Source organism: Lysinibacillus sp. (assembly GCF_032093475.1).
Taxonomy (GTDB): Bacteria; Bacillota; Bacilli; order Bacillales_A; family Planococcaceae; genus Lysinibacillus; species Lysinibacillus irui.
The window spans coordinates 1-43,451 of sequence record NZ_DAMDAY010000004.1 but is presented as its reverse complement, the minus strand read 5'-3'; the positions used below and the strand labels follow the sequence as shown (position 1 = coordinate 43,451).

The 43,451-nt window shown below is 36.8% G+C and carries 46 protein-coding genes, 1 riboswitch and 1 other annotated feature; of the genes, 13 read left to right on the top strand and 33 right to left on the bottom strand.

What is annotated here, in order from left to right:
* Positions 1–1,547, bottom strand: a 1,547-nt coding sequence (gene mbcS / locus RT445_RS01925) for an acyl-CoA synthetase MbcS (protein WP_313469525.1), incomplete at its 3' end; no start/stop codon positions are given.
* A gap of 190 nt (positions 1,548–1,737) precedes the next feature.
* Positions 1,738–1,836, top strand: a riboswitch (TPP riboswitch).
* 81 nt (positions 1,837–1,917) lie between these two features.
* Between mbcS and thiM the strand changes: the two genes are divergently transcribed.
* From thiM to thiE, 3 genes are read left to right on the top strand one after another with little or no spacing between them, the layout of a single operon-like run.
* Positions 1,918–2,685: a hydroxyethylthiazole kinase gene (gene thiM / locus RT445_RS01920; RefSeq protein ID WP_312506607.1), complete on the top strand. Its 768-nt coding sequence runs from the start codon at positions 1,918–1,920 to the stop codon at positions 2,683–2,685.
* Complete coding sequence (gene thiD, locus RT445_RS01915; protein WP_313469522.1) at positions 2,673–3,497, top strand: bifunctional hydroxymethylpyrimidine kinase/phosphomethylpyrimidine kinase; 825 nt, start codon at positions 2,673–2,675, stop codon at positions 3,495–3,497. The genes thiM and thiD overlap by 13 nt, the downstream gene beginning before the upstream one ends.
* The gene (gene thiE / locus RT445_RS01910) at positions 3,487–4,128 is read left to right on the top strand and encodes a thiamine phosphate synthase (RefSeq protein ID WP_274794088.1); all 642 of its coding nucleotides are present in this window, start codon (positions 3,487–3,489) and stop codon (positions 4,126–4,128) included. The genes thiD and thiE overlap by 11 nt, the downstream gene beginning before the upstream one ends.
* Before the next feature lie 71 nt (positions 4,129–4,199).
* Here thiE and RT445_RS01905 read toward each other — a convergent pair whose 3' ends face one another.
* The 5 genes from RT445_RS01905 to ezrA all read right to left on the bottom strand — a co-directional run bounded on the left by RT445_RS01905 (position 4,200) and on the right by ezrA (position 9,287).
* A complete protein-coding gene (locus tag RT445_RS01905; protein WP_274794089.1) occupies positions 4,200–4,418 on the bottom strand; it encodes an alpha/beta-type small acid-soluble spore protein in 219 nt (72 codons plus the stop codon).
* 145 nt (positions 4,419–4,563) lie between these two features.
* Complete coding sequence (gene thiI, locus RT445_RS01900) at positions 4,564–5,775, bottom strand: tRNA uracil 4-sulfurtransferase ThiI (RefSeq protein WP_274794090.1); 1,212 nt, start codon at positions 5,773–5,775, stop codon at positions 4,564–4,566.
* Positions 5,775–6,929 (bottom strand): cysteine desulfurase family protein, encoded by a 1,155-nt coding sequence (locus tag RT445_RS01895; RefSeq protein ID WP_274794091.1) that lies wholly within the window; start codon positions 6,927–6,929, stop codon positions 5,775–5,777. Before RT445_RS01895 ends, thiI begins: the two co-directional genes overlap by 1 nt.
* A 106-nt stretch (positions 6,930–7,035) precedes the next feature.
* On the bottom strand, positions 7,036–7,497 hold the full coding sequence (locus RT445_RS01890) for a GNAT family N-acetyltransferase (protein WP_312506649.1): 462 nt from the start codon (positions 7,495–7,497) through the stop codon (positions 7,036–7,038).
* A gap of 89 nt (positions 7,498–7,586) precedes the next feature.
* Positions 7,587–9,287, bottom strand: coding sequence for a septation ring formation regulator EzrA (gene ezrA / locus RT445_RS01885; protein ID WP_274794093.1), 1,701 nt, complete (start codon positions 9,285–9,287; stop codon positions 7,587–7,589).
* A gap of 163 nt (positions 9,288–9,450) precedes the next feature.
* Between ezrA and hisJ the strand changes: the two genes are divergently transcribed.
* Both hisJ and RT445_RS01875 read left to right on the top strand, forming a co-directional pair.
* Positions 9,451–10,245, top strand: coding sequence for a histidinol-phosphatase HisJ (gene hisJ / locus RT445_RS01880; RefSeq protein WP_274794094.1), 795 nt, complete (start codon positions 9,451–9,453; stop codon positions 10,243–10,245).
* 24 nt (positions 10,246–10,269) lie between these two features.
* The gene (locus tag RT445_RS01875; protein WP_274794095.1) at positions 10,270–10,749 is read left to right on the top strand and encodes a GAF domain-containing protein; all 480 of its coding nucleotides are present in this window, start codon (positions 10,270–10,272) and stop codon (positions 10,747–10,749) included.
* Positions 10,750–10,833: 84 nt separating this feature from the next.
* On the opposite strand, the gene RT445_RS01870 is transcribed toward RT445_RS01875, so the two are convergent.
* A complete protein-coding gene (locus tag RT445_RS01870; protein ID WP_274794096.1) occupies positions 10,834–12,717 on the bottom strand; it encodes a sensor domain-containing diguanylate cyclase in 1,884 nt (627 codons plus the stop codon).
* Between the two features lie 473 nt (positions 12,718–13,190).
* On the opposite strand from RT445_RS01870, the gene rpsD reads away from it, so the two are divergent.
* Positions 13,191–13,793 (top strand): 30S ribosomal protein S4, encoded by a 603-nt coding sequence (gene rpsD, locus RT445_RS01865; protein ID WP_274794097.1) that lies wholly within the window; start codon positions 13,191–13,193, stop codon positions 13,791–13,793.
* A 301-nt stretch (positions 13,794–14,094) separates the two neighbouring features.
* On the opposite strand, the gene RT445_RS01860 is transcribed toward rpsD, so the two are convergent.
* From RT445_RS01860 to RT445_RS01845, 4 genes are all read right to left on the bottom strand, one after another.
* Positions 14,095–14,448 (bottom strand): hypothetical protein, encoded by a 354-nt coding sequence (locus tag RT445_RS01860; protein ID WP_313469517.1) that lies wholly within the window; start codon positions 14,446–14,448, stop codon positions 14,095–14,097.
* A 164-nt stretch (positions 14,449–14,612) separates the two neighbouring features.
* Positions 14,613–14,774 (bottom strand): hypothetical protein, encoded by a 162-nt coding sequence (locus RT445_RS01855; RefSeq protein ID WP_313469515.1) that lies wholly within the window; start codon positions 14,772–14,774, stop codon positions 14,613–14,615.
* The gene (locus tag RT445_RS01850) at positions 14,771–14,959 is read right to left on the bottom strand and encodes a hypothetical protein (RefSeq protein WP_313469513.1); all 189 of its coding nucleotides are present in this window, start codon (positions 14,957–14,959) and stop codon (positions 14,771–14,773) included. Before RT445_RS01850 ends, RT445_RS01855 begins: the two co-directional genes overlap by 4 nt.
* 39 nt (positions 14,960–14,998) lie before the next feature.
* Complete coding sequence (locus tag RT445_RS01845; RefSeq protein WP_313469511.1) at positions 14,999–15,271, bottom strand: hypothetical protein; 273 nt, start codon at positions 15,269–15,271, stop codon at positions 14,999–15,001.
* Positions 15,272–15,488: 217 nt separating this feature from the next.
* On the opposite strand from RT445_RS01845, the gene RT445_RS01840 reads away from it, so the two are divergent.
* Complete coding sequence (locus tag RT445_RS01840) at positions 15,489–15,704, top strand: helix-turn-helix domain-containing protein (RefSeq protein WP_313469509.1); 216 nt, start codon at positions 15,489–15,491, stop codon at positions 15,702–15,704.
* Between the two features lie 103 nt (positions 15,705–15,807).
* Here the strand turns inward: RT445_RS01840 and RT445_RS01835 are convergent, their stop codons facing one another.
* The 15 genes from RT445_RS01835 to RT445_RS01765 all read right to left on the bottom strand — a co-directional run bounded on the left by RT445_RS01835 (position 15,808) and on the right by RT445_RS01765 (position 26,237).
* A complete protein-coding gene (locus tag RT445_RS01835; RefSeq protein ID WP_313469507.1) occupies positions 15,808–16,125 on the bottom strand; it encodes a hypothetical protein in 318 nt (105 codons plus the stop codon).
* Positions 16,126–16,185: 60 nt separating this feature from the next.
* The gene (locus RT445_RS01830; protein WP_313469505.1) at positions 16,186–16,509 is read right to left on the bottom strand and encodes a phage head closure protein; all 324 of its coding nucleotides are present in this window, start codon (positions 16,507–16,509) and stop codon (positions 16,186–16,188) included.
* Complete coding sequence (locus tag RT445_RS01825; RefSeq protein ID WP_313469503.1) at positions 16,496–16,792, bottom strand: head-tail connector protein; 297 nt, start codon at positions 16,790–16,792, stop codon at positions 16,496–16,498. Before RT445_RS01825 ends, RT445_RS01830 begins: the two co-directional genes overlap by 14 nt.
* Before the next feature lie 62 nt (positions 16,793–16,854).
* Positions 16,855–18,357 carry a phage major capsid protein gene (locus tag RT445_RS01820; protein WP_313469501.1) on the bottom strand — a complete coding sequence of 501 codons (1,503 nt, stop codon included), beginning with the start codon at positions 18,355–18,357 and terminating at the stop codon, positions 16,855–16,857.
* Positions 18,354–19,466 (bottom strand): phage portal protein, encoded by a 1,113-nt coding sequence (locus RT445_RS01815; protein ID WP_313469499.1) that lies wholly within the window; start codon positions 19,464–19,466, stop codon positions 18,354–18,356. Before RT445_RS01815 ends, RT445_RS01820 begins: the two co-directional genes overlap by 4 nt.
* Complete coding sequence (locus tag RT445_RS01810; RefSeq protein ID WP_313469497.1) at positions 19,467–19,649, bottom strand: hypothetical protein; 183 nt, start codon at positions 19,647–19,649, stop codon at positions 19,467–19,469.
* On the bottom strand, positions 19,615–21,327 hold the full coding sequence (locus RT445_RS01805; protein ID WP_313469495.1) for a terminase large subunit: 1,713 nt from the start codon (positions 21,325–21,327) through the stop codon (positions 19,615–19,617). The genes RT445_RS01810 and RT445_RS01805 overlap by 35 nt, the downstream gene beginning before the upstream one ends.
* A complete protein-coding gene (locus RT445_RS01800) occupies positions 21,320–21,781 on the bottom strand; it encodes a phage terminase small subunit P27 family (RefSeq protein ID WP_313469493.1) in 462 nt (153 codons plus the stop codon). Before RT445_RS01800 ends, RT445_RS01805 begins: the two co-directional genes overlap by 8 nt.
* A 150-nt stretch (positions 21,782–21,931) precedes the next feature.
* The gene (locus tag RT445_RS01795) at positions 21,932–22,312 is read right to left on the bottom strand and encodes an HNH endonuclease (protein ID WP_313469491.1); all 381 of its coding nucleotides are present in this window, start codon (positions 22,310–22,312) and stop codon (positions 21,932–21,934) included.
* Between the two features lie 10 nt (positions 22,313–22,322).
* Positions 22,323–22,511 (bottom strand): hypothetical protein, encoded by a 189-nt coding sequence (locus RT445_RS01790; RefSeq protein WP_313469489.1) that lies wholly within the window; start codon positions 22,509–22,511, stop codon positions 22,323–22,325.
* Entirely contained in the window at positions 22,508–22,726 is a 219-nt protein-coding gene (locus tag RT445_RS01785) for a YozE family protein (protein WP_313469487.1), read from the bottom strand. The genes RT445_RS01790 and RT445_RS01785 overlap by 4 nt, the downstream gene beginning before the upstream one ends.
* Positions 22,723–22,929: a YozE family protein gene (locus RT445_RS01780; protein ID WP_313469485.1), complete on the bottom strand. Its 207-nt coding sequence runs from the start codon at positions 22,927–22,929 to the stop codon at positions 22,723–22,725. The genes RT445_RS01785 and RT445_RS01780 overlap by 4 nt, the downstream gene beginning before the upstream one ends.
* 343 nt (positions 22,930–23,272) lie before the next feature.
* Positions 23,273–25,651 carry a phage/plasmid primase, P4 family gene (locus RT445_RS01775; protein WP_313469483.1) on the bottom strand — a complete coding sequence of 793 codons (2,379 nt, stop codon included), beginning with the start codon at positions 25,649–25,651 and terminating at the stop codon, positions 23,273–23,275.
* 71 nt (positions 25,652–25,722) lie between these two features.
* Positions 25,723–25,992 (bottom strand): hypothetical protein, encoded by a 270-nt coding sequence (locus RT445_RS01770; RefSeq protein WP_313469481.1) that lies wholly within the window; start codon positions 25,990–25,992, stop codon positions 25,723–25,725.
* Positions 25,968–26,237, bottom strand: a complete 270-nt coding sequence (locus tag RT445_RS01765; RefSeq protein ID WP_313469479.1) for a helix-turn-helix domain-containing protein — start codon at positions 26,235–26,237, stop codon at positions 25,968–25,970. Before RT445_RS01765 ends, RT445_RS01770 begins: the two co-directional genes overlap by 25 nt.
* 131 nt (positions 26,238–26,368) lie before the next feature.
* On the opposite strand from RT445_RS01765, the gene RT445_RS01760 reads away from it, so the two are divergent.
* Together RT445_RS01760 and RT445_RS01755 are read left to right on the top strand one after the other, a co-directional pair.
* Positions 26,369–27,055, top strand: coding sequence for a helix-turn-helix domain-containing protein (locus RT445_RS01760; protein ID WP_313469477.1), 687 nt, complete (start codon positions 26,369–26,371; stop codon positions 27,053–27,055).
* 57 nt (positions 27,056–27,112) lie between these two features.
* Positions 27,113–28,291: a site-specific integrase gene (locus tag RT445_RS01755; protein WP_313469475.1), complete on the top strand. Its 1,179-nt coding sequence runs from the start codon at positions 27,113–27,115 to the stop codon at positions 28,289–28,291.
* A 245-nt stretch (positions 28,292–28,536) separates the two neighbouring features.
* Here the strand turns inward: RT445_RS01755 and RT445_RS01750 are convergent, their stop codons facing one another.
* On the bottom strand, positions 28,537–28,818 hold the full coding sequence (locus tag RT445_RS01750; protein WP_312506609.1) for a hypothetical protein: 282 nt from the start codon (positions 28,816–28,818) through the stop codon (positions 28,537–28,539).
* A gap of 827 nt (positions 28,819–29,645) precedes the next feature.
* Here RT445_RS01750 and RT445_RS01745 point away from each other — a divergent pair.
* Positions 29,646–30,851 carry an iron-containing alcohol dehydrogenase gene (locus RT445_RS01745; protein WP_274794099.1) on the top strand — a complete coding sequence of 402 codons (1,206 nt, stop codon included), beginning with the start codon at positions 29,646–29,648 and terminating at the stop codon, positions 30,849–30,851.
* 122 nt (positions 30,852–30,973) lie between these two features.
* Positions 30,974–31,777, top strand: a complete 804-nt coding sequence (locus tag RT445_RS01740; RefSeq protein ID WP_312506610.1) for a cobalamin-binding protein — start codon at positions 30,974–30,976, stop codon at positions 31,775–31,777.
* Between the two features lie 54 nt (positions 31,778–31,831).
* Here the strand turns inward: RT445_RS01740 and tyrS are convergent, their stop codons facing one another.
* Positions 31,832–33,100: a tyrosine--tRNA ligase gene (tyrS, locus tag RT445_RS01735; protein ID WP_274794101.1), complete on the bottom strand. Its 1,269-nt coding sequence runs from the start codon at positions 33,098–33,100 to the stop codon at positions 31,832–31,834.
* A gap of 84 nt (positions 33,101–33,184) precedes the next feature.
* Positions 33,185–33,393, bottom strand: a binding site (T-box leader).
* A 102-nt stretch (positions 33,394–33,495) separates the two neighbouring features.
* Here tyrS and RT445_RS01730 point away from each other — a divergent pair.
* Both RT445_RS01730 and RT445_RS01725 read left to right on the top strand, forming a co-directional pair.
* Positions 33,496–36,537 carry a transglycosylase domain-containing protein gene (locus RT445_RS01730; protein ID WP_312506611.1) on the top strand — a complete coding sequence of 1,014 codons (3,042 nt, stop codon included), beginning with the start codon at positions 33,496–33,498 and terminating at the stop codon, positions 36,535–36,537.
* 153 nt (positions 36,538–36,690) lie between these two features.
* Positions 36,691–37,572, top strand: coding sequence for an NAD-dependent epimerase/dehydratase family protein (locus RT445_RS01725; RefSeq protein WP_274794103.1), 882 nt, complete (start codon positions 36,691–36,693; stop codon positions 37,570–37,572).
* A gap of 47 nt (positions 37,573–37,619) precedes the next feature.
* On the opposite strand, the gene RT445_RS01720 is transcribed toward RT445_RS01725, so the two are convergent.
* The 5 genes from RT445_RS01720 to acsA all read right to left on the bottom strand — a co-directional run.
* Positions 37,620–38,750 carry an acetylornithine transaminase gene (locus RT445_RS01720; protein WP_312506612.1) on the bottom strand — a complete coding sequence of 377 codons (1,131 nt, stop codon included), beginning with the start codon at positions 38,748–38,750 and terminating at the stop codon, positions 37,620–37,622.
* Positions 38,751–38,823: 73 nt separating this feature from the next.
* Positions 38,824–39,609, bottom strand: coding sequence for an acetylglutamate kinase (gene argB / locus RT445_RS01715; RefSeq protein ID WP_312506613.1), 786 nt, complete (start codon positions 39,607–39,609; stop codon positions 38,824–38,826).
* Positions 39,572–40,804 carry a bifunctional glutamate N-acetyltransferase/amino-acid acetyltransferase ArgJ gene (gene argJ / locus RT445_RS01710; RefSeq protein WP_312506614.1) on the bottom strand — a complete coding sequence of 411 codons (1,233 nt, stop codon included), beginning with the start codon at positions 40,802–40,804 and terminating at the stop codon, positions 39,572–39,574. The genes argB and argJ overlap by 38 nt, the downstream gene beginning before the upstream one ends.
* A gap of 39 nt (positions 40,805–40,843) precedes the next feature.
* A complete protein-coding gene (gene argC, locus RT445_RS01705; RefSeq protein ID WP_312506615.1) occupies positions 40,844–41,878 on the bottom strand; it encodes an N-acetyl-gamma-glutamyl-phosphate reductase in 1,035 nt (344 codons plus the stop codon).
* 238 nt (positions 41,879–42,116) lie between these two features.
* A partial coding sequence (gene acsA, locus RT445_RS01700) for an acetate--CoA ligase (protein WP_313469471.1) occupies positions 42,117–43,451 on the bottom strand: 1,335 nt, incomplete at its 5' end.

Below are 43,451 nucleotides of genomic sequence, written 5' to 3'. Positions count from 1 at the left end.
TCAACACGTCGAATTTTCCCCGAGGATGTTTTCGGTAGCTCTTCCACAAATTCAATAGCACGCGGATATTTATAAGGTGCTGTCAATAGTTTCACATGATCTTGAAGAGTTCGAATAAGTGCTTCATCACCATTTTCAGCATTTCGAAGTACAACAAAAGCTTTAACAATATTTCCCCGAACTTTATCTGGGCTCGCAATAACAGCCGCTTCTTTTACAGCTGGGTGCTTCATCAAAGCATCTTCTACCTCAAATGGCCCAATTGTGTAGCCAGAGGATATAATGACATCATCTCCACGACCCTCAAACCAAAAGTAACCATCTTGATCTTTATAAGCACGATCACCTGTAATATACCACTCTCCACGGAATTGTAAATTTGTTCGTTCCGGGTCATTTAAATATTTTTTAAACAGTGCGGGAGTGGTGCGATGAACAGCAATATCGCCAACTTCTCCAACAGTAACAGGGTTACCGAAATCGTCTATAATTTCAACCTTATTGCCAGGAGTTGGTTTTCCCATAGAACCAATTCTAGCTTCCATTCCAACCATTGTGCCAACAAGTAATGTGTTTTCCGTCTGACCGTAGCCATCTCGGACTTGCAAATCGAAAGTCTTCGAAAATACGTTAATGACCTCGCTATTCAAAGGCTCTCCTGCTGATACAGCTTGACGAAGTGCCGTTAAATCGAATTCATGTAAATGTTCTAGTGCTGCCATAAAACGATATTCTGTAGGTGTGCAACATAAAACATTTATTTTAAATTTTTCGAGTAACCTTAGATAGGTAGATGCATCAAATTTCCCCTTATATACAAATGCAGTAGCACCACTCCCTAATGTTGCTAGAAACGGACTCCAAATCCATTTTTGCCAACCTGGTGCTGCTGTCGCCCAAACAATATCATCTTCTTGCACACCTAACCAGTGTGGTGCTGTTGTTCGTAAATGTGCATAGCCCCAGCTATGAGTATGTACAGCTGCTTTTGGGTTTCCTGTTGTACCACTTGTATAAGCTAAGAATGCAGTATCTGTACTTTTTGTTGGAGAAGAACTTATGTAAGTTGTAGGTTGAATGCGCATTTTTTCTAAAAGTGGTTGCCAAGGTTCATGGGCCTTCCCTATAACAAATTGTTGCATTCCTTGTAAATTGTTCACCTGATCAAATTGATCAATATAAGGCTCGTAAGCAACAATTCCTTTAGCATTCGCATGCTTGATGCGATATTCAATGTCTTTAGTTCTTAGCATTTCTGAGCTCGGAATAATGGTTAATCCAGCTTTCAATGCTGCAATATATACAATATATGCTTCCACTGAACGAGGTACCATCACTAAAATCACATCACCTTTTGATAAACCTTGCATCGTGAATACGTGTGCAGCTTGATTTGCCCTTTCAAGTAAATATGCATATGTAATAAATTGTACATCCTTATTTTCCTCGTAAATAATTAATGCATTTTTTGTTGTATCTTGAGCATATTTTTCAATTTCATCTGTTATGTTATACCATTCTGGTGCAACTAAATCTTGTCTCTTCATGGCAAATGCCCCCTTTTGCTATGACACATTATAAAACTCTTTTTTCAGCATTTTCAATGGTTTGCGCTTAATTTTGGAAAAGTCATGACAACTATCATACTCTGCTATATGGCATCGGTCACATTTTGTCGATAGGTAAACTTGCTATTGAATACAATTGAAAAGTATGGTACATTTTGGTCAACTAAAAGCAAGATTGCAGGGGGACTCGTCAAGAGTTGAGAAGGTAAAACCTGACCCTTTGAACCTGTTAGTTAATACTGACGTAGGGAGCAATAAACATCTATTGATGAAAGGCTCTTTTTCGTGCATTTTTACACAAAAAGAGCCTTTTTTGCATGCTTACGTCCATCCATAAAGGAGGACTACGATGATATTTCAAACAATCCGTCAACAGCAACCACTGATTCATTGTATTACAAATTATGTGGTAGCAAATTTCCAAGCAAATGGTTTATTAGCAATAGGCGCTTCCCCGGTTATGGCCGATGATAGCCGTGAGGTAGAGGAAATGGTAGCACTCGCTCAAGCCTTGTTAATTAACATCGGTACACTCAATGATCGAACTAAAGAATCAATGTTGTTAGCAGGCAAAATGGCCAATAAACTTGGAATTCCAGTCATTTTAGATCCTGTCGGTGCTGGTGCCACTACTTATCGAAAAGAAACGGTACGATACTTGCTTGAGGAAGTACATTTTTCGGTCATTCGTTGTAATGTTGGGGAACTAGCAGCAATAGCCAATGTTGACTGGCAACAAAAAGGTGTCGATAGTGGGAATGGCTCCATTGCTTTAGAAGAAGAGGCGATTTTATTAGCCCAACATTATCAATGCATTGTTATCATAACAGGAGAACGAGATTTTATAACAGATGGTGTGGATAGCCAATGGATAAATGGCGGGAATATGCAAATGACCGAGGTAACAGGGACAGGCTGTTTACTTAGTGCTATTTGCGGTGCCGCCTATATTGCAGGCCATAATCCATACAGACAATTAGCGGACACATTAACTTACTATAAAAAAGCTGCGGTACTGGCGTCAGCGTTTACATCAGATATTGGTGATTTCCAAATAGCTTTACTAAATGCTCTTTATCGCCTATCGAAGGATGGTGAAGCTTCATGCATATTGTAACGACGATTGCAGGCTCAGATAGTGGTGGCGGTGCAGGCATACAGGCTGATTTAAAAACATTTCAGGAATTAGGGGTGTTTGGTACTTCAGTAATTACAGCTTTGACAGCACAAAATACAATGGGTGTGTCAGGAGTTTTCCCTATTGATCACTCCTTTGTTGAAAAACAATTTCAAGCTTTAATCGAAGATTTTTCAATTGCTGTAATTAAAACAGGGATGCTTTATTCCTCTGATATTATTAAAGCTATCGCACATATGATTCATAATCAAAACATCCCACTAATTGTTGATCCAGTAATGATTGCAAAGGGTGGAGAAAGCTTATTACTGCAAGAAGCTATTGAAGCAATGCGCTCTTCTCTACTACCACTTGCTACGATCGTTACCCCCAATATCCCTGAAGCAGAGGCTCTGACAGGGAGAAAAATACATGATGTTTCAGATATACGTGAAGTAGCTCAAGTTTTTTTTCAATTAGGTGTACATTGCGTCATTCTTAAAGGTGGCCATTTAGCAGATCCAAATTTTGCTATTGATTATGTATTTTTTCAAAACGGTAAATCTTTTTCTATGCAAACTCCACGTATCCAAACGTCCAATACCCATGGCACAGGTTGCACATTTTCAGCAGCAATCACTGCTTTTCTTGGTCAAGGTTTTGCGATGGATAAGGCAATTATCGAAGCTAAAAAATTTATTCAATTAGCAATTTTACATGATTTATCTATTGGTCATGGTTATGGACCAACAAATCATTTTGCTTATCAACTGCATAAGGATTCCTGTGAGGTGTTGATTTATGAAACGTGAGGATTTACAACTTTATTTTATTATGGGCACAAGCAATGTTAGTCATCAGAATCCCCTTCATGTACTAGAGAGAGCGTTGCAAGCTGGAATTACCATGTTTCAATTTCGAGAAAAAGGTTCCCATGCATTAACTGGATTTGCCTATGAACAATTTGCACGTCAATGTCAAAAACTATGTCAACAATATAACGTTCCTTTTATTGTCAATGATGATGTCGAACTTGCATTACGACTTGGTGCGGACGGTGTTCATATCGGACAAGATGATTTACATGTTAGCATAGCACGTAAAAAAATTGGTAATATGATTCTTGGTGTTTCTGTGCATTCCCAGGACGAACTAGAAACAGCCATTATCCATCAAGCAGATTATGTAGGTATTGGTCCGATTTTTGCAACAACTTCAAAACGGGATGCACAATCACCATGTGGTACAAATTTTTTGCAGCAAGCTCACAATTTCTATCCTGAATTACCAATTGTAGCGATTGGTGGAATTAACCCTACCAATGCATACGCCGTATTTCAAGCTGGGGCAGATGGTATTGCTGTTATTTCAGCTATCTGTGAAAGTATAGATATTAAGCATACAGTAAATACGTTAAGGTCTGTGACACGCATAAATGGTTGATTTTTAAACAAACTAAAACCAGTGCCTTTTTACGGTCACTGGTTTTAAGTTTATAAATGCTTAGTCAGCATTTATTGGTTGTTGTTTGGCATACCTTTTAATTGAGATTCTGCCATTTGTACAAGACGTTTAGTGATTTCACCACCAACGGAACCGTTGGCACGAGCTGAAGCTTCAGCTCCTAATTGAACACCAAATTCTTGTGCAATTTCGTATTTCATTTGATCAAGTGCTTGTTGTGCACCAGGCACTGCAAGCTGGTTTGAACTGCGGTTGTTGTTTGAAGCCATGTCTCTCACCTCCTTGTGAATATAGAATGTGCGATATTAGATTTTTAATACAAAAATTTTAGAGGTAAATTGTACCTCTAATGGCATAGATAAAATAACATAAAAAAGCCGTCTCAAAATTGACTTTGAAACGGCTGTAGATACCTTATAATAGATCTGCAAACTTATCTTGTTGCTGTTCTTCTTTTTTAGGGAAAATGTAGACCTCTCGATTTTTTACTGCTCGCTCGATGAGTTCATCAAAATCAGAGAAGCTTTCATAATGCTCTACCTTTTCAAGCTTTGGCTTTGTTTTTGGGCTGGCAGGTGTAAATATTGTACAGCAGTCTTCAAATGGCTGAATAGATGTTTCATATGTGCCAATTTTTTCTGCAATATCGATAATTTCTAATTTATCTGTTGAAATCAATGGTCGTAAAATAGGCGTATTCGTTACAGCATTGATAGCCGTCAAGCTTTCTAGCGTTTGACTTGCTACTTGTCCCAGACTTTCCCCTGTCACAATTGCAAGAGCTCCTATCTCTTCACGTACTTGATCAGCCACCTTTAACATCATACGACGTGTTGTTGTCATCGAAACATTAGAAGGTACTTTTTCTTTAATAAGTACTTGAATTTCAGTAAAAGGAATGACATGTAATCGAATACTAGCACCAAATTTCGTTAGTTCGTTTGCAAGTACCTTTACTTTCTCTAATGAGTTTTGACTTGTATATGGTGGACTAAAGAAGTGAATAGCTTCTAAACGTACGCCACGCTTCATCATTAAATAACCTGCGACAGGACTATCAATTCCACCAGATAGCATTAATAACGATTTTCCATTCGATCCTACAGGCATCCCACCCGCACCTTGAATGACCTGCGCCATCATATACGTTGCATCATGACGTACTTCTACGCGCAGCTCAATATCAGGCTGCTTTACTTTGACAGATAAATTTTGAAATTGTGGTAAAACATAGCCACCAATTTCACGTTGGATAGCATGCGATTCTAAAGGAAATGATTTATCAGTTCGTTTCACTTCTACCTTAAAAGTATGTTGCTCATCTTTAAATGTCTCCATTATTGTAATAGCAAGCTGCTTCATACTTTCCATATCTTTTTCACATGCAGCAACAGGGCTGAATGATTGAATACCAAAAATTTTAGGTAATCCAGTAATTAGCGTCTGCATTTGTTCTTCACTTTCAATAGCAATAAACATACGGTCACGTTCTGTACGAATATGAAGGTGTCCTAAATCCGCGAAAGCATGACGAATGTTCTCACGCAATCTACGGATAAAATCCATTTTATTACGACCTTTTGTTGAAAGCTCGCCATATCTAATTAGTATTTCTTTCCAAATCATTACATTATTTCTCCTTTAAGTTCCATTATTACTTCTGCTAATACTTGTTTCAATTGTTCTATATCTTCAACTGTGTTATGTGCTCCAAAACTAATACGAATGACACCCTTTTTATAATGCTCATCCAGGTGTAGAGCTTCTACCACATGACTTGTTTTCGTTTGCTTAGATGAACAAGCACTTGAGGTTGACACAATGATGCCACGTTTTTGCATGGCATTAATAATGACTTCCCCTTTTAAATCACGAACACTAAAAGATAAAATATGTGCAGCTCCCTGTGGAGTCGATAAAATATGCACCGCTTCGCCGTATCCTTCTAGCTGAGCACGAATTTCATTCTGCCATTGTCGGTATTTAGTAGCTCGATCTTTCATCGTCTCAACAGCTAATCGAGCCGCTTTTGCTAAAGCGACTGCTTGCGGAACAGCTACAGTTCCACTACGCAATCCAAATTCCTGACCTCCGCCAAGGGCATATGGCTGCCATTTTAATTTTTTACGGAACGCTAATACACCTGAGCCTTTAAAGCCGTGAATTTTATGTCCAGAGATGGAAATACAGTCTGGTCCTTCTTCTCCTTTGAAGGAAACCGCTAATTTTCCAAAGCTTTGAACTGCATCCACATGAAGGAATGCCCGACTCATTTCATGAATTATTTTAGCTGCTTCATAAATAGGTTGGACAGCACCCATTTCATTATTTACATGCATGATGCTAACTAGTATAGTATCTTTGCGAATTTTAGTACGTAGATCATCTAATGAAATGACACCATCTTGATTAACGTGAAGGTATTCAACATCATAACCCTCTTTTTCGAGTTGTTTAACTGTTTCCAAGACAGATGGATGTTCGATTTCAGTCGTTAAAATATGCTTTCCTATATGCGTATTACTATGTGCTATTCCAAAAATAGCTGCATTATTTGACTCTGTACCACCTGAAGTAAATAGCACATTTTTTGCCTCTGTTTGCAAAATATCTGCTACTTGCTCCCGCGCACGCATTAATAAATCATTTGATTCAACTCCCATGGCATGGATAGATGCTGGGTTGGCATAATACTGCTCATTCACAGTCATAAATGCCTGCATAACCTCTTTTAAAGGTTTTGTTGTAGCACTATTATCTAAATAAATTGTATTAACCATAATTTTTCACACACTTTCAAAACGTTGATTTAACGGTATTTATCATAACGCAATCTTTGGCGATTGACTACTAACTTTAACGATTCTTCCATTTTTAATTGGTACTTCACTCTTTTTTCAACATCGTGACAAAAGCTATGGGTGTGCAAAATTCCATATCTTTGACAAAACCGAATTTTTCATAAAGATGGATTGCTCGCTTATTAAATTCGGCAACAGTTAAACGAAGTGGGTGATGATGTTCTTGTTGGATGGTACTTAAAATAAACGCAAAAAATGCTGTACCATATCCTTGACCGGTTAGATTAGGATTCAAACCGATCCCTATATCTATACAATCTTCTATATATGCTTTAAACTCATGTCCTTTTGGAACTTGTGCCGCGGTACCAATACAATAGAAACCGATTATCTCCTCTAGCTCATTCACAATAGCATAGTACGGATTTTCAAGCATTTCTTGTAAGGATTCCTCAGTTAAGTCATTATTATAAAAATTGTATGGGGATTCATAATGCCAGTTTAAAATTTCAATTGCATACTTTTCATTCATTTCTTGTATTAACATTTTCAACCGTACCACACCTTTTCTCTATACTAAAAAGAAAGCTGTCTAAAAAGTAATCGCTATACTTTTTAGACAGCTCAAATGTTGAATTATTTTGACATAGTCTCTTCTGCTACCAATTCTTGAATACGTTTTAAAGCTCCTGGCTCCATTTCTTCCACAGCTGTTCCTGCATCTTCTAATGCTTTCGCATAACGGAATTGATGAAACGCCTCTTCCGCTTCTTTTAATCGCATATTTAATTTTGGATTTGTTGCACGATGTCGATTACCGTACTGAATGATGCGCTCAATTAGCATGACATTTTCTATTAATTCATGTGCCTTTACTTTAACTTCCTCTACACAAAGAGTTGCTGCGTTTAAATTATTATGAACTGTACCCATATTCAGTGGTACTTCTTGTAGGCTTTGCATGACAACATAGATGTGCTCTGCTGCCTCATCAAGACGTGCATCCATCTCCTCAGGAATTCCTGGGATATTAGCCTTGTTTAATAAACGATCTGTATCTTGTAAGATTTTCTTTAAGTTCTCAACTTGAGCACGGGCTTTATTTTCATCAATTCGAAGTTTCTTCATTGTATTCGATAGATGTTCTTGTTCCTCGTGAATTCGTTCAAGCTCTTCACTAATTTCGATTAATTCTTCCTGCAAACTTGAATAGGCCGATTTTTCCTCTCTCACACGCATAGCTAATAAATCGTAGCGACGTTGTAGTGCTTCTAATTGCTTTAATGCCGCTTTCGGAATTTCAGCATCTTTTTCGTTTAAATGATAGCTTTGCTGTACATATGTCGCTTCATCACTAACTAACTTTGTTGAAGAGATAACATTGGTGATTGAACTTAATAAACGATCGCAATTTTGATCAACATAATTTTTAGCAATAACCTCTTTTTCAAGTAAATCATAAAAGTGATCGATTTCTTCATTTATTTCTGTCACACGAGGTTTTACCACTGTTAGATTAAGATCCGCTAAATCATTTTTTAATGTATCAAACTCTTTTTCATACTTATTTAATGCATCTGTTAATTCTAGATGTTGTAGATAGTAGGATTGTTCTTCCATTTCACGTTGACCATTACGTAATTCTTGAACCGCTCCTGGAAGCTTAACTTGTAATTCAGTCAAAATGGTTGGAACATCATTAATAAATTCGAATGTTTGCTGTGATTCTTGATTTAAACTAATAACAATTTCTCGCGCTTGCAAGTAATTCCCTTCATTTGTCAGCACATCAAATTCTTCAAACTTTTCAACAAAAGCCTCAAGCTTTTTCTCAAGTGCAGGTAACGCTACACCAAATGAGTGTTGATGAGCAAGCAATGTCTTTCTTGCAGAGCGATAGTATTCCTTTAATTGTTCAATTTCAATTCGATTTTTTTCTTCGCTGCCAATTAATTCATTCAATTCTTCTAAAATATTATTTTTATCTTGGTCGCATTTTTCAATGTAATCCTCAATTTCACGTTCTATTAACGTCGCCTTTTTAAAGCGCAGTCGATTTATTTGATCCTCAGCATCAAATAGAAGTGAATCAATTTTAGTCATATGTACATCGATGACCTCATCCCACGTATTGCGCCATCGTTCAAACATTTCTTCCGTTTCACCGTTCATGTTTAAAGATTTTACTTTTGAAATTTCTTCATTTATAGGATTATGTTGAATTTGTAATTTTTCATTTTCAAGTTTTGCAATAATTGCAACGTGTTTTCTTCGCATCATAAACCCTACTATGGCTAAAATTAATAGTAGGATAATCGGAATGATGATATACTCCATCGTAAGCCTCCTATTCTACAATAAACGAATTGGCTAGTTGTATTTATTATATACTATGTTTTCGCCTTTTGTACTAAAATTTAAGTGTTTTTCAGAAAACTGTATTTTCGCTATTGTGAAATATATAAATAGCGTATCTATAGAGCTAAAGGAGTGGTAAATTATGAAACGTGATGGGCATATACATAGTCCTTTTTGTCCACATGGCAGTTCGGACACTTTCGTGCAATATATTGAAAAAGCAATTTCTCACCGATTCACAGATATAACATTTACAGAACACGCCCCATTACCCAACAATTTTGTCGATCCTACTCCGCAAAAAGATAGTGGGATGAAGCCAAATGATCTCATGCCATACATTGAGGAATTGCAGAGACTACAAAAACAATATGCACAAGATATTCGCATCCGAATTGGGCTAGAAGTTGATTATATCCCTGGCTTTGAACAAGAAACTCGTGAGTTCCTTAATACATATGGACATTTTTTAGATGATGCCATTTTATCAGTCCACTTTTTAAAATGGCAAGATTCCTTTGTATGTATCGACTTTTCTCCGGAATGCTTTATGGATTTTTCAAAAAAAGTTGGCTCTGTTGAACGGGTTTATGATTTATATTATGATACTGTCTTACAATCGATTATGGCTGACCTTGGCCCATTCAAGCCAAAACGGATTGGACATCCATCACTTATTCATAAATTCCAACTGGCACATAACGAAAATATCGATGATGCTCCAAGAATCAAAGAAGTATTAGACAGCATGAAGTGTGAAGGCTATGAACTAGATGTAAATAGTGCAGGTTTAAGTAAACAATATTGTCAGGAACCTTATCCACCATTTGCCTTTATCAACTATAGTCAAGCTATTGGACTACCCTATGTATTTGGTTCGGATGCACATTGCGCCGAAGATTTACATCAACATCATAATGTTATATTACCAATATAAATAAATTTTAAACGAGGTGCTTATATGTTTACACAAATTAATTATGAAGGATCAATTACTGACCAATATCTTACATTATCAAAACAATTGGATGCACTACTAACTGGTGAAACTAATCAGATAGCCAATTTAAGTAATGCCTCTGCACTTTTAAATCAGTTTTTAACAAACATTAACTGGGTTGGCTTTTATGTGTTACAGGAAAATGAGCTTGTGCTTGGGCCATTCCAAGGTCTTCCTGCCTGTGTTAGAATTCCGATTGGTCGTGGGGTTTGTGGAACGGCTGTAGCAACAAGAGAAACAATCGTTGTTAAAGATGTCCATGATTTTCCTGGCCATATTGCCTGTGATGCGGCCTCACAATCAGAAATTGTAATACCACTGATCAAGCAAGGCGAAGTCATTGGTGTTCTTGATATTGATAGTCCTATCGTGAATCGTTTTTCAGCGGAAGACCGCGATGGCTTAGAGCAATTTGTCCAAACCCTACTTCTTCATCTATAAATATCAAAAATTACCCTGAAATGTTTTAAATTGTCATTTCAGGGTAAACTTTATTATAACCATTTACATTTTACTTTATCAACTTTATAGATTTGTTTGATAAGAACCATCATGAATGCAAAAGCGATTTTTTCCACTATTTTTCGCTTCATACAAGGCAGTATCAGCATGTAAGAAAACAGATTGGAATGCTGGTCGGTCTCGTTCATCCCATGTTATGAGACCCGCAGAAATAGTTACTTGAGGATCTGTGGCACTGGGGATGATCTCCACAATAGTTGATGCCAATTCTAAAGCTTCCTTCTCGTTAATATTAGGTACATAAACGGACATTTCTTCTCCGCCCCACCTTGCACAAATACCACGACTACCAATAGTTTCTCTCAATTGGACTGCAATCTGCACAAGAATTTTATCCCCCACCTGGTGACCATACGTATCATTGATGCGCTTGAAATTATCAATATCAATTAACAAAAACATACCTGACTGATCGTATTCAAGCGATTTTTCTACAAATTGATCAAGGTAACTTCTAGCATAAAGTTTCGTGAGGTGATCCAAATCGACCATTTCCTGAAGCTGTGTGCGTAAAATAGAGTTCGCAATGGCTAAAGATGAGTGGTGAATTAACGATTGCATTAATTTAAAACTGTCGAATGAAAAGAAATATGGCTCTTTATGTAAGACAATACTAAAACCATTAATCTTTTCTTCCATTAAAATAGGAATCGCCATAATTGATCGATACTCAATTTGACGAGGAGTTAAACGGCTGAAATCGGCTATAAACAACGGGTCATTCGTTTGAGTAAAATGTTTTTCAACATGTTTGATATACGTTCTACCCTCTTCCGAACTAAACAACGAGGTACTCGCACCTGTTACCTCAAATGTATCATTTTTTTTAAAAGCGAAACAAACTTCCATTGGTTGAAAAGATTTTAGTAATTGCTTTTGTAGGAATAATAACATTTCATGAATGTCAATCCTCATATTTAAACGATGTGAAGTTTCATTGATGAGTTGTAAGTCACTTACGAGGCGATGCGATTGATGATATAATTTTGCATTTTCAAGTGCATTCCCTGACGCCTGCGCGAGCATCCGTACAAAATCCTTTTCAGTCGTTGAAAATAGATACGTAGTGGGGGCACTTACTTGCAAAATACCATAGATGGCTTGCCTGCCTTTTATAGGTGCATTAAGCAATCGACAATTTAAATCACTCGCTAGCTCTGTCGTCAACTCTCCTGATACAAATGCTTCGATTGTAGCAGGCCTTTCTGATAAATAATCAAAAAGCTTAATATCGATAGTCGTGTGTCGGTCTTGATCATTCGATAAAATAAGCTCAACATTAAAATCCGGAAAATTATCCCTTATATTTTTTAAAACGTTTTCTAAAATTAAATCAATATCCATTGTTGAATGAAATAAATCAGTCATGTTATATAGTTTTCTATATTGATCTTCGTTTATTTTTACATCAAAATTATCTCTTATCATTTGAAGAACCTTTGAAAGTATTTCAATACATTCTTCACCGTATTCCGAGGTCATGAAGTCTGTCCAAGTCTCTGTCGCCTCGACAAGTAATACACCAATGGGATGTTTGCCCTCTACTTGAAAAAGCACCATATCTGTCATCTTTGAATAGGCCTGCCGTGCTTTTAATATATAAGGAATTTCCACTACTTTTTGTTGGTAAAAACTAGCTTCGATCATCAGCCATGACACAGCATTTAGCTTTGTTTCAATTGTTAATGAAGCCATCTCCTCAATAGGGATTAAAGAATTACCCTCAAAACTGAGAAAAGCAGCATTATCAATTTTCAAGTGCTTCTTTAGACACTGTTTTAATGAATAAAAATACCCATTATAACTAGTTTGTTCTTCATTCGAACTCACCCAAAAGCTCAAAACATCAGATTTTATATATTTTAGCATTTGTAAATGGTCTGTCATGAAATCACCTTTTCTATATAACGTCCAAATCAATTACTATTAACTTATAATATATTATACATAATTTGTGTCATTTTGACTATGTAATTCTCCCTTACTTTTACAATTTACATTACACAGCGCATCATTAACTATTTCCATTTCATTTAAAATCGTTAGTGAGGAATTTCCTACTATATTTTTTTGTTAGTAAAATTTTAAATGTTAATAATTGACGTCCTTGTCCTAAACAGTTACAATGGAGGTTGTGTAAAATAAACGCAGCAGTGGTATAAGCTTATGACTGTATTTTATTCCTCTATTTTCTTATGTACGACTACTTAGATTCTCAACAGTTGAAAATTAGATGGTGTATTGCGTAACCTAACGGCTGCATAGGCGAAAATACATGAAAATAAAATGCGCATAAGAATGGGTACTACTGGTTTTTGTTTTACAACAAAAAAACCAAATTTAAAGGAGGAGACAACAATATGTCTCGTTATACAGGTCCATCTTGGAAATTATCACGTCGTCTTGGTATCTCACTAAGCGGTACAGGTAAAGAAATCGAAAAACGCCCTTACGCACCAGGTCAACACGGTCCAAACCAACGTAAAAAATTATCAGAATACGGTTTACAACTTCAAGAGAAGCAAAAACTTCGTCATATGTATGGTATGAACGAACGTCAATTCCGTACTCTATTTGACCGCGCTGGTAAAATGAAAGGTGTTCACGGTGAAAACTTCATGATCCTTCTTGAAACTCGCCTTGACAACTTAGTTTACCGTTTAGGTTTAGCTCGTACTCGTCGTGGAGCTCGTCAATTAGTTAACCACGGTCACATCTTAGTAGATGGCAAACGCGTTGATATCCCATCATACAGCGTAAAACCAGGTCAAACGATTTCTCTTCGTGAAAAATCTCAAAACCTTGCTGTTGTTACAGAAGCAATCGAAGTAAACAACTTCGTACCTGACTACGTAACATTTGATGCTGACAAAAAAGAAGGTACATTCACTCGCCTTCCAGAGCGCTCTGAATTATCAGCTGAAATCAACGAAGCATTCATCGTAGAGTACTACTCTCGTTAATAAAATTGCTCTGCAAAGAGTAGTTCGAGAAGCCCTAGAAATGTTGAGAAATCAATGTTTTCTAGGGTTTTTTATTTCTCTAACTTTGCATATAAATGAATAATAATGTCCCAATTTGGTGCAATTTTGTGGTGCTAATTTGGTGCAATTTTAGGTGTAGAACTCTACGCTATTTGGTGGGCATGTTTATAGGGATGAAATGTTAAGTTTTTGATTTTATTGTCCAATTTTCGGCTATAAAAAGAGCCTACTCGATATTGAGCAAGCCCTTCCTTTATGCTAAAATCTATTTATAATTCTTTTACTTAGTCGATGTTGGCGCATCGGCTTTTTTATTTTCCTCTTTTGCATGTACTAATTCATGTAATTCAGAAGAATTATTATGTAGCTTATCTACTCTGCTGTTCATTTCCTTAAACAACGGATAGAAAGCCATATCAATTAATCTAACGCTGTCTTGGATTTCTTTTAAACAAAGAGTTGCCATTCCCCTTTCTTCATTCCAACCATTGTGATGGATTTCATCAATACGCTCTATTAAACTTGCTACTGCACCTTGTACAACTTCTAATTCGACCATTTGTGCTGATAAATTATACACTTCAAAGTCGCATACTCTCACTAACGCTTGAATTCGTTCTGTTGATTGTTTCATTTATTTTCCCTCGTTTCTATTTGTGTATGTTGATTCGGTGAATAGGTCTCGTAACTTTTTACGTCACCTAATTACCCTATTTATTCTTATTTGCCGCTGCTTCCAATAACAACATGCGATTGCGTAAAGATAACGCTCGCCATTCTTTAGCTGTGATGAACAATTTACCTCACCCCCTTTAAAGCAATCGCTTTAGTAATTAAAGATGTGTAAGCCATCATGCGCTTGGCTCTATGCTCTGGATACCCATTCGCTTTGTATCGTTCGGCATGTTTACGGTAAATTGCCTTGCTAGCCATTATTTGCTCATGTGTGCGTCTTTTCATTGTTCAACATCCTCCCACACTTTACGTAATTGCCAATCTAAATATGATGGCGTTACACGTTCATTTAAGGCTTGTTTGCACTTATCACAAAAACATCTGTTTTCATACCACGTATAATGCACTACCTCACCAGCTACAAAACCACGTTCACATTCTGCACAATATTTGCTAGTTGTTGTTTTCATTTGATCATTCCCTCCTTTCTGGATAACTGCACTATCTACTTAAATACGATTGGTTTTTAACAAATCTTTAATGATAACCTTTGAACCTTTCATGTGGTCGTTTAAATTTGTTACTTGTAGGTGCATCATGTTGCTGAAAAATTTAAGTTTTCGAACCAACTCTTCCACATTGATTTCATTACCTGCAGCTAATTCTTTGCCGTAATGTTCGGAAGCGTGATCCATTTCATCACTTAATGAAAATGCTGCATCCAACGACATGCTCATCATTTCGATTTCAAAACTTAAATTATGTACCTGGCGTTTATCCATTTAATTCTCTCCTTTTAAATTTATTGCGGCTTATTTCTAGTCCATTCACCGCTACCTGTTGATAGGCTTTGAAAGTCGTTTACGAAACTAAACTATTTATTTAACTTTCTAAACTTATAGTAATCTTTTCTAAATCAATTGTCAACATATATAAATAAAAAGTTTAGATTTCTAAACATTGATGATATAATTAGATAAATAAAGAGGGGGGTTAATTATGCCATTCGAATATAAACCATTATTTAAAACAATGATTGATCGTGAAGTTACAAGAGAGGAAATAAAGAAAGAATTGCAATTATCTTCTGCTACAATGGCGAAACTAGCTAAAGGAGAAAATGTTTCAATGACTGTGCTAGATAAATTATGTAGTTATTTGGATTGTGAAATAGAAGATATTATCCAGCACAATAAAGAAAAAATTGAAGAATAAAACCCACATGAGACGCATCGAAACTTCTTTCCATGAAGCTAGGTGCGTCTCGAATTGTTTCACACCACAAAAAAAGCAACCAAATAAATGGCTGCTTAATCGTTTACCCTCTTAACAAGTTTAAATCTGCAAATTCAATGGCTTCTTTAAAAATTTGTGATAATGGTCTTTCTGTTGCACCATTTTCATCTAAGAAACAAGGCGTTGCGACACTGATTAAATCATAATCTTCATCTAGTTTTGAACAGTATGCCCCATTATTTGCACCGTACAAATAACTACCTTTTTTAACAGTGAAATAAATATGCCCATACATGCCATCTATACTGAATTCCCACTTTTCGATTGTGAATTCAATATTGTCGATACTGTATTTTCTACCGTATCGGTCAATGCTCTTTGCTTTTGAAGTTCTGAACATAGAATAACACCTCCTTCACATAAATTATAATAGCACAACAAAAGTAAAACATTTACATTTTTATATCCCCACTTTAGTCCTACCAATAATGGTCAGTGTATGATTCCGTAAATTATCATTCACAATTTCATCAATATCATATCGTTGTCCTTGATATTCAATAATCATGTTGCTAGTGATCGCTGGATTGTACCGTATGATAAAACGGAATGTATTCTTTTGAAATTCCATTCCAGCGGTCTGAATATCTTCACCTTTTAGCGTTCGTATATCTGCCCAAAAGTAGCCTAATTCCTTTTCTACTTCAATTTCTTGTAATAGTTCATCTTGTTCTATCGTAAATTCTAAAATTCGAATCCGATGCCTATAATTACTTGGAAGCATAGTATTTCCCCCTCATTTGCTGTAATAACGATTGTACAGTTGTGGGAATATGCTCTTTAGGTGTTTCGAATCGCCCCTCATACCAATGTTGTGTAAGTAAGCTGACTGCCCAATCATATTGCTTATAACCTTCAATAGTGCCATCTGTATTGTTACTATCAATTGCATCCTTAATGTATTGCTTAGCTGTTTCAAGTAATGCCGAAATTAATTCATCATCGAAATTATGGTCAATGCGTAACGATAACTTCACGCTTGCTAATGTTGCTGTAACTAAACTCATAACATCCTCACCTTTCTATAAAAATAGGGATAGACACAATGCCCATCCCTTTATCAATCAAATTAAGCTGGTGTGATTTCAATATAACGTGCTGCATCTGCATCAATCACTTGGTAGTCGTTACGAACGATAACTGCTAAACCTTGTGAATAATAATCGAATTGTTCCCATTGCGTTGTTACTTGGTTTCTACGTGCTACGAAAATGGCTTGTGCAATATCGCCCATAATCATTGGGTATGTGCCTACTGCTGGAGAAGGAAGTAATTTGTTTGAAATAACTACTACTGGATTTCCGAATAATGAATATCCGCTTGCTGCTGTTACGTCAGGTTGTAATAAATAACGGTCATCTGCATCTTTTAATGTATCAAGGTAATTGAATGTATCTTGATTCACGATAACCATTTTATTTAACGCTGGATCTAATGTTACGTTGTTCACTTTCTTTAAATCGTCTAAGCCTGTTGCTTCTACTTTCGTAAATGCTTTTAGCTTTGCAATGATATTTGCATTGTCTGTATTCTCGATTAATTTTTGAAGCTGTGCCTTAACCTCTCCCACAATATCAACCGCTGCATCTTCTACTACTTCATTTGAAAGTGCAATTTTACCAGCACGTGTTTGTACATTGTATTGAACTTGTGTAAACATATCTGCTTCTACATCTGCAATTAGTGCTAATTCTTCTTTTGTTGCTAATGTTGCTTCTTGATTTGTTGCAATTGGGTATTTCCCTTGACCATTTGAAACTTCTTTAACTGTTGCATATTGTGCTAGGTTGTAGCGTTGACGTTTTAAATCAAATACTTCACCGATAATGTCCTTTGGAATAACTACATCTGCATTTACTGTTGTTAAACCATCTCGTACCTCGCCATGTGAACGAATGTAAGTTTCAAATGAACGTGTTTCTGTATTCTCGTTATTTAATAATGTTTTTACCATTTCTTCATCATCCTTTTTATTCGTATTTTGGTTTACCCACGCTTCATATGAACGTGTATTTACTTGTACATTGCTTTCGTCATAAGCTGGAATTGTCACAATTGAAATTTCATGTAATGCTTTCATTTTTTCAATGCTACGAGTAACAATGCCATCCTCGTCTTTGTCGAATGAATCTATGCCCATTTCAAAACCGAATGACATTGAATCAATAATGCCAGCTTGAATATTTTTATAAATATCGTTTGCATAGGTTGTATCTTGTAAAATCGCTTCAAAACGAAGCCCTATTTCATCCACTTCTAGCTTTAATGTGCCAGCTTTAACACTTGCTAAAGGCTTACTGTAATCGTGCCCATGTAGCAAGATAACGTTTGATAAATCTACTTCTTTAAGTGCATCGGGTGTAATAACTTCCACAAAGCCACCTAAATCTTTAGAAGGTTTGCCAAATTTAATAGCATAGCCACTAATGACTTTTTCATCTTGTGCTGCATCTTTTGATTTTGTATCATCGTCTTGAGCGTTTTCTGAATCTGCTTCATCTGATTGTGCTTTGGTCGGTGCTTCCAGGTCTGCATTTTCAGTTAAACGCTTTTCTTTTTCTTCAGTTGTCATAAACCTACCTCACTTCCACTATTATTTTTTTGTATCAATCTATCACCATTTTCAATAGGTTCAAGACCAATCTTCTGACGTGCTTCATTAATGGTCATGATGGAACTTTCGACTGCTTTCACTGCATTTTCGAAAGTCGTTTGAGCATCGCTATTGAAACGGTCAACATTGAAGGTAATTTCTACTCCTAACTTGTTGTATAATTCACCTTCAAATGCTTTCAAATAATGCGTTAATGTATTTTGTAAATACATTTTATTAGATTGTTCTGTATTACTGTGATTCGCTTCCACACCTAAGCGATCTGTAGAAAGACCAAATACTTTTGCTATTTGTTTAGTTGTCCAATCATTAGAATTCACTAATTTAAGGATTTCCGTATTAACTTGAATTGGTGTGTACTCAAATGTTTCATCTAATACAATTGTTTTGAGTGCATTGTCTGTGCTGCCATTTGCTTCATCGAATTTTTTTCGAATTGCTTCTTTAGCAGTTGTATCTAAATCAGACTTTTTAACCTTTAAGATACCGCCACCGTTTACCCCTCGATTGAAGAAACCTGATAACATTTTATTTCCGCTTTCTTGCAGTTTTAACTCACCGCTCAAAGCGTACAGTGGGCTTAATCCTACTAACCCATCTGTCGTAAAATGTTTGAAGTGAAGAATATCCTCACTATCCAATTTGTAACGTTTGCCCTCATCATTCGTTGTTTCATAAATAATGCTGCCATTATCCAATTGCTTGACACTCACACTATTAGTTAGCTGGTGAACTGCAATTACTTTTCCATCTGAATCTCGTTCAATTTCCGCAAATGCATTTCCGTTTAATAAAACATTAGCTGCCATACTGAAAAAGAAATGCCAACTATCGGTGTATGTGTTAGGCTTGTTATTTAGTAATTGAACGATAGGCCCTTTTCCCATTAATTCACTTGAAGCAATGTCTCCAGCAATAACCTTAACTGCTGTGAAAATATCGCTATTCTTTAACGCTCTAACGCTTGTGTATTGGATAGCTGTATCATCTGATGTAAGACTAACCAAATGGTCTATAAACGGCTCTGAACGTGTCTGTACAGTATTTAAACTTTTAAAGAAACTCATCTATTTTGCTACCCCCCTTTCGATTAACAAGGCAATGATAATAATGAATATGCCACTTGTTAAAAGTGTGTAGCCGATATTTGTTAGAATCTGTACTGCTGCCACAATGAACATCATTCCTAGCAATAACAGAATGGTGTGTAAATGACTAGAAACTAAAGTTTTCAGACGTATAAAATTCATTATCTGCCTTTTTCCCTTCTACTTCTTCAAAATGCCACATAGCTTGTGTGTATGCGTTCATCAATGCAGCAATTGGATCAATACGTTCACTGTTACGATTTTTATTAATCATGACACCGTTGTTATCAATCTTTAATATGGCGTTATTGACTGCATATGTGAGAAGTTTATTATTTGAGTGAACAATTTTCCCATCGTATAGTTGCTCTCGGAATGTTCTTGTAGGTGTATTTAATGTGTAAGCCCCTTGCCTTACTTCCACTAATGGTAAATGTTCTTTCTCCAACTTTGTAATAAGCGTGTTAGCGTTCCAGCCATCGTAACAAATAGCCTGTACATTTAATTTGTTTTCGTGAATAAACCGTAATAACCAGTTGAAAATGTCCTCATAGTCGATGATGCCACTCTCTAATTTTGTAATAGAACATTCTCCCTCTTGTTCGAGTGCTACATAATTAATGCCATCCCTTTTAATCTTTTGAGTAAGACCATATTTAGTACCAACCCACGAATGGCTGTCACAATATAGCTGTCTTGTTTCAACAATCGGAATACACCAACTTACAGACGTTAAATCATTTGTTTTTGAAAGATCAATACCGATATAAATATCACGCCCTTGAATATCAGGTTGTGTTTTTGCTTCTGCTGCTTCCCAATCTTCCACACTGATATAGGAATCCTCGCTCGCTTGTAGCCACATGTTGAAATTTTTAACTAATACCGCATTTAAGTTATTTTGTTTACGTGCAATCTGCACATCATCACGAATAGCTGGAAGCATTGTTTGTTTAATTTCTTCATGCTCAAAAATTGGATTAGCAGCGATATATTTATCCTCATCATCTAACCAATCTTTTGAATCGAGTTCCCATATTGCTATGAAATAACGATCCGCTTCTTCTTTGCCACTTAGCACATCCGATAACATTTGATATTCTTCATACATTGGCACATTAGGATTTAATCCAGCTGTAGAAACGACTGCTAACAGACCATTCTTTTCTTGCGCCATACCTGACTTTAAAACGTTATAGACTTTACGGTCTTTTGCTTCGTGCCATTCATCTAATATCACCGTTGTTCCAGCATAGCCATCAAGTGTGGATGTGTCACTCGCTAACGCAGTAGCGAAACTATTAGAAGGAATATCACGTATTTCAGCATTTAAAATTTTCAATCTATGGCGCATAAATTCCGATTGCTTCACAATCTTGTTAAGGCTATTTTTCATCATGTTATACCCTAACTTTGCTTGCTTAAGTGCATTGGACACGAATAAAATTTGTCTACCTTCTGCTGGTTGTTTTTCCATTAGCAAAGCATTAGCACCCATACCACTTACTAAATAAGTTTTTCCATTTTTCCTCGACATGGAAATAAACGCTCGATTGTAACGTCTGTTTTCTGTACCTTTTTCACGCCAACCATACAACTCTGAAATTATCCACTTTTGAAAAAGTAGCATTTCAATTTTTGAACCATCTGTAGAAGGTAATAATTCCATAAAAGCAATTGCCTTATTCGCTTGTTGCTCGTTGAAATAATAAGGGAAATCATCATTTTTCGAACGTTCTAAATCACGTTTAAATCGTTCACAAGCCTGTCTTATCTTTTCCCCAGCGAACAACTTACCTGAAAGGACTTTATCCGCATATTCAAGTGCAAAATTAGTCATTGCTCATCAACTTCTCGAATGGATCAACAGGCTTTTCTTTTACTTTATTAAGTGCTAATTTCATTCTTCCATCTAAACTAATTGCAAGTGCATTAGCTAACATTCGCATATCCTTAATAGCTTGTGACTGCATTTTTACCGCTGGATTTGCTTTACCATCAGCTAGAACAATGCCACACTTATTTATATTATTTTGACAATCTATAACCGTCCCTACTGCCACACAATATGAAGCAATTAACGAGTAATCCAATTCTGAAACAGGAATATCATTTTTTATATATGGAACAATACGATTCCATTCTTTTAATGCTTCACCTTTCAAATGGTTTGGCGGCTTCGTGTTCAATTCTGCATATTCGAATAGTTCTTTCTGCATTTCTTCCCTATCCAAACGTTCTGCTTTAGAAATATGTGCTTTGGTCGGCTCGATTAATTGAATTTTCTTCCCCATCGAAAAACCTCCCTTTTCCTTATTGTATCACAATACTTACTTTTTGTAATTAACTTACTATTTGCGTTTTTCCAACCTTTTAAAAGGCAATTTATGAGAAGAAAGGTCCCATCATCGGTGCCCACACTTACAAAACACGCCCCCCTCTTTTTACGGAAGGGAACGTTTCTTTTGTTCTTGCTTTGTTTTAATTGCGTGATGATGATGGCAGCGACTAATAATGTTTGATTCATCAAGTCGCTTTGACCAATCATCTTTAATCTCAATTACATGGTCTGCTACATCTGCTTTTACCGCTATACCTAGTTTGAGACAATCCTCACATAATGGATGCTTCAAACGATGCTGGAATGAAAGGTTTCTCCATGCCTTGCTTGCGTAAAATCGTCTGTATTGTTCATCCTTCTCCATTCGTGCTGCATAGCTTTCTTGCTTCCACAATGATTTAGGTTTATGGGCTTCACAGTGTTGTTGGTCGTAATCAATTAATGTTCTGCATGTAGCATGTTTACATTTGCGTTGTGGCTTCATTTAATTAAAACTACCATCTTTCGTCATTCCAAACTTTTTTAGCACGCTTTGGTTTAGTATCTTCATTTGCTAATAAGATTGCTTCAATATCATCCGCTTTACGTAAAGCTGACTGGTGTTCTCTATCCGCTATATGTTGTTTCAATTCCTTTAGATTTTTCATGATGGCTGTATAACCTTGTTCGTGAATATGTTTCATTGTGATACCACCTTGTTGCATTCCGTTACATATTCTTCCCATGCTTCACTAAACATTCGGAAAGCTGATTCTCCAGCATTGCTACCAATCAGGTAGACCATTATTTCTAAACGACTCTCTGTATTTGGGAATGTTTTATCGCCTTCAATATCTACTGCTAACTGACCGTATTTACTATAATCTGAATGATTTAATAACCAATTTTTGAATGTCATTTGTTTTCCTCCTTATATTGCTTCCATGCTTCTTTAAAAGAATCTAAGTATAGTTCACTAGCACGTTTTGATTCTAGGTAATCGTACATCTCACCGAAATATTTGGTACTTGGGAAAAGTATATCGTCACGAACGTCTACTGCTAAATCCCCTCTAGGAGAATCTTCATTTGTAAATTGTAAAATCCATTGTTTAAATAACATCGCATCACCACCTTTCAAACTTCCACAATTAATATCACCAATGCTTTTTGGTCTTGTAACTGAAATTAACTGTACTTGTAACCGAACTATTTATTTGAGTTACATAGACAAACCTTAGAGCGATGAGGCTTTTAATCATTCTTGTAACTGTAACCGTAATTTTCACTTAATTTTTATATTTATATAGAACACCTATTAATGATGATGATTACTTTTTTATAAAAGTTAATAGATTTTCGGTTACAGGGTTACAAAGTGCTTTTAACTCTACTGCCACAAGGAGTTTGTCTGTAACTGAAATATTTTTTTCGGTTACACATTTCAGTTACAGTTACAAATCCAGCTACACAATTTTCAGCTTTTCGTTTTTATATGTTTTCTGTGGCTTGCTTTTATCGGGGAAACCGATACCCATGTAATCTAAATCGCCAATTTTGCTTAATTCCGACCAATCAAAACGCTTCAATCCATCTGTCCAGCCATCCGTTAGTTGCATTTTAAATTGCTTATGGAATTTTCTATCCGAAATGTATTTATAGCCGTTCTCATTACAAAAACGCTTGTACATCTCATAAACAATAGTTTTGGGAACTTCATTTAACCCCCATGTATCAAATACATTTATTTTGAAGTCTATAATCGGATCGTTGTCCTGTTTGAATTCTTCAAGTTCAATTTTTGATGCTGTTGGAATATCAAATTTCTCGAAATCCATATTGATAGCTTTATAGAGAACGTATTGCAATACTTGTTCATTTTTGATGTATTCATCTTTAATTTTGAAGTTTTCAATCGCACCATTAAAATTAGCATTGAATGGAACAATCACAATACGTCTAATTGTGCCTGTTGTCTTATTCTTGAATTTAGGCATGCCATTAGTTGATTGGATAACGCTGCATCGAAAAACTGTACTATAAATAGGCTTGTTTTTCTGTTCAACGATTACACGATCTCCTGTTACAACAGAATTAAAATTCGAGCTATCATCTATATAAACGTTAGCTGGTACATCATCGCCAATAACCGCTGTTTTCCCTTCCAGCAAACTTAATTTGAAACGTTCATCAAATTCGTTCACTTTAAGAGTAGCGATATTTTGCACACCAATTAAATTTGTAATGAGTTCTTGGAATGTCCCTTTACCGTTGTTCCCCTCACCTAGAAGGAAAATAGCTTTTTTACGAGTGTAATTACCATTTAAGGAATCGTTAATAACTTGCCACAACAATTTAACGATTTCTGCATCGCCACAAGCAATTGAATCTAGCCAACTTTCAACATCCCAATTATCAATCGTAGGATTAATTGCATTTGGAATATAAGAAGTTGCTATTTTTGATGTAAAAACATAATCAGGTGTAAATGGCTCTAATGTTTTCGTCTTAAGATTAAATACACCATTTTTAACAGGTATTAAGAATCTACTTGTTGTTCTTTCTTTCACTTGTGCTTGATTGGTCAAGTGATAAATCACTTCATTTGCCTTTGCTTCATTAAAAGAAGGCTCTAACCAGCTAATAACACGCTTGATTAATGTGGTATTATTTGTGTACGTTCCTTCTGTTGGTTGGTACATAGCAAGCCTTGTATTTTCTTCTAAATCGAATAATACAAAGGAAATGTACTCTTGTAGCACAATTGCACATCGGATAGGTGAAATGGTACTTGGTTTCTTCCCTTTTCCACCTGTTGCTTCCCATGCTGCAATTGCGCTTTCTAACTCTTTGGAACGCCTTTCATTTAGTAGCTTTTGTAAGTCTACATTGGGGGAATCTTTCTCGCTTACACGCAATTGGAAATCATCCTTCTGCTTTTTATAGTCAGATATAGTTTTCTTTTTGCTTGCGGCCGCTTTTAATAACGTTAATTCTCCATACGTCATTTCACCTGTTCGTCTATCCCATTTATCACGATAAAGACCGCTATTTCTGAACATCCTATCCATCTTTACGAAATCCTTATCGCAATAATAGGCGAGTTCCTGACACAAGTAATAATCTGTGCTTGAGTGATCACCGTTTCGAATTAGTTCCCCTCTACACATGGCTATAATGTCTTGACCAGTTTTCGAATCTTCAAACATTTTTTGCCACGTTACTTCATCTTCTTCAAGATTAAAAGGTTCAGTATTAAATCTGGTTTCTGTATATTGTGCTAGTTGTTCTTTAGTGAAATATTTTTCAATAAGTCCTGCAACTTCATCTGTACGCTCTTGAATTTCGTTATCACTTTCCCTATTACCAGTACAAGTGAAGTACCTTCCATGTCCATAAACTTCAATGCCACGATTGGAATCCTTAAAGCCCGTCTGTGTGACGTAATCGGGTAAAGTACCTTTCACAATAATGTGTACGCCTGTACCGCTCGGACTGAACTCACAATATGAATCCAATTGTTCAATTAGTTCGCTCGCTATCTCATTAAATTTTCCATTGATATAGCATTTATCAATATCTATCCCGATGTATTGGTCATTTTTTGAAAACATAAATCCAATACCGCTAAATCGACCACTTCTTGCCGCTTGTACAACACTCTCGAATGTGTCCCATGTTTCTGGATTGTTGGACATTGCCTTTTTGCCATTCACCTGATACGGCACTTTATTTTTATGGACAACCCATCGTTTGAGTTGTTGCAATTCTAGCGGAATATTAAAATAAGAATCTGATTTTATTTCTGGAAGAATGAATTCTTCAATGCTTGTTGCTTGTTGCATTTATTCACCCACTTTCTTTGTTGCGTTAATCCCTGTTGTTACTTTGCTCACCAAAAGCGCTTATATTTTTATTACCACTCACCAAAAATTTGTTCGATTACTTCAAAAGCCTTATCTGCTCTCCAGATGCGTTTACGGTTCTTTTGAATTTGGATTGATCGCATACGATAATCAGAAAATACATGTTCTTCCAAAAATCTCACCGAAAGGCAACATAACTCTGCAATTTTATTTGCATCCACAAACCATAATTGATTGATTACTGCTGCATCCACTTGCTTTTTTATTTCTTCTTTGACTAATTTTTCGTCTACGACTACTTCAATTTTTGCTGGAAACATGATTCTCCTCCTTCAAACGGTAGTTCATCTACCACTAAAACTAAAAAAAAATCACCTATATCCTTTTGTAAACCTGCAGCGATTCTTTTAGCAGTAGTAGCAGATGGATTTCTTTTTCCGTTTATTACTTGTGACAAAAAAGAATGAGAAACCCCTATTTCCTTAGAGAATCCTCTAATACTAAGTCCATTCAATGCCATTGTCATTTTCAATTCATTAGGATTTTTCAAGACAAACTTTAACATCTTGTCCACCTCCTCACTTAACATAATATACCACATTCGGTAGATGGTCAACCACTATCAACCACTTGCGTTTGACTAGCAACCATTTTATAAGTACACTTAAGGAAAATAATTATAAAAGAGGTGACAATATGGAACAGGATACGTTTGGAGAAGTAATTAAACAAGCACGTAAGGCAAAAGGTATTTCATTAAGGGAAATGGCTAGTAAAGTAGGTATTTCACATCCTTATTTATCGCAATTAGAAAATGGAAAAAATAATAATCCTTCTATTGAGATTATCCTCGACTTATCTCGAGAGTTAGATTTGTCATTTGCTTATCTCATACACTTATCTGGTGTCGATGTTGGTTTAAAGAAAAGTCTTCCAGAAAAAGTGATTAACATTCTAAAAATAATGAATCCTAGTGATTTTGAAGGATGGCATAGTTTCGAGGAATTTAAAAAGGTCTTTATCGAAAAAGGTCACATAATAGCTAAAGAAACTGATGATACCGAAGCCGTTGAAGATAATGAAAAGGATTTATTGAAACTTTATAACAATCTGCAAAAGTTAAAAAAAATAGAACAAAACGCTGTAAATAACGCAGTGATTCACCTAGCTTTATCTACGGATGAACCCGAAGATATAAAAAAAGAAGTACAATCACAATTTACTGAATGGCAAGCAATTAATAATTATAATGGAAATGTACCAACAGCAATATATTTAAATTCAGATAATGAAGGTAATTTTTATTTCTTCAAAGAAGGTGTTAAAATCCCTGATGAAGTACAAGAAAAGTTACGTTTAATGATTAAAACAATTCTTGATTAATACCATTTTCATCCCTACAAACATGCTCACCAAAAGCGTTGAAGGGAATGTAACCAAATGGAATATAAACGATCTAATAAAGAAAAAGAAGTGTTTTCATACGAAAACTCTAAAGGTAAACTGTGGATGTATCGCCACAAGTATTATGATGGACTAACTGGGAAGCGTAAAGAAAAAAAGAAACATGGATTTAAAACAGAAAAAGCAGCTATTCAAGCCCTTTTGGAAGTGAAGGCTCAAACGCTGCGAGGTGTAACAAGTTATATTGAAAACGATAATTTAACTGTAGCACAATGGCTCGATATTTGGTATGAAACGAATCAGAAAAAATGGAAAGTCACTTCACGTAAGCAACGAGAAATGGCTATTCGTGTTCAAATGAAACCTTTAATTGGTCATTTTAAGTTGCAGCAACTAACGAAAAGCCTTTATCAGAAAAACTTTATTGATGTATTAGAACAAAAGTATAAACCTAGTACAGTAAGGTTATTACACAACCTTTTCAAAATTGCTATCAATGCAGCAGTAGAAGATGAACGACTAGATCGCAACCGTTTCACAAAAATAGCGTTTAAAAATGAGGATAATCAAACTGCTAAACGTGAAGAAAATTATCTCACACCCGAAGAACTAAACTTATTTTTACAAACCGCTAAAGAAACTGAAAACATTACAAATTATACGTTCCTTCTATTAGTAGCCTATACAGGTATGCGTAGAGGTGAAGCGTGTGGACTGCAATGGCAAAACATTGATTTTAAAAATAACACCATTACAATTGAACGTACACGTGATTCTAAAGGCGCTCGTACACCAAAAACTAAGAATAGTATGCGTACAATCAAAGTGGATAAATCTGTAATTGTTCAATTGGAAAAGTATAAAACTTGGTGTAAAGCTACGCTATTTGCTTTTGGTAACAAATTGAATGATTCTACTTTTGTTTTCATCTCATATCAAACAGGTGAACCTATTTCAGATTCAGGTTTGTTGTATATGGTGAGACGAGTTGTGGAAAATGCAAAACTTCCAGAAATCACACTGCATGGTTTACGCCACACACATTGCACAATTTTATTAAATAAAGGTGTGAACGTGAAAGTGATCGCTGAAAGATTAGGTAATACACCAGCTATGATTTATGAAGTATATGGACATGTATTAAAAGAACTTGAAGAAGAAACTGTTCAAATTTTTAGTGATAGCATTGGTGCAAATTTTGGTGCAAAAAAATAAATAATCGCTTTAAACGTTGATAATACTGCGTTTTCTAGGTGAGTTGTACTCTACTCTCGTTAATCTTTTTGATTTGTCAATCAACGATTTTATAAACCCCCGAAACGATTTGTTTCAGGGGTTTTTTCGTTATTTAATTAAAAGTTGTTTGTACATGACTGATAAACCAGCACTATTGTATTTTTCAGCTACCCATTCACCTTGCTTTTGCACAATACTTCGCCTCAAAAAATCCATAACCCTTTTTAATGATCCATAATAGTTATTAAAGTTGATTGAGAAGTTCTTCTCATTAGTTGTTTTTTTCGTTTTATTCTCAGAAGCAGTCCAACTATTAGATAAAGGAATGTTGTTATGATCCCTGCTGTTGGGGAAACAAGAAATTCCTTCCCTTGTGCAACTTGAATATATCCTTCAAAAATGTGTGGATTGACAAGTGCATCTTCTGTCGTATGCATAAGAACGATTGGCCAAATACTTTTCGTTAGCAGATAAATCTCTGTGTACATAACTGTCCAGAAAATCATCGTGACAATCCCTACTATCGCAAATAACCACCTGTTAACCGGAAGTACACTGATTATGAAGTGTCTCCCTTAGGTTGCCCTGGAATAAATCTGTCTACCAAAACACCCAGCCAACCACATACAAGCACGATTGCTATAAAAATAATTATGTATCTTTTAGCCCTCACTTACAATGGACCTTCTTTATGATGAAGAATTGAAAGTGTATGGACCAAGGTGTTTGGGATGCAGAGCAAGATGTTAGGCTATTCCTTGGAAAGAATACCAACATGTTAAAGCTAGTGCACCTAAATGACATATACTTAACCTCACCCATTCATCGAAAATTTTTTCACTGAAATATTATTCAGCAAAATTTCAATTAACTCTGTTAAAACAATTAAATTTTCACTATATAGCTGTATAAGCTTAAACAAATATTATTTTTCTCCAATTTGTAGTATCACCACAAAATGTGACAGCTTTATGTACTTTAAAATAGTATTACACCTTTCCAAAATAACATTATCACTACCATTATAATAAAAACAAAATATCAGTTATTTACTATTCTAACAACTCCTAAAATAGAACCGTTTTCCAAAAAATATATTTTATTTTTATAGTAAAATATTTATGAACCATATCAATTTCAATATTCTTATACAAAACACATCCAACATACTCTATAAACAAGTTAACTTTTTTGTAAAATAATAACATGAATAAAATTAACAATTTTAATAAAAATACGAGTTGAACTTTTACAAAAAATAGAATACGATGAATTCCGAAAGGTGGTACACCATCATTCAAGCAATAATAATTTTTAAAAAGGGGTTGGAAATATGTCAGACGTTCTAAAGCAATTTGTTATGCCGAAAACAAACTTATTTGGACCTGGAGCAATTCAAGAAGTTGGTAAACGCTTAAATGATTTAGAAGTGAAGAAGACATTAATCGTAACAGATGAGGGCTTGCACAAATTAGGTCTCTCTGAACAAATTGCAAATATCATTACAGCTGCTGGAATTGATGTAGCAATTTTCCCTAAAGCAGAACCAAATCCAACAGATCAAAACATTGAAGAGGGCGTTGCAGTGTATCATGCAGAAAGCTGTGATTCAATCGTTTCTCTTGGAGGAGGTAGCGCTCACGATGCAGCAAAAGGTATCGGACTTATTGCTTCGAATGGTGGACGCATTCACGATTATGAAGGCGTTGATCAATCACAAAATCCACTTGTGCCATTAATTGCGATTAATACAACTGCTGGTACTGCTAGTGAAATGACTCGTTTCACTATTATTACGGATACAGCAAGAAAAGTAAAAATGGCCATTGTTGATAAACATGTGACACCGTTACTTTCCATTAATGATCCTGAATTAATGATTGGTTTACCTCCTGCACTAACAGCAGCTACTGGGGTTGATGCACTAACACATGCTATTGAATCATTTGTTTCGACAAATGCAACCCCAATTACGGATGCTTGTGCAGAAAAGGTACTTCAACTTATCCCTGAATACCTTCCTCGTGCCTATGCAAATGGTGGCGACTTAGAAGCACGTGAGCAAATGGTTTATGCTCAATTTTTAGCTGGTATGGCCTTCAATAACGCTTCACTTGGGTATGTCCATGCAATTGCTCATCAGTTAGGCGGTTACTACAATCTACCTCATGGTGTATGTAATGCTATTTTATTGCCACATGTTTGCCGCTTCAATGTAACTGCACGTACTGAGCGATTTGCTCGTATTGCTGAGTTATTAGGTGAAAACGTGGATGGTTTAAGTAAACGTGATGCTGCTGAAAAAGCAATTACAGCCATCGAAAAACTATCAAAAGATTTAAATATTCCTAGCGGCTTCCGTGAATTAGGGGCAAAAGATGAAGATATTGAAATCTTGGCTAAAAATGCAATGTTAGATGTTTGTGCTGAGACAAATCCTCGTAAAGCAACATTAGAGGATATTAAACAAATCATCACAAATGCAATGGGGCCTGTAGCGAAAAAAGAGGAGTCCCTCGAAGCAATCGCACTTTCTTAATGAGGGAATCAAGGTGGAGAAACATTGTTTTCTCCACCTTTTTTTTATGAGTTTGGCATACATGATATTGTCTACACTAAAAACTCTCATTATACTTTTCTTAAAAAGAATAGGAGACCGTTATGCGATTAATTTCAATTTGTCCTAGCAATACAGAGCTTGTCGCCTATTTAGGACTGACTGACCAGCTTGTTGGAGTGGATGATTTCTCCGATTGGCCATCAACTGTAAAAGATTTACCACAACTTGGCCCAGATTTATCAATTCATATGGACGCTTTAGAGGCATTAGCACCCGATCTTGTCCTTGCTTCCTTAAGTGTGCCTGGTATGGAAAAAAATATCGAGGAATTACAAAAAAGAAATATCCCTCATATTGTTTTTAATGCCAACTCATTAGAGGAAATCGCACAGGATCTACTGACCCTTGGGAGAGCCTGTGATGTAGAAGAACGCGCCAAAGTAATCATGGATGAATACTTACAATCGATTAAAGAGATGCGCTCTATTGCACAAACGATTGCCAAGAAACCTAGCGTCTATTGGGAATGGTGGCCTAACCCTATTTTTACACCTGGAAAAATAAATTGGCTAACAGAAATTAGTGCAATTGCTGGAGGAGTCAATCTATTCCAAGATGTAGAGTTAGCCAGTGTTCAAACAAATTGGGCTGATATCATTAAGCGAAATCCCGACTACATTATGATGGCTTGGGTAGGTGTAGCTTTTGAACGGATACAACCAGCCATTTTATTAAAACGTCCACATGCCCAAGAGCTACATGCCATTCAAATGGAACGTCTTCATGTGATGGAAGAATGGCTTTATTGTCGCCCATCTCCTCGTCTTATTGAAGGTGCTATAAAGCTTGCTAAAATGCTACACCCTCAAGAATATGAGCATATAGAACATCCAAGTTTTTTATAGGAAGAAAAAACAACATCCCCTCTATTTACAGGGATGTTGTTTTAGACAATAAAATTATACGAATTTCACCATATGATATTTTTTCTTACCACGACGGACAATACTGAATGCATCCTCTAGACGATCCTTCGCCTCAAAAACGTACTCTAAATCAGTCACTTTTTCACCATTCACACTAATCGCACCATTCGATACGTCCTCACGTGCTTGACGTTTTGAAGATGAAATACCTGCCTCTACAAGAAGGTCCACAATATTTTTGTCCTCTTTCGCCATTTCAATAGAAGGAACATCTTTAAAAGCATCCTTCATTTCATCGGCCGATAGTGCTTTTAAATCTCCTGAGAATAAAGCTGCCGTAATACGGATGGCTTGTTCCAATGCCTCTTGACCATGAATTAAACGAGTCATTTCTTCGGCAAGTGCTTTTTGTGCCTTACGTAAATGTGGCTCTTCCTCTACTGAAACTGCTAAAGCTTCAATTTCTTCGCGAGATAGGAATGTAAAGATTTTTAAGTATTTGATCACATCTGCATCCGCAGCATTGATCCAAAATTGGTAGAATTCATAAGGAGATGTTTTCTTGGCATCTAACCATACAGCACCACCTGCTGTTTTACCAAATTTTGTACCATCTGCTTTTGTTACTAAAGGAATCGTAATACCGAAGGCTTTTGTTTCTTCCTCATGTGTTTTACGAATAACCTCTAAACCTGTAGTAATATTCCCCCACTGGTCAGATCCACCTACTTGGATTCGGCAATTGTAGTGATTGTATAAATGGTTATAATCAATACCTTGAATTAACGTATACGCAAATTCTGTGAAAGAAATTCCTGTGTCAAGACGAGAAGCAATTGTATCTTTCGCTAACATGTAGTTCACGTTAATTAATTTTCCGTAATCACGTAAAAATTCAATTGTGTTGATATTGCCAATCCAATCACGATTGTTCACAAGCTGTGCACCATTGCCATCTTCCGCAAAATCAAAAATACGTTCTAATTGGCTTCTGATCCCTTGGACATTTTGATCGATTTGCTCAACTGTTTGTAATTGACGCTCTTCTGAACGGCCAGATGGGTCACCAATCATTCCTGTCGCACCACCAACAAGTAAAATTGGACGGTGACCAGCCTTTTGGAAGCGACGAAGTGTTAAAAGTGGCACAATATGGCCAATATGCATAGAGTCAGCAGTTGGATCTACACCACAATATAAAGATACAGATTGTTCATCTAACAGTTTTGCCATGCCTTCAGCATCTGTTTGTTGGTATAGTAAACCACGCCATTCTAAATCTTGTAATAATTCATTTGTCATGTTGATTCCTCCTAAAATGGTTGAAATTCATTACGTGCATGGACATTATTCGATAAAAAAAGTCCCTACACGCAAACAATTGCATGCAGGGACGTTAAGTTGCAAACTAACGCGGTACCACCCGGCTTGAAGATGTCATCCACCTTCCACTTCATTCAATCGCCTTTATCGCAGGCGCGCACGTCTAAGCTCCAAGTACGTAATTCGTCTCTACATTATGACCAGTTTTCACCAACCACTGGCTCTCTAAACAGGGAATATAGACACTACTGCAAACTCTTCCTCACTAGAAAACTATAAATATAATTCTATACGAATCTTTTTCATTGTCAATAACTATGTTCGCTCTAAAACAATATGTGCTATAATAAACAAGATTTTAGGAGGTCGATACATTGAAAGATTGGATTGAAAAAATCAATGCAAAGATCGATGAATTACTAGAACAAAAATGGATGAAGAAATTACGTATTTCAGGTAGTGTTACCTGGAACTTATTTTTACTATTTTTAGTCTTTGCATTGCTTGGCACTGTATTTGTCGGTTCAGTAGGAGCTGGTTATTTTGCTTCTCTTGTAAAAGAAGAGCCATTGCGCTCTAAAGAAGAATTACGAAATCAGATTTTTAGCTATGAAGAAACCAGTGAAATTTATTTTGCCAACGATATTTATATCGGGAAATTACGAACAGATTTAGATCGACGTGAAACCTCACTCAGCAATGTTGCCCCAGATGTAATTAACGCTGTTCTCGCAACAGAGGATGAGTATTTCCGTGAACATAACGGCATCGTACCAAAAGCTGTTATTCGTGGGTTATTACAGGATGTCACTAACTCTGCAACACAAACTGGTGGATCTACCCTTACTCAACAACTTATAAAAAACCAAGTATTAACAAATGAAGTATCCTATGAACGTAAAGCAAAAGAAATTTTACTTGCTATGCGCTTAGAACATTTTATGACGAAGGAAGAAATATTAGAGGCTTATTTAAATATTATTCCGTATGGTCGTAACTCTTCAGGACGAAATATCGCAGGTGTTGAAACAGCTGCTGAAGGAATTTTTGGAGTAAAAGCGAAAGAATTGTCACTTCCACAAGCTGCGTACATAGCTGGTATTCCACAGGCCCCATTTGCCTATACACCATTTACGAATACTGGGGAGCTAAAAAGTGAGGAAGCTTTAAAACCAGGTATTGATCGTATGAAAACAGTACTATATCGTATGAAAGAAGCTGGTTATATTGACGATGCACAGTACAAAGAAGCGTTAGACTATGATATCGCTGCAGATTTCCGCGGACCTGAAATGCGTGCCGAGGATCGATATCCATGGCTAACATATGAACTTGAAGCTCGTGCAAAAGAAATTATTGCTGAAAAACTAGCAAAAGAAGATGGGGTTGACCCAGAACGATTAAAGACAGAGAAAAAAATAAAGGATAAATATATGATTTTAGCCGATCGAGATGTTCGTTCGAAGGGATACCGTATTTATTCAACGATTAATAAAGATATGTATGATTCGATGCAAAAAGCAGCGAAGGACTTCCAGTACTATGGCCATACGTACACAGGTAAAGGGAAAGATCCTGTAACGGGTGAAGAAATTGATGTTGAGATGCCCGTTCAAGTTGGAAGTATTTTAATAGAAAACTCAACAGGTCGTATTTTAAGCTTTGTCGGTGGTCGAGATTTTAAAACAACTCAGCTAAACCACGCAACACAAGCTTATCGTTCTAACGGTTCAACGATGAAACCATTACTTGTTTATGGTCCAGCCATAGAATATGGGGTTATCGGTGCAGGTAGCCCATTAGTTGACGTGAAATTCTCTATAGGTAAATGGAGCCCAAGCAACTATATTACGAGTGATGAGCGAGGACTTATTCCTGCACGTGAGGCTTTAGCAGACTCTCAAAACATATCAGCGCTACGTTTATATAATGATATTATTAATAGACGCCCCGCTGAACTGTTAGTAAAAATGGGATTCACAAAATTACACCCAGATGACTTCACTAACCTAGCAACTGGTATTGGTGCTTTAAGTGAAGGGACTACTGTAGAAGAAAATACAAATGCTTTTGCAACTTTTGCAAATGGTGGTCAATTCGTTGACGCCTATATGATTGATCGAATCGAAGATCAAGAAGGAAATATTATTTACCAGCATGAAGTGGAACCAGTACAAGTATTTAGTCCAGAAACGTCTTATATCGTGACAGATATGATGCGTGATGTCCTAACTAAAGGAACTGGTACGATGGCACGTAATACATTAAAATTTTCTTCTGATTTCGCTGCAAAAACAGGGACATCTCAAGATTATAAAGATGTTTGGTTAGTTGGTTATAACCCAAATGTTTCTCTAGGTGTTTGGATGGGATACGATCAACCTCGTCCACTTAATGTATTTAATAACACGTATTTACAACCAAGTGTTCGTGTGAATAAACTATGGGGAACTTTAATGAATGCCGTTTATGATGCGGATCCTCAGTTAATTGATCCTCCTACAAGCTTTAAGGCACCTAAAAATGTTGTCACTGCTTCATTCTGTGGTATTTCAGGTATGGCTCCTTCTACGGCTTGTGCGAATGCGGGTCTTGTGCGTTCTGATTTATTTAATGCGAAAGTATTTTTACCATCACAACCAGATGATAGCTTAGCCTCTTCAAGTGTTGTGACGATTAAAGGAAAAACCTATAATGCTCTACCAAATACACCAGCAGAATTTGTTAAATCAGGTGGTGCAGGCATTAATCAAGCCTTTATTAAACGAATGTTAGGTAGACTTGGCGGAAACCCTGCTAGTCTTTTACCAAAAAATTCAACATTATCAAATTCATCGGTATCAGCAGTTGATTTCCCAGCGGATGGTAGTCCTCCAGCAGCGGTATCAGCTTCAGTAAATGGTTCTACTTTATCTTGGTCAGGGTCATCAAACGATGTTGTCGGTTATCGTATCTATAACGTTACGAACGGTGGTAACACACTTGTAACATCTGTGTTAGAGTCAACGCAAAGTATTACTGTTGCTAGTGGACAAGCTTATGTGGTGGTCGCTGTAGATATTACAGGATTAACATCACCACAATCTAATGTTGTTTCTACTGGAGGTAGTGAGGATAAACCTGACCCAGAGGAAAACAACGATCAAGAGCAAATACCACCAACAACGCCACCTACTAATGGCAATGGCTCCAACAACGGTAATGGGTCGGGTAATAACGGAAACGGTTCAAATAACGGCAATGGCTCCGGGAACAATGGTAATGGATCAACTAATGGCGATGGTTCTGACAACAATGGTAACGGCTCAAATAGCGGCAATGGTTCTAGTGGCGATGGTGGCTCAGGTCATCCTGGAGATGGCACAAACGGAGGAGACAGTGGCAATACGACTCCTACCGAAACATCAAAACGATAATCAAGTCGGCGCCTTGTTATTATGAGACAGGATTTTTGATAGCGTTCAGCTATTTCAACATAAACAGACTTATTACACTTCATTTTTGATTTGTAGTAAGTCTGTTTTTTTGTCATTATAAAGAGGACTACTATTTTAAAGGGGTGGAAGAAAATGAATATATTAGTTTTAGGCGGGACACGCTTTTTTGGTAAAAAGCTAGTGGATCTTTGTATTGAAAATGGTCATGATGTAACGATTTTAACACGCGGTCAAAGTGGTAATCCCTTTGGTCCCAATGTTAAGCAGTTAGTAGCAAATCGAAATGATCAGGAAGCTTTAGCACAAGTCTTATCTGATAAAAAGTGGGATATTGTCTATGATAATATTTGCTATTCTCCTAATGAAGCACAAGTAATTTGCGATTTATTGAAGGGAAAAACCCAAAAGCTCGTCTTTACATCTACTCTTTCAACCTATGAAATAGATGGCAAGATGAAGAAGGAAGAAGACTTCGATCCATATCATTATCAAATTCGCATGGGACACAAAGAGGAATTTTCTTATGGGGAAGGAAAACGACAAGCAGAGGCTGTTCTATTTAAAGAGGCTTCGTTCCCTGTTGTTGCCGTCCGCTTTCCAATTGTTATGGGTGAACATGATTATACGCGCCGTCTACATTTTCATATCGAACGTATTTTACAGAATCAACCGATCACATTACCGAACATTGATGCTAAGATGAGTTATATTACTGATGAGGAAGCCGCTGCATTTTTATATTTTGCTGGCGTTACCCCTATTGAAGGTCCGTACAATGCGACAGCATCTGGTACTATATCGCTCAAAGATTTAATAACGCTTATTGAAGAAGTGAGTGGTAAACATGCAAAAATATCGCTTGTTGGCGGTGATGAAACATCACGATCACCATATGGGGTACCTGCCGATTGGTATATGTCGAATGCAAAAGCAGAGACAGCAGGATTTACATTTAGCCAGCTTGAAGATTGGCTACCAAAACTGGTGATAACATTAGTAAAACAGCTCCAATAAACAATACAAAGAATCTGCTGTCATCTAGCAGATTCTTTGTCATTAGATTAATGTAAAATGGTCTTTAAAATAGCAACTGCTTTGTCAATCTCTTCCTTCGATACAGTTAATGGTGGTAGGAGACGAATGACATTCGGTCCCGCTCCGACTAACAAAAGCCCCTTCTCCTCTGCTGCTGCAATATAGGACGCTACCTCTATGTCACCACAACCAATTCCTAACAGTAGGCCCTGTCCTTGAATTGTATAGCTAGAAGGTAAATGAGCTTTTAGTTGTGCCACAAAATAGGCTGATGCTTCCTGTACCTGCTGAAGAAATACTGGCTCGAAAACATGATCTAAAACAGCCTGTGCTACATTCATTGCAAGAGGGTTTCCACCAAATGTTGTACCATGTGTTCCAGGACTAAATGTAGCATAAAACTCGGTAGTCCCTAACATGGCACCTACAGGGAAACCGCCTCCTAACCCTTTTGCCAATGTCATAATATGTGGCTTTAATATAGTTTGTTCATAGGCATAGCGAGTCCCTGTTCGCCCAATACCAGTTTGTACTTCATCAACAATTAGAAGTATTCCTTTGTCAGCGCAGGCTTTTGCAATAGCTGCAGCGAATTCTGCTGATACACAATTGACACCGCCTTCTCCTTGAATCATCTCTAGCATAATAGCAGCCACCGAATCATCAATGGCAGCTTCAAGTGCAGCCACATCATTGAATGGCAAAATCGTAAATTTTTCTACAAGTGGTCCAAAGCCATTATGTATTTTGCCTTGACCTGTTGCAGACATTGCTCCAAAGGTACGACCATGGAAGGATTTTTCGAACGTAACAATATGATGTTTTCCTGTATGTTTCCGTGCTAATTTGATGGCCGCTTCATTTGCCTCTGCCCCACTATTACAGAAAAAAGCATGAGCGAAGTGGGTATTGGCGATTAATTTTTGCGCTACCTTCTCCTGTCCAGGTATTTCAAAAAGGTTCGATATATGCCATAGCTTTTCACTTTGCTCTTGTAATGCCTGCACAATGGCCGGATGGGCATGACCAAGACTTGCTACAGCAATGCCACTTGTAAAATCTAAATATTGTTTGCCTGCAGAATCTTCAACAACGGTCCCCTGTCCTTTGACTATTTGTGCACGACGTTTACCGTAGTTCCCGAATAAAGCACTCATGTTATCATCTCCACTATCATTTGAAATAGTTTTCTTTTAACAACTATACTTCTGGTAATATTTTATTAGAACACTAGGAAGATTGAATTTTAATTGAAGCGACAATCGTTGTACCGATTAATGCTTCATCCACTATTTGTACAGATGGTATACCAGCGTGTAAACAGTCGATAGCTCCTTGTACTTTTGGAATCATCCCACCATATATATGGCCTTGTTCTATCCATTGGTCGATGAGAGAAGGTGTAGCGATTGTTTGATATTCATGATGAATACGAATACCACTCACATCCGTTACTAATAATAAACTATCTGCTCCTACTGCTAACGCTATGTCACTTGCTACTGTATCACCATTAATATTAAGAGCCTGGCCTGAATCAGTAGCTCCTACACAAGCAATAACAGGCACAATTCCTATATCCAGAAAAGTTTCAAGTAAGGCTGCATTAACCGTTTTGATTGCTCCAACATAGCCATAAACATCTTGATCTAAAAAATCAGCGACCATTATCTGACCATCAAAGCCGTTTAATCCAACAGCTGCGATACCTGCATTTGTTAATTCATGAACTAAGGCTGGATTTACCTGACCTATTAGAGTTGATTGTACAACCTTCATTGCAGCCTCATTTGTGACGCGTATTCCATTTAATGAATGCGATGATATGCCTTGAGCAGTAAGTTCTCGGTTAATGGCTGGACCACCACCATGGGTAATAATAAGCTCTACTCCACTTTCTTGAAGTTTTTTAAAGTTGTCAAAGAAAGCTTCATTTAACCCCTCCAGCGTACTGCCTCCAAGCTTGATCACCATACGCTTACGAGCGGTACGATGCATTGATTTGGACGTAGTCATACGTTAAGTCACATCCCCAAGCATGCCCCTTGCCGTCACCAACCCCAAGGGACACATAGATTTTTACTTCATGCATTTTTAATATTTGAATTAGCTCGTCTTCAGAAAAAGGAATAGGCTCTCCATTTTCAACCATTGTTGCACCACCGATTTGAATAGTAATTTTATCTGGGTCAACCGTTGCCCCACTATAACCAACCGCAGCAATAATACGTCCCCAGTTAGCATCACAGCCAAAGACAGCAGTTTTCACAAGTGGTGAACCGACAACAGTTTTAGCAATATTACGTGCCTCCTCATCTGAAATGGCCCCAACAACTTCCACTTCAATAAGCTTCGTAGCTCCCTCTCCATCTTTTGCAATCATTTTTGCCAAATCTTCAGCTACTGTTTTCAATGTGTAATAGAAGTTTTGCCAATCTGGATGCTCTGGTGATAGAGGATTATTTTCTGCTAAGCCATTAGCTAATACAACCACTGTGTCGTTGGTTGATGTATCCCCATCAACTGTAATGGCGTTAAATGTTAAATTAGTAATAGTTGATAAAGCTGCTTGTAATACTTCAGATTCAATATTGGCATCTGTTGTAATAAAACCTAGCATTGTTGCCATATTTGGTTCAATCATACCTGAACCCTTTGCAACACCAGCAATAATGACCTCCTTACCATCTACAATGGTGCTATAGCACGTATTTTTCATAACAGTATCTGTCGTCAAAATAGCCTGAGCAAAGTCAATGGCACTTTCTAAATTGTCCTTTGGCTCTAATTGTTGGATGCCGTTAGCTACAGGCTCCAGTTTCAGCATTTCACCAATAACACCTGTAGAGCAAACTCCTACCAAGTTCGATGAAATCCCTAATTTTTCTGCAGCTAGCGCTTGCATCGTTTGAGCATCCTTTATACCTTGTTTTCCAGTACAAGCATTTGCGTTACCAGAATTAACAATCATCGCTTGCATTTTCTTCGTTGTATAAACAACTTCCTTTGTCACTTTTAATGGTGCTGCTTGAACAGCATTTGTGGTAAAAACACCTGCTACACTTGCTGGTACTTCACTTACTAACAGCGCTAAATCCTTTTTCTTATGCTTCAAACCACAGTGTAGTCCCGCCGCTTTAAAGCCTTTTGGTGAAACAATATTTTTACTGGATAATTTTTTCATTACAGTCGTTGAAGTAGTAACTGTCATCCTTCATTCCTCCTTAGAAATTAAGATTCTTCCTTGCTATTAAATAAAGAACGGTACGACATCTAATCCTGTCGTTTGCGGTAAATCAAATTGTACATTCATATTTTGGATTGCTTGCCCTGCTGCTCCTTTGACAAGATTATCGATGACACTGACGATGGTTGCCCGATTTGTACGAGCATCTACATTTACTAAAATATCGCAATAGTTCGATCCCTTTACGCGATTTGTTCCTAAACTATTTGCATCCGTCACAATTCGTACAAATGGATGTTTTTCATAGGCTGTCTTTAAACAAGCAATTAGCTGGGCCTCCGTAATACCAGGCATAACAGAAGCATAGGATGTTGCCAAAATTCCTCGTGTCATTGGAATTAAATGTGTATTAAAAGTAATGGTCGTATCGACATGAGCAAACATGGAAAGTGCCTGTTCTATTTCGGGTATATGATGATGTGTATTAACTTTGTAAATAGAAAGGTTCTCATTCGCCTCACTGAAATGGGTCGTTTGTGACGGCTTATTACCGGCTCCTGAAATTCCACTCTTAGCATCAATGACTAAAAAGCTTGGATCAATTAATCGCTCTTTGATGAGTGGCAGTAAAGATAGTAATACGGCTGTAGGGTAACAACCCGGATTAGCAATAAGTGTTGCTTGCCGTATACGTTCTGTATTCCATTCGGTTAAACCATATACACTTTGCTGAACACTATTAGCTGGCGCAGCCTTTTTGCCATACCATGCTTCATAACTTGCTAAATCTTTTAATCTGAAATCGCCAGACAAATCTATTAATTTTGGTCCTTTGCCAACCAAAGGCGGTAAAAGCTCACTTGTCACGCCTGAGGGTGTACTAGTAAAGACAACATCAAATTTTTCTAACGCGTCATAAGCTATTTTTTTTAACGGTGTATCGACTATCGTAACAAGATGACCAAATTTTGAAGAAAAAAGAACTCCCTCTTCCGAAGAAGTAAATAATTCAATTCGATCAACAGCTGGATGATTATGTAAAAACCGAATAAGCTCTAACCCACCATATCCAGTTGCTCCCACAATACCTACTTTCAATGCACTCACCTCTGAAATAAGTTAAAAATAGTATACGATTGCATAAATATTAAGTCAACTGAATTTTTATTTATTTAGATGTTTTTTTCTTCTTAGGATATTTCAATTTTCTAAAGCTTTTGTAGCATTGTCAATTCATAAAAAAGAAGGCAAGAATCCTTTCGTCCATTAAATGAATTCTTGCCTTCCTTTTATGCAAATACTGTATAAATATCAATTATTGTCTTAGGACACCTCATTAGTCTTCCATTGTCGATAAGTCACCAGTTGGCAAATTTAACTCCCACGCTTTTAACACACGACGCATAATTTTCCCACTACGTGTTTTAGGCAATTTATCCTTAAATTCGATTTCTCGTGGGGCTGCATGAGCCGACAAACCTTTCTTCACAAATTCACGAATATCTTCAATCATTGCAGTAGAAGGCTCTACTCCTTCTCGTAAGGATACAAAGGCCTTAATGATTTCTCCACGTACTGGATCAGGTTTCCCGATCACACCTGCTTCGATGATATCTGGATGCTCAAGTAGTTTGCTTTCTACTTCAAATGGCCCAACACGCTCTCCAGCAGTCATGATAACATCATCCACTCGACCTTGGAACCAGAAGTAACCATCATCATCCATAAATGCAGAATCTCCAGATACATACCATTCTCCTTTTAAGAAATAAGATTCATAGCGTTCTGGATTACCCCAAATTTGGCGCATCATGGCTGGCCATCCCCGTCGAATAGCTAGATTTCCCATTGTAAAAGGTGGTACTTCATTGCCAGCGTCATCGACAATCGTTGCATGAATACCAGGAAGAGGTTTTCCCATTGAACCTGGCTTAATATCCATCGAAGGATAGTTGCAAATCATATGAGCTCCTGTCTCTGTCATCCACCATGTGTCATGTATACGATGTCCTAATTCCTCCATTCCCCAACGAATAACTTCGGGATTCAATGGTTCCCCAACTGATAATACATGGCGTAAAGAAGTAAGATCATACCTTTCAAGCAAGCCACTACCTGCACCCATCAGCATACGAAATGCAGTTGGTGCACTATACCATACTGTTACACTATAATCCTCAATGGCTTGATACCATGCCTGTGGAGAAAATCTTCCACCTACAATTAGCATCGTGACACCGTTTAACCAAGGACCAAAAATACCATAGGCTGTCCCTGTCACCCATCCAGGATCAGCTGTACACCAATAAATATCATCTTCACGTAAATCTAGTACCCATTGTGTTGATTGAAATTGTTGAATCATAGCATTATGGACATGCAATACACCCTTTGGTGCGCCAGTTGAGCCAGAGGTATAGTGAAGAATCATCCCATCTTCTCTGTCAACCCATACGATATCAAAAATGGCCGAAGCTTCTTTTAAATGTTTATTAAAGTCAAGAATTTGAGCTGATTCCTCTATTTCCTCACCGACTAAAAAGACATGCTCCAATTTAGGTAATTTGTCTAAAGGTACACGTTCAAGTAATGCTGGTGTAGTGACTAATACTTTCGCCTCACTATCTGCTAGCCGATCATATACAGCACCTTCCATAAAAGCTTCAAACAA

Bases quoted from the DNA above. Each gene is read 5' to 3' on its own strand.
- thiM (WP_312506607.1), top strand. From the start codon at position 1,918: ATGATATTTCAAACAATCCGTCAACAGCAACCACTGATTCATTGTATT.
- thiD (WP_313469522.1), top strand. From the start codon at position 2,673: ATGCATATTGTAACGACGATTGCAGGCTCAGATAGTGGTGGCGGTGCA.
- thiE (WP_274794088.1), top strand. From the start codon at position 3,487: ATGAAACGTGAGGATTTACAACTTTATTTTATTATGGGCACAAGCAAT.
- RT445_RS01905 (WP_274794089.1), bottom strand. From the start codon at position 4,418: ATGGCTTCAAACAACAACCGCAGTTCAAACCAGCTTGCAGTGCCTGGT.
- thiI (WP_274794090.1), bottom strand. From the start codon at position 5,775: ATGATTTGGAAAGAAATACTAATTAGATATGGCGAGCTTTCAACAAAA.
- RT445_RS01895 (WP_274794091.1), bottom strand. From the start codon at position 6,929: ATGGTTAATACAATTTATTTAGATAATAGTGCTACAACAAAACCTTTA.
- RT445_RS01890 (WP_312506649.1), bottom strand. From the start codon at position 7,497: ATGTTAATACAAGAAATGAATGAAAAGTATGCAATTGAAATTTTAAAC.
- ezrA (WP_274794093.1), bottom strand. From the start codon at position 9,287: ATGGAGTATATCATCATTCCGATTATCCTACTATTAATTTTAGCCATA.
- hisJ (WP_274794094.1), top strand. From the start codon at position 9,451: ATGAAACGTGATGGGCATATACATAGTCCTTTTTGTCCACATGGCAGT.
- RT445_RS01875 (WP_274794095.1), top strand. From the start codon at position 10,270: ATGTTTACACAAATTAATTATGAAGGATCAATTACTGACCAATATCTT.
- RT445_RS01870 (WP_274794096.1), bottom strand. From the start codon at position 12,717: ATGACAGACCATTTACAAATGCTAAAATATATAAAATCTGATGTTTTG.
- rpsD (WP_274794097.1), top strand. From the start codon at position 13,191: ATGTCTCGTTATACAGGTCCATCTTGGAAATTATCACGTCGTCTTGGT.
- RT445_RS01860 (WP_313469517.1), bottom strand. From the start codon at position 14,448: ATGAAACAATCAACAGAACGAATTCAAGCGTTAGTGAGAGTATGCGAC.
- RT445_RS01855 (WP_313469515.1), bottom strand. From the start codon at position 14,774: ATGAAAAGACGCACACATGAGCAAATAATGGCTAGCAAGGCAATTTAC.
- RT445_RS01850 (WP_313469513.1), bottom strand. From the start codon at position 14,959: ATGAAAACAACAACTAGCAAATATTGTGCAGAATGTGAACGTGGTTTT.
- RT445_RS01845 (WP_313469511.1), bottom strand. From the start codon at position 15,271: ATGGATAAACGCCAGGTACATAATTTAAGTTTTGAAATCGAAATGATG.
- RT445_RS01840 (WP_313469509.1), top strand. From the start codon at position 15,489: ATGCCATTCGAATATAAACCATTATTTAAAACAATGATTGATCGTGAA.
- RT445_RS01835 (WP_313469507.1), bottom strand. From the start codon at position 16,125: ATGTTCAGAACTTCAAAAGCAAAGAGCATTGACCGATACGGTAGAAAA.
- RT445_RS01830 (WP_313469505.1), bottom strand. From the start codon at position 16,509: ATGCTTCCAAGTAATTATAGGCATCGGATTCGAATTTTAGAATTTACG.
- RT445_RS01825 (WP_313469503.1), bottom strand. From the start codon at position 16,792: ATGAGTTTAGTTACAGCAACATTAGCAAGCGTGAAGTTATCGTTACGC.
- RT445_RS01820 (WP_313469501.1), bottom strand. From the start codon at position 18,357: ATGACAACTGAAGAAAAAGAAAAGCGTTTAACTGAAAATGCAGACCTG.
- RT445_RS01815 (WP_313469499.1), bottom strand. From the start codon at position 19,466: ATGAGTTTCTTTAAAAGTTTAAATACTGTACAGACACGTTCAGAGCCG.
- RT445_RS01810 (WP_313469497.1), bottom strand. From the start codon at position 19,649: ATGAATTTTATACGTCTGAAAACTTTAGTTTCTAGTCATTTACACACC.
- RT445_RS01805 (WP_313469495.1), bottom strand. From the start codon at position 21,327: ATGACTAATTTTGCACTTGAATATGCGGATAAAGTCCTTTCAGGTAAG.
- RT445_RS01800 (WP_313469493.1), bottom strand. From the start codon at position 21,781: ATGGGGAAGAAAATTCAATTAATCGAGCCGACCAAAGCACATATTTCT.
- RT445_RS01795 (WP_313469491.1), bottom strand. From the start codon at position 22,312: ATGAAGCCACAACGCAAATGTAAACATGCTACATGCAGAACATTAATT.
- RT445_RS01790 (WP_313469489.1), bottom strand. From the start codon at position 22,511: ATGAAACATATTCACGAACAAGGTTATACAGCCATCATGAAAAATCTA.
- RT445_RS01785 (WP_313469487.1), bottom strand. From the start codon at position 22,726: ATGACATTCAAAAATTGGTTATTAAATCATTCAGATTATAGTAAATAC.
- RT445_RS01780 (WP_313469485.1), bottom strand. From the start codon at position 22,929: ATGTTATTTAAACAATGGATTTTACAATTTACAAATGAAGATTCTCCT.
- RT445_RS01775 (WP_313469483.1), bottom strand. From the start codon at position 25,651: ATGCAACAAGCAACAAGCATTGAAGAATTCATTCTTCCAGAAATAAAA.
- RT445_RS01770 (WP_313469481.1), bottom strand. From the start codon at position 25,992: ATGTTTCCAGCAAAAATTGAAGTAGTCGTAGACGAAAAATTAGTCAAA.
- RT445_RS01765 (WP_313469479.1), bottom strand. From the start codon at position 26,237: ATGTTAAAGTTTGTCTTGAAAAATCCTAATGAATTGAAAATGACAATG.
- RT445_RS01760 (WP_313469477.1), top strand. From the start codon at position 26,369: ATGGAACAGGATACGTTTGGAGAAGTAATTAAACAAGCACGTAAGGCA.
- RT445_RS01755 (WP_313469475.1), top strand. From the start codon at position 27,113: ATGGAATATAAACGATCTAATAAAGAAAAAGAAGTGTTTTCATACGAA.
- RT445_RS01750 (WP_312506609.1), bottom strand. From the start codon at position 28,818: ATGATTTTCTGGACAGTTATGTACACAGAGATTTATCTGCTAACGAAA.
- RT445_RS01745 (WP_274794099.1), top strand. From the start codon at position 29,646: ATGTCAGACGTTCTAAAGCAATTTGTTATGCCGAAAACAAACTTATTT.
- RT445_RS01740 (WP_312506610.1), top strand. From the start codon at position 30,974: ATGCGATTAATTTCAATTTGTCCTAGCAATACAGAGCTTGTCGCCTAT.
- tyrS (WP_274794101.1), bottom strand. From the start codon at position 33,100: ATGACAAATGAATTATTACAAGATTTAGAATGGCGTGGTTTACTATAC.
- RT445_RS01725 (WP_274794103.1), top strand. From the start codon at position 36,691: ATGAATATATTAGTTTTAGGCGGGACACGCTTTTTTGGTAAAAAGCTA.
- RT445_RS01720 (WP_312506612.1), bottom strand. From the start codon at position 38,750: ATGAGTGCTTTATTCGGGAACTACGGTAAACGTCGTGCACAAATAGTC.
- argB (WP_312506613.1), bottom strand. From the start codon at position 39,609: ATGACTACGTCCAAATCAATGCATCGTACCGCTCGTAAGCGTATGGTG.
- argJ (WP_312506614.1), bottom strand. From the start codon at position 40,804: ATGACAGTTACTACTTCAACGACTGTAATGAAAAAATTATCCAGTAAA.